General features: G+C 61.7%; 47 protein-coding genes, 1 tRNA gene and 1 pseudogene (1 of these 49 only partly in view). 19 read left to right on the plus strand and 30 right to left on the minus strand.

All coding sequences use genetic code 11. The features are described 5' to 3' along the window. Positions 1–164 precede the first annotated feature (164 nt). Together ACODSJ_RS18715 and ACODSJ_RS18720 are read left to right on the plus strand one after the other, a co-directional pair. Positions 165–1943, plus strand: coding sequence for an acyl-CoA dehydrogenase C-terminal domain-containing protein (locus ACODSJ_RS18715; RefSeq protein ID WP_489103150.1), 1779 nt, complete (start codon positions 165–167; stop codon positions 1941–1943). Between the two features lie 347 nt (positions 1944–2290). Beyond that, a complete protein-coding gene (locus ACODSJ_RS18720) occupies positions 2291–2449 on the plus strand; it encodes a YqaE/Pmp3 family membrane protein (RefSeq protein WP_003177654.1) in 159 nt (52 codons plus the stop codon). Positions 2450–2598: 149 nt separating this feature from the next. Here the strand turns inward: ACODSJ_RS18720 and ACODSJ_RS18725 are convergent, their stop codons facing one another. The 10 genes and pseudogenes from ACODSJ_RS18725 to ACODSJ_RS18770 form a co-directional block, all read right to left on the minus strand. Then, entirely contained in the window at positions 2599–4428 is a 1830-nt protein-coding gene (locus ACODSJ_RS18725; RefSeq protein WP_489103151.1) for an alpha/beta hydrolase family protein, read from the minus strand. Further along, on the minus strand, positions 4394–5563 hold the full coding sequence (pqqE, locus tag ACODSJ_RS18730) for a pyrroloquinoline quinone biosynthesis protein PqqE (RefSeq protein WP_489103152.1): 1170 nt from the start codon (positions 5561–5563) through the stop codon (positions 4394–4396). The genes ACODSJ_RS18725 and pqqE overlap by 35 nt, the downstream gene beginning before the upstream one ends. Next, positions 5535–5810, minus strand: coding sequence for a pyrroloquinoline quinone biosynthesis peptide chaperone PqqD (gene pqqD, locus ACODSJ_RS18735; protein ID WP_489103153.1), 276 nt, complete (start codon positions 5808–5810; stop codon positions 5535–5537). The genes pqqE and pqqD overlap by 29 nt, the downstream gene beginning before the upstream one ends. Beyond that, the gene (pqqC, locus tag ACODSJ_RS18740; protein ID WP_489103154.1) at positions 5807–6559 is read right to left on the minus strand and encodes a pyrroloquinoline-quinone synthase PqqC; all 753 of its coding nucleotides are present in this window, start codon (positions 6557–6559) and stop codon (positions 5807–5809) included. The genes pqqD and pqqC overlap by 4 nt, the downstream gene beginning before the upstream one ends. A gap of 11 nt (positions 6560–6570) precedes the next feature. Continuing rightward, positions 6571–7482: a pyrroloquinoline quinone biosynthesis protein PqqB gene (pqqB, locus tag ACODSJ_RS18745; RefSeq protein WP_489103155.1), complete on the minus strand. Its 912-nt coding sequence runs from the start codon at positions 7480–7482 to the stop codon at positions 6571–6573. A gap of 79 nt (positions 7483–7561) precedes the next feature. After that, positions 7562–7636 (minus strand): pyrroloquinoline quinone precursor peptide PqqA, encoded by a 75-nt coding sequence (gene pqqA / locus ACODSJ_RS18750; RefSeq protein ID WP_095147273.1) that lies wholly within the window; start codon positions 7634–7636, stop codon positions 7562–7564. Positions 7637–7805: 169 nt separating this feature from the next. Next, the gene (gene pqqF, locus ACODSJ_RS18755) at positions 7806–10247 is read right to left on the minus strand and encodes a pyrroloquinoline quinone biosynthesis protein PqqF (RefSeq protein ID WP_489103156.1); all 2442 of its coding nucleotides are present in this window, start codon (positions 10245–10247) and stop codon (positions 7806–7808) included. A gap of 48 nt (positions 10248–10295) precedes the next feature. Continuing rightward, positions 10296–11090 carry a carbon-nitrogen hydrolase family protein gene (locus tag ACODSJ_RS18760; protein ID WP_489103157.1) on the minus strand — a complete coding sequence of 265 codons (795 nt, stop codon included), beginning with the start codon at positions 11088–11090 and terminating at the stop codon, positions 10296–10298. 12 nt (positions 11091–11102) lie between these two features. Beyond that, positions 11103–12785, minus strand: a complete 1683-nt coding sequence (locus ACODSJ_RS18765) for a flavin monoamine oxidase family protein (RefSeq protein WP_489103158.1) — start codon at positions 12783–12785, stop codon at positions 11103–11105. Between the two features lie 200 nt (positions 12786–12985). After that, positions 12986–13096 (minus strand): annotated as a pseudogene (locus ACODSJ_RS18770) (IS110 family transposase); the annotation flags it as partial. Positions 13097–13139: 43 nt separating this feature from the next. Between ACODSJ_RS18770 and ACODSJ_RS18775 the strand changes: the two are divergent. Next, positions 13140–13451 (plus strand): XRE family transcriptional regulator, encoded by a 312-nt coding sequence (locus ACODSJ_RS18775; RefSeq protein ID WP_489103159.1) that lies wholly within the window; start codon positions 13140–13142, stop codon positions 13449–13451. Positions 13452–13472: 21 nt separating this feature from the next. Here the strand turns inward: ACODSJ_RS18775 and ACODSJ_RS18780 are convergent, their stop codons facing one another. From ACODSJ_RS18780 to rpsU, 7 genes are all read right to left on the minus strand, one after another. Next, positions 13473–13934, minus strand: a complete 462-nt coding sequence (locus ACODSJ_RS18780; protein WP_060743121.1) for an Lrp/AsnC family transcriptional regulator — start codon at positions 13932–13934, stop codon at positions 13473–13475. A 35-nt stretch (positions 13935–13969) separates the two neighbouring features. Continuing rightward, positions 13970–16405 (minus strand): hypothetical protein, encoded by a 2436-nt coding sequence (locus ACODSJ_RS18785; protein ID WP_489103201.1) that lies wholly within the window; start codon positions 16403–16405, stop codon positions 13970–13972. A gap of 263 nt (positions 16406–16668) precedes the next feature. After that, positions 16669–16745, minus strand: a tRNA-Ile gene (locus ACODSJ_RS18790). A 15-nt stretch (positions 16746–16760) separates the two neighbouring features. Then, a complete protein-coding gene (locus ACODSJ_RS18795) occupies positions 16761–20504 on the minus strand; it encodes a bifunctional diguanylate cyclase/phosphodiesterase (RefSeq protein ID WP_489103160.1) in 3744 nt (1247 codons plus the stop codon). Positions 20505–20630: 126 nt separating this feature from the next. Continuing rightward, the gene (rpoD, locus tag ACODSJ_RS18800) at positions 20631–22478 is read right to left on the minus strand and encodes an RNA polymerase sigma factor RpoD (RefSeq protein WP_489103161.1); all 1848 of its coding nucleotides are present in this window, start codon (positions 22476–22478) and stop codon (positions 20631–20633) included. Between the two features lie 67 nt (positions 22479–22545). Continuing rightward, on the minus strand, positions 22546–24504 hold the full coding sequence (gene dnaG / locus ACODSJ_RS18805; protein WP_489103162.1) for a DNA primase: 1959 nt from the start codon (positions 24502–24504) through the stop codon (positions 22546–22548). 489 nt (positions 24505–24993) lie between these two features. Beyond that, positions 24994–25209, minus strand: coding sequence for a 30S ribosomal protein S21 (gene rpsU, locus ACODSJ_RS18810; protein ID WP_002551877.1), 216 nt, complete (start codon positions 25207–25209; stop codon positions 24994–24996). Between the two features lie 199 nt (positions 25210–25408). On the opposite strand from rpsU, the gene tsaD reads away from it, so the two are divergent. Beyond that, positions 25409–26434: a tRNA (adenosine(37)-N6)-threonylcarbamoyltransferase complex transferase subunit TsaD gene (gene tsaD / locus ACODSJ_RS18815; protein WP_489103163.1), complete on the plus strand. Its 1026-nt coding sequence runs from the start codon at positions 25409–25411 to the stop codon at positions 26432–26434. Between the two features lie 51 nt (positions 26435–26485). On the opposite strand, the gene plsY is transcribed toward tsaD, so the two are convergent. Further along, complete coding sequence (gene plsY, locus ACODSJ_RS18820) at positions 26486–27055, minus strand: glycerol-3-phosphate 1-O-acyltransferase PlsY (protein WP_489103164.1); 570 nt, start codon at positions 27053–27055, stop codon at positions 26486–26488. A 74-nt stretch (positions 27056–27129) separates the two neighbouring features. Here plsY and folB point away from each other — a divergent pair, with 74 nt between their 5' ends. Both folB and folK read left to right on the plus strand, forming a co-directional pair. Next, positions 27130–27483, plus strand: a complete 354-nt coding sequence (gene folB, locus ACODSJ_RS18825; protein ID WP_039590767.1) for a dihydroneopterin aldolase — start codon at positions 27130–27132, stop codon at positions 27481–27483. Beyond that, positions 27474–27992: a 2-amino-4-hydroxy-6-hydroxymethyldihydropteridine diphosphokinase gene (folK, locus tag ACODSJ_RS18830; protein ID WP_489103202.1), complete on the plus strand. Its 519-nt coding sequence runs from the start codon at positions 27474–27476 to the stop codon at positions 27990–27992. Before folB ends, folK begins: the two co-directional genes overlap by 10 nt. A 45-nt stretch (positions 27993–28037) precedes the next feature. On the opposite strand, the gene ACODSJ_RS18835 is transcribed toward folK, so the two are convergent. The 11 genes from ACODSJ_RS18835 to ACODSJ_RS18885 form a co-directional block, all read right to left on the minus strand. Continuing rightward, complete coding sequence (locus ACODSJ_RS18835; RefSeq protein WP_489103165.1) at positions 28038–29264, minus strand: multifunctional CCA addition/repair protein; 1227 nt, start codon at positions 29262–29264, stop codon at positions 28038–28040. A gap of 63 nt (positions 29265–29327) precedes the next feature. Beyond that, positions 29328–30893, minus strand: coding sequence for a SpoVR family protein (locus tag ACODSJ_RS18840; RefSeq protein WP_489103166.1), 1566 nt, complete (start codon positions 30891–30893; stop codon positions 29328–29330). Continuing rightward, entirely contained in the window at positions 30890–32161 is a 1272-nt protein-coding gene (locus ACODSJ_RS18845) for a YeaH/YhbH family protein (RefSeq protein WP_489103167.1), read from the minus strand. Before ACODSJ_RS18845 ends, ACODSJ_RS18840 begins: the two co-directional genes overlap by 4 nt. A 116-nt stretch (positions 32162–32277) precedes the next feature. Then, positions 32278–34200, minus strand: a complete 1923-nt coding sequence (locus ACODSJ_RS18850; protein WP_260962165.1) for a PrkA family serine protein kinase — start codon at positions 34198–34200, stop codon at positions 32278–32280. 301 nt (positions 34201–34501) lie between these two features. Next, on the minus strand, positions 34502–34831 hold the full coding sequence (gene glpE, locus ACODSJ_RS18855) for a thiosulfate sulfurtransferase GlpE (protein WP_489103168.1): 330 nt from the start codon (positions 34829–34831) through the stop codon (positions 34502–34504). A gap of 31 nt (positions 34832–34862) precedes the next feature. Then, positions 34863–35738, minus strand: coding sequence for a symmetrical bis(5'-nucleosyl)-tetraphosphatase (locus ACODSJ_RS18860; RefSeq protein WP_489103169.1), 876 nt, complete (start codon positions 35736–35738; stop codon positions 34863–34865). Further along, on the minus strand, positions 35738–36118 hold the full coding sequence (gene apaG / locus ACODSJ_RS18865; protein WP_489103170.1) for a Co2+/Mg2+ efflux protein ApaG: 381 nt from the start codon (positions 36116–36118) through the stop codon (positions 35738–35740). The genes ACODSJ_RS18860 and apaG overlap by 1 nt, the downstream gene beginning before the upstream one ends. Before the next feature lie 109 nt (positions 36119–36227). Continuing rightward, entirely contained in the window at positions 36228–37046 is an 819-nt protein-coding gene (gene rsmA, locus ACODSJ_RS18870; protein WP_489103171.1) for a 16S rRNA (adenine(1518)-N(6)/adenine(1519)-N(6))-dimethyltransferase RsmA, read from the minus strand. After that, positions 37043–38032 (minus strand): 4-hydroxythreonine-4-phosphate dehydrogenase PdxA, encoded by a 990-nt coding sequence (pdxA, locus tag ACODSJ_RS18875; RefSeq protein WP_489103172.1) that lies wholly within the window; start codon positions 38030–38032, stop codon positions 37043–37045. Before pdxA ends, rsmA begins: the two co-directional genes overlap by 4 nt. After that, positions 38029–39345 (minus strand): peptidylprolyl isomerase SurA, encoded by a 1317-nt coding sequence (gene surA, locus ACODSJ_RS18880; RefSeq protein WP_489103173.1) that lies wholly within the window; start codon positions 39343–39345, stop codon positions 38029–38031. The genes pdxA and surA overlap by 4 nt, the downstream gene beginning before the upstream one ends. Further along, positions 39326–42124: an LPS-assembly protein LptD gene (locus ACODSJ_RS18885; RefSeq protein ID WP_489103174.1), complete on the minus strand. Its 2799-nt coding sequence runs from the start codon at positions 42122–42124 to the stop codon at positions 39326–39328. Before ACODSJ_RS18885 ends, surA begins: the two co-directional genes overlap by 20 nt. Positions 42125–42255: 131 nt before the next feature. Here ACODSJ_RS18885 and ACODSJ_RS18890 point away from each other — a divergent pair, with 131 nt between their 5' ends. The 3 genes from ACODSJ_RS18890 to ACODSJ_RS18900 are packed head-to-tail and all read left to right on the plus strand — an operon-like array spanning position 42256 to position 44718. Next, positions 42256–43281 (plus strand): aminoglycoside phosphotransferase family protein, encoded by a 1026-nt coding sequence (locus ACODSJ_RS18890; RefSeq protein ID WP_489103175.1) that lies wholly within the window; start codon positions 42256–42258, stop codon positions 43279–43281. Continuing rightward, on the plus strand, positions 43278–43949 hold the full coding sequence (murU, locus tag ACODSJ_RS18895) for an N-acetylmuramate alpha-1-phosphate uridylyltransferase MurU (protein ID WP_489103176.1): 672 nt from the start codon (positions 43278–43280) through the stop codon (positions 43947–43949). Before ACODSJ_RS18890 ends, murU begins: the two co-directional genes overlap by 4 nt. A 1-nt stretch (position 43950) precedes the next feature. Further along, the gene (locus tag ACODSJ_RS18900; RefSeq protein ID WP_489103177.1) at positions 43951–44718 is read left to right on the plus strand and encodes a TerB family tellurite resistance protein; all 768 of its coding nucleotides are present in this window, start codon (positions 43951–43953) and stop codon (positions 44716–44718) included. A gap of 52 nt (positions 44719–44770) precedes the next feature. Here ACODSJ_RS18900 and ACODSJ_RS18905 read toward each other — a convergent pair whose 3' ends face one another. Continuing rightward, positions 44771–45766 (minus strand): alpha/beta hydrolase family protein, encoded by a 996-nt coding sequence (locus tag ACODSJ_RS18905; RefSeq protein WP_489103178.1) that lies wholly within the window; start codon positions 45764–45766, stop codon positions 44771–44773. A gap of 74 nt (positions 45767–45840) precedes the next feature. On the opposite strand from ACODSJ_RS18905, the gene ACODSJ_RS18910 reads away from it, so the two are divergent. From ACODSJ_RS18910 to trpE, 10 genes are all read left to right on the plus strand, one after another. Continuing rightward, complete coding sequence (locus tag ACODSJ_RS18910) at positions 45841–48237, plus strand: PAS domain-containing sensor histidine kinase (protein WP_489103179.1); 2397 nt, start codon at positions 45841–45843, stop codon at positions 48235–48237. Between the two features lie 56 nt (positions 48238–48293). After that, positions 48294–48923, plus strand: coding sequence for a response regulator (locus ACODSJ_RS18915; protein ID WP_489103203.1), 630 nt, complete (start codon positions 48294–48296; stop codon positions 48921–48923). 247 nt (positions 48924–49170) lie between these two features. Then, entirely contained in the window at positions 49171–50295 is a 1125-nt protein-coding gene (locus tag ACODSJ_RS18920) for an ABC transporter ATP-binding protein (protein ID WP_489103180.1), read from the plus strand. A gap of 49 nt (positions 50296–50344) precedes the next feature. Further along, positions 50345–51388 (plus strand): ABC transporter substrate-binding protein, encoded by a 1044-nt coding sequence (locus ACODSJ_RS18925; RefSeq protein WP_489103181.1) that lies wholly within the window; start codon positions 50345–50347, stop codon positions 51386–51388. A 226-nt stretch (positions 51389–51614) separates the two neighbouring features. Further along, a complete protein-coding gene (locus tag ACODSJ_RS18930; protein WP_489103182.1) occupies positions 51615–52862 on the plus strand; it encodes an ABC transporter permease in 1248 nt (415 codons plus the stop codon). 12 nt (positions 52863–52874) lie between these two features. Beyond that, on the plus strand, positions 52875–53696 hold the full coding sequence (locus ACODSJ_RS18935) for an ABC transporter permease (protein WP_489103183.1): 822 nt from the start codon (positions 52875–52877) through the stop codon (positions 53694–53696). A 251-nt stretch (positions 53697–53947) separates the two neighbouring features. Then, positions 53948–55096 (plus strand): iron-containing alcohol dehydrogenase, encoded by a 1149-nt coding sequence (locus tag ACODSJ_RS18940; protein WP_489103184.1) that lies wholly within the window; start codon positions 53948–53950, stop codon positions 55094–55096. A 78-nt stretch (positions 55097–55174) separates the two neighbouring features. Further along, positions 55175–55849: a ribulose-phosphate 3-epimerase gene (rpe, locus tag ACODSJ_RS18945; RefSeq protein ID WP_489103185.1), complete on the plus strand. Its 675-nt coding sequence runs from the start codon at positions 55175–55177 to the stop codon at positions 55847–55849. Further along, on the plus strand, positions 55846–56664 hold the full coding sequence (locus ACODSJ_RS18950) for a phosphoglycolate phosphatase (protein ID WP_489103186.1): 819 nt from the start codon (positions 55846–55848) through the stop codon (positions 56662–56664). Before rpe ends, ACODSJ_RS18950 begins: the two co-directional genes overlap by 4 nt. 70 nt (positions 56665–56734) lie before the next feature. Next, a protein-coding gene (trpE, locus tag ACODSJ_RS18955) for an anthranilate synthase component I (RefSeq protein ID WP_489103187.1) crosses the window boundary here: on the plus strand, positions 56735–57498 show its 5' portion. 718 nt of this gene lie beyond the right edge of the window; 764 of the gene's 1482 nt are visible here — the first part of the coding sequence; it begins with the start codon at positions 56735–56737; the stop codon falls past the right edge of the window.

A 57498-nucleotide genomic window follows, 5' to 3' on the forward strand; every position in this document is an offset into this window, starting at 1 on the left:
CAAGCTCCCTCGCCACGATTGACAATCCACTCTTTAAAGTGACTGAAAATAACCATACGGTCACAGGTTGACCCTATGTGTCGCAAAAGTTGTTGAGGTACACTCAAGCCACTGCAAAAACCGTTTTCTTACGAACCAACTGTTTAGATCCTGCGAGGTTTGCCATGGCTGACTACAAAGCGCCCCTGCGCGATATGCGCTTCGTCCTCAATGAAGTGTTCGAGGTCGCGAAACTCTGGGCCGAACTGCCGGCCCTGGCCGACAGCGTAGACGCCGAAACCGTCGAAGCGATCCTGGAAGAAGCCGGCAAGGTCACCAGCAGGAGCATCGCGCCCCTCAGCCGCGCGGCCGACGAAGAAGGGTGTCACTGGGCCGACGGTGCCGTCACCACGCCAGCAGGTTTCCCACAGGCCTACAAAACTTACGCTGAAGGCGGTTGGGTCGGCGTCGGAGGCGATCCGGCGTACGGCGGCATGGGCATGCCCAAGGCCGTCTCGGCCCAGGTCGAGGAGATGGTCAATTCCGCGAGCCTGTCCTTCGGCCTGTACCCGATGCTGACCGCCGGGGCGTGCCTGTCGATCAACGCCCACGCCAGCGAAGAATTGAAGGCGGCGTACCTGCCGAACATGTACGCCGGTGTCTGGGCCGGTTCCATGTGTTTGACCGAGCCCCATGCCGGGACGGACCTGGGGATCATTCGCACCAAGGCCGAACCTCAGGCCGACGGTTCCTACAAGGTCAGCGGCACCAAGATCTTCATCACCGGCGGTGAACACGACCTCACCGAGAACATCATTCACCTGGTGCTGGCGAAACTGCCGGACGCCCCGGCCGGCCCGAAAGGGATCTCGCTGTTCCTGGTGCCCAAGTTCATGGTCAATGCCGACGGCAGCCTGGGTGCGCGCAACGCGGCCACCTGCGGCTCGATCGAGCACAAGATGGGCATCCAGGCCTCCGCGACCTGCGTGATGAATTTCGATGAAGCCGTGGGTTACCTGGTGGGCGAGCCGAACAAAGGCCTGGCGGCGATGTTCACCATGATGAACTACGAGCGCCTGGGCGTGGGTATCCAAGGCCTGGCCTCCGGCGAGCGTTCCTACCAGAACGCCGTCGAATATGCCCGCGACCGCCTGCAAAGCCGTTCGCCAACCGGCGCGCAGAACAAGGACAAAGTGGCCGATCCGATCATCGTCCACCCTGATGTACGGCGGATGCTGCTGACCATGAAGGCCTCGAACGAGGGCGGCCGGGCCTTTTCCACCTACGTGGCGATGCAACTGGACACCGCCAAGTTCAGCGAAGACCCGGCCACCCGCAAACGCGCCGAGGACCTGGTGGCCTTGTTGACGCCGGTGGCGAAAGCTTTCCTGACCGACCTGGGCCTGGAAACCACTGTCCATGGCCAGCAGGTGTTTGGCGGCCACGGTTACATTCGTGAATGGGGCCAGGAACAACTGGTGCGTGACGTGCGCATCACCCAGATCTACGAAGGCACCAATGGCATCCAGGCGCTGGATCTGGTGGGCCGCAAGATTGTCGGCAGTGGCGGTGCGTTCTACCGACTGTTTGCCGATGAAATCCGCCACTTCACCGCCACCGCGAGCGGTGACCTGGCGGAGTTCACCAAGCCGTTGAACGAGGCTGTCGGTACGCTGGATGAGCTGACCGAGTGGCTGTTGGACCGGGCCAAAGGCAACCCGAATGAGATCGGTGCCGCGTCGGTGGAGTACCTCCAGGCATTCGGCTACACCGCTTACGCCTACATGTGGGCGCTGATGGCCAAGGCAGCCTTGGGTAAAGAAAGCCAGGATGATTTCTACGCCAGCAAACTGGGCACGGCGCGCTTCTACTTCGCCCGCCTGTTGCCGCGCATCCATTCCTTGGCCGCTTCGGTGAAGGCGGGCAGCGAGTCGCTGTTCCTGCTGGACGCCGGGCAGTTTTGAGGGGCGAGGGTTATGTAAGCAATTGCTTACATAACGTGCTGGCGTTTGTCCTCTATCGGCCAATTGGATCCACGACTAATCTACTGCACATGGACGTCGCGCAGGATGCGCAAAAGCAAAACAGGGACACGTAGGATTCTGCCAGGATGGCGGAGTGAAATGGATGTCAGGGAAACAGTCTGCAAAGCCCCGCTTCGGCGGGGTTTTCTTTTGCCCGCGTTTTTTGTTCCGTATCAGGTGCACACCACCAGGGCGCTTCCGGTTTGCGTTGCACTGAACCCTGACAAGCGGTCAGGGGTCAATGAGCTATATGGCAATTTAGCCATCGTCGATCAGGGAGCCCCACCATGGATTTCATCCGCATCATCATCGCCATCCTGTTGCCGCCACTGGGGGTTTTCCTGCAAGTGGGCTTCGGCGGCGCGTTCTGGCTGAATATCCTGCTGACGCTGTTGGGTTACATTCCCGGCATCGTGCATGCGGTGTACATCATCGCCAAGCGCTGAAATTTCTGTACGTAGAGCTTGTATCTGTGGCGAGGGAGCTTGCTCCCGCTGGGTCGCGGAGCGGCCCCCGCTTTTTGGCGATCGTTGCATCCGAGGCGTCGGACCGATCGAGCGGGAGCAAGCTCCCTCGCCACAGGTGATCGTCGTCTCTAAAGTCGGTTCTCCATTACCCTGCAATAAAACAACCACTCCTGCTCCAACGCATGCGCCTGGTTCGCCGCCTTGCGAAAGCCATGGCGCTCGTCGGGGTAGTAGTGTGCCTCGACCGCGATGCCGTTGGCCTGCAGCGCCCTGACCATCTCGCGGGTTTGCTGCGGTACGACCACGGCGTCCAGTTCGCCCTGGAAGAAAATCACCGGTGTACGGATGTGTTGCGCATGTAGCAGCGGGGTACGGGCGCGGTAGCGTTCGATGTCGCGCTGCGGGTCGCCGATCAGCCAGTCCAGGTAATCGGCTTCGAACTTGTGCGTGACGCGGCCCAGGGCGATGGGGTCGCTGACGCCGTAGAGGCTGGCGCCGGCGCGGAATACATCACGGAACGCGAGGGCGCAAAGGGTCGTGTAGCCACCGGCGCTGCCCCCCCGGATGAAGGCACGACGGCCGTCGACCAGGCCTTGTTTGTCCAGGTAGGCGACCACCGCGCAGGCGTCTTCGACATCCACGGCGCCCCACTTCAAATGCAACGCTTGCCGATACGCCCGGCCATAGCCGCTGCTGCCGCGATAGTTGAGGTCGGCCACGGCGAAGCCGCGCTGGGTCCAATACTGGATACGCGGATCGAACGAGGGGTAACAGGCCGACGTCGGGCCGCCGTGGATGAACACCACCAAAGGCGGTTTCGCCTGGGCATTCATCGCCGGGTAAAAGAATCCGTGAGCCTCGCCCGACGCCGACGGATAGCGCAGGGGATGGGGACGGCTGATCTGTTCGACGGGCAACGGTGCGATCCCACCAGCCAGGACCGTCACTTCGCCGTTTTGTCGTTCAATCGCAATCACCGCCGCCGGGCGGGTGGGTGAGGCGGCGATGGCGTAAATGAACCGCTCATCCAGCGCCAGGCTGCGGAAGCGGCTGTAGGTTGCGGTGAAGTCTTCATCGATCACGTCACGACGATACAGGCCCAGTCGTCCGAAGCCCGCTTCGGTCCAGCTCGCCAGGTAGGTGTGCTCGTCCAGCGGCAGCCACGTACAGCCACCCATCTGCCATGGTGCCGGGGCGTGATCGGCTTCGGCAGCGGGCAGCGATTCCAGGCCGTGGTCCGACTCGCCCCAGGGCTGCCAATAACCGCCGCGATCAGTCAGGCAATACAGGCGACTGGCGGCGTCGAAACGCGGTTGTTGCAGGGATTCTTCTTCACCGTTGCCCGCGACACAGCACGGTTCACCCCAACCCGCAGCATCGCGTTTGGCCAGCATCAACCGCGTGGCCGTCCAGGGCTGATGCGGGCGGCTCCATTCGATCCAGGCCAGTCGCCGTCCGTCCGGGCTGACGGTTGGCGCGGCGTAGAAATCCGCACCTTCCGCCAGCAGATGCCGCTGCTGATCCGCCAACCCGAGCGATACCAGGCGGTGTTGGTTGGCCTGTTCTTCCACGGCCAGCACCTGGCCGCAGGCAAAACCAATGTCTCCATAGCGGCAGTCACCGCAGGTCAGCGCCACGGGCTGCTCATCGGTCAGCGCATGGTGGTACAACTGTTGGTCGGCTTCGTTGACGAACAGCACGCCGTCATCGCTCAGGCAGAACGCTCCACCGCCGTATTCATAGACCCGGCTGCGCACGCTGAAGCCGTCCGGCGTCAGGCATCGACGCTGGCCCTCGTGCCAGTGCCAGATCCGGCAGGCGCCGTCTTCGGGGCGGTATTCGTTCCAGAACAGGCCCAAGGGGCCAAGCTTGAGTTCGGCAAAGTCGACCCCGGCGGCAACGGCCTGGGCGGCGCTGAAAGGATCAGCCTTTGGCGATGAGGTGCGAGTTTCGTTCATTGCGAAAAGCCAGTTGTTCGATGGTTTGCGTGGCGTGCTCGGCGTCTTCACGCGCCTTGAGAATCACCCCGTGGTGTTCGGATTTGCTGCACACCGGGTCGGCGTTGCTGGCGTCGCCAGTGAGCATGAACGCCTGGCAGCGACAGCCGCCGAAGTCCTTCTCTTTTTCATCGCAGGAGCGGCACGGTTCGGGCATCCAGTCATAACCGCGGAAGCGGTTGAAGCCGAACGAGTCGTACCAGATGTGCTGCATGCTGTGGTCGCGCACGTTGGGAAATTGCACCGGCAGCTGCCGGGCACCATGACAGGGCAGGGCTGTGCCGTCCGGCGTGACGGTCAGGAAAATACTGCCCCAGCCGTTCATGCAGCCCTTGGGGCGTTCTTCGTAGTAGTCCGGGGTGACGAAGATCAGCTTGCACGGATTGCCCTCGGCTTCCAGCCTGGCGCGGTATTCGTTGGTGACGCGCTCGGCACGCACCAGTTGCTCCCGGGTGGGCAGCAGGCCGACGCGGTTGAGCTGCGCCCAGCCGTAGAACTGGCAGGTGGCGAGCTCGACAAAGTCGGCTTCCAGGGCGATGCACAGCTCGATGATGCGGTCGATCTTGTCGATGTTGTGCCGATGGGTCACGAAGTTCAGCACCATCGGATAGCCATGGGCTTTCACCGCCCGGGCCATTTCCAGTTTCTGCGCGAAGGCTTTCTTCGAGCCGGCCAAGAGGTTGTTCACCTGCTCGTCGCTGGCCTGGAAGCTGATCTGGATATGGTCCAGGCCGGCCTTCTTGAAGTCGCTGATTTTCTGTTCGGTCAAGCCGATGCCGGAGGTGATCAGGTTGGTATAGAAACCCAGCCTGCGCGCCTCGCCGATCAGTTCGGCCAGGTCCTGGCGCACCAACGGCTCGCCGCCGGAAAAACCCAGTTGCGCGGCGCCCATCTCTCGCGCTTCGCGAAAGACCTTGAACCACTGCTCGGTGCTCAGTTCCTTGCCCTGTTCTGCGAAATCCAGTGGGTTGGAGCAGTACGGGCATTGCAGCGGACAGCGATAGGTCAGCTCGGCCAGCAACCACAGGGGCAGGCCGACTTCAGGCTTGGGGGGCAGGCCTGGGGTTTCAGGCAAGTTCGATCCAGTGCTGTGCACGGGCGACCTCCATGAATTGCTCGATGTCATCACCGAGTTCCGGCACGTCGGGGAACTGCTTCGCCAACTCGCCGATGATGGCTACGACATCCCGCTCGCCATCGATCAGGCCGCCGATCAGCGCAGCGCTGTCGTTGAGCTTGATCATGCCTTCAGGATAGAGCAGCACGTGGCCTTTCTGGGCCGGCTCGTACTGGAAGCGGTAGCCGGGGCGCCAGCGCGGGGTTTTGCTGCGGTCGAAACTCATAAGGCAATCCCTTTGTGCCACACCCGTTGCTTGGTCACGCTGTGGTAGGGCGGGCGGTTCAATTCGTAGGCCATGCTCATGGCGTCGAGCATGCTCCAGAGAATGTCCAGCTTGAACTGGAGGATCTCCAGCATGCGCTCCTGGCCCTCGCGGGTAGTGTAGTGGCGCAAGGTGATCGCCAGGCCATGTTCCACGTCACGACGAGCCTGGCTCAGGCGGTTGCGGAAGTATTGGTAGCCGGCCGGGTCGATCCACGGGTAATGCTGCGGCCAGCTGTCCAGGCGCGATTGGTGGATCTGCGGGGCGAACAGCTCGGTCAGCGAGCTGCTGGCGGCTTCCTGCCAACTGGCCCGGCGGGCGAAGTTGACGTAGGCGTCCACCGCAAAGCGCACGCCGGGCAGCACCAGTTCCTGTGAGCGCAGTTGATCGGGGTCCAGGCCCACCGCCTGGCCCAGCCGCAACCAGGCTTCGATGCCGCCATCTTCGCCGGGAGCGCCGTCATGGTCGAGCAGGCGCTGGATCCACTCCCGGCGGATTGCCCGATCCGGGCAGTTGGCGAGGATCGCAGCGTCCTTGAGCGGGATATTCACCTGATAGTAAAAACGGTTCGCGACCCAGCCCTGGATCTGCTCGCGAGTGGCGCGGCCTTCATACATCGCCACGTGGTACGGGTGATGGATGTGGTAGAAGGCGCCCTTGGCGCGCAAGGCTGCTTCAAATTCTGCGGTGGTCAATGGTGTATCAGTCATTTCGGGCGCTCCTACAGTTCGATGCTCATGCCGTCGTAAGCGACTTCGACATTGCGTCGCACCAACTCGGCCCGCTCGGGGGAGTCTTCATCGAGGATCGGGTTGGTGTTGTTGATGTGGATCAGCACCTTGCGCTGCTTCGGCAAATGCTCCAGCACTTCGAGCATGCCGCCCGGACCATTCTGGGCCAGGTGGCCCATTTCCCGGCCGGTGCGGGTGCCGACGCCGCGGCGTTGCATTTCATCGTCGTCCCACATCGTGCCGTCCACCAGCAGGCAGTCGCTGCCGGCCATGATCTGCAACAACGACTCGTCGACCTGCCCCAGGCCCGGGGCATAGAACAACTTGCCGCCGGTGCGCAGGTCCTCGACGACCAGCCCGATGTTGTCGCCCGGGTGCGGGTCGAAGCGATGCGGTGAATAGGGTGGTGCGGCGCTGCGCAGCGGCAGGGGGCTGAAGCGCAGGTTCGGGCAGGCGGCGATGGTGAAGCTCTGGTCGAGTTCGATGCGATTCCAGCTCAATCCGCCGTTCCAGTGGGTGAGCATGTTGAACAGTGGGAAGCCGCTGCTCAGGTCTTCGTGGACCATGTCGGTGCACCAGACTTGATGCGGGCAACCTTCGCGCAGACTGAGCAAGCCGGTGGTGTGGTCGATCTGGCTGTCCATCAGGATGATCGCGCCAATACCGGTATCGCGCAGGGCGCGGCCGGGCTGCATCGGGGCAAAGCCCTGGAGCTGGGCGCGGATGTCCGGCGAGGCGTTGCACAGCACCCAGTTCACACCGTCATCGGACAGGGCGATGGACGACTGGGTGCGCGCCTGGGCCCGCAGGCTACCGTTGCGAAAACCGGCACAGTTGGCGCAATTGCAGTTCCACTGAGGAAAACCACCGCCGGCGGCGGAACCTAGAATCTGGACGAACATGGCCGCTCCCTCTGCAAACCGAAATGAAAAACGCCCCGGCTGACCGAGGCGTGATGTGGCGTGCTACCGCCTGCAGCCATCAACGGCTGGCGAAGTACATGGTGACTTCGAAGCCGATACGCAGGTCGATATATGCGGGTTTGGACCAGGTCATGAAAATACTCCTTTGGTGGCGATGCTGTGGTTCGAATGGGTCGGTGAGACCTATACATATAGTCCACTACCGACAGGAGATGTTCAGATACTTAGCTCCCTATGGTACGGGCACTGACATTTTCTTGACCGCGACCCTGGAAGACAGCTCATTGTCCAGGCTGAAACGATCACTCTGCCTTTTGCCAGCGCTCCCCCAGACATTCTCCGTTGCTCAGGCAACGCCGTCCGCCCTCGCCGTCGATCAAGCGCTGGGCAGCTGCCACCAGTTGGGAGCGATCCAGACGCAGGATAGCCTTGGCCAATTGCTCCAGATAATCCGACGAGCGGCCCGCCAGCTTGCCTTGCCAGAGCAGTTCGGCTGCCTGGGCGCAGGGTAATGCAGTGCCTTGGAACTGGGCGGCGAGCGCTTGCTGCTGGCTGGCCAGGGCGGTCTCGTCGACTTGCTGGATCAGCCCGGGCAAGTCGCTGAGGAACTGTTCGATATGACCGATCAACTGTGCTGCCGAGGCGTTCGGCGATTGGGCACCGAACAATAGACCGGTGGTTGCGTTGATCTGCTTCGCGGCGCTGAACACGGCATAGCCCAACTGCAACTCGACGCGCAGGCGCTGGTAGAACGGCGCCTGGCACAGCTGCGCCAGCAGGCGCCACGCGGCCTCGTCGGACAATTCCTGGGTGGGCGCGGGGCAGAACAGCAGCAGGGCCTGTTCATCGCCGTGGGTGGGGAGCGTGTGCCATGTCCATTGCGCGGAGGCTGGCGTCGGTTCGCCTTCCTCACAGGCAATGCCCGGCACTTGGGCCAGCGCCTGGCCCAGTGCGGCCTGGGTCGCTGCCGACAGGCCTACGGCCAGGCCGTCCCATTGGGCCGAAGCCCACAGGTTGTCAGGCCATGTGGAGGTTGCAGGCTTGATGTGTCCCAGGCAGCAATCGGGCAACTGTTTCAACAGGTGCCGAATCGGTATCACGGGCGTTTCGCGTCTGGTCGGGGCCTGGGGCAGCGCTGGGTCAAGCTTCGCCAGGAGGTGTTCAAGCACCTTCGGCATCGCGGTTTGCAAACCCGTCAGCTTGAGCAGGCATTGCTTTGCGGAGGACTCGACGATGACGTCTACGCCGGCCTGTCGGGCGTCTTCACGCAAATCCTGCAGATGCCAGTCGAGCCTGGCTTGAAGGTCCTGCGGGGCGGCTGTCGCCCAGCGCCAACGCAGGTACACCGCGCCTTCCGGAGTGTCTTGCGCCCATGCCTGGCTGAACGGTATCGGCGCACGCTCTCGCCGGCCCCGGGAACGGTCCTGGGCGAACGTGCGCAAACCGCGGTGGGCGCTGGTCTGGCCGCGTATCAGGCCGGCGCGGGATGATTCGCGCGGCAGCTCGTTGGGTGTTTGCAGGAACGGATTAGGCGCCGGCAGTTGCCATTGTCCCGTGACGTTAGCCGCCGGCTTTAACTGCCCGAGTATTTCCTTGAGCTGCCCCCGATCACCGTCTGACAGCGGGCCGTTGCGCCCCTCGCTGTCCCAGCGTGCCAATTGCAAGGCACCGGCGGTTTCCTGGCGACGCTGCAACAACGTGTTGAACTCGGTGCACAGGAGAGGCCAATCCTGCTGAGCGGCAAAGAACCCCAGCCAGTCCTGCAGCAACGAGTGGATCTCCTCCTGCGCCGGGTCGTTGTCGACCTGGAGCTCGATGTGCAGCAGCGCCTGTCCGGCAAATTCATACAGCGGTGTGGCCTTGAGGCTGTCGGCCAGGGTGCGCTGGCGTAACGTGGCAAGCAGGCCGCCCGGCTTGTGGGCGTTCAGCCAGTGGCAGAGAAAGGCCAGTGCCTGCGGCGAGGCGCTGGGAAGGTTTTCGAAGGCGAACAGCAGATCGAGGCAACCGGCGCTGGCCTGTTGATAACTGGGCTGCGAGGCCGCCATCAGCGGCGGCGGCACGGGCCTGGCTGTCGCCTCGCCCTTCGGTACGTTGTCGCCGAACTGTTCGGCCAGTGCCCTCAATGCCTCGATGCTTTGCGGGCCGACCAGGCTCAGGGTCATCTGGCCGCTTCGGTAGAACCGTTGATAGAAATCGAGCAGCGCCGTCTGGAATTCTGGCGTTGTCACGGCGAGGCTGTCGCGGTTGCCTGCATGAAAGCCTCGTAGCGGATGGCCAGGCGACAATCCGTCGTGCAAGGCGAATTGTCGCTGGGCCGTGGCGTCCTGGGACCAGGCGATGAATTCAGCCTCCAGCACTTCCCGCTCGCGCAACTGATCGGCTTCAGCCAGGCGCGGGTGGGCGAGCATGTCGCTCAGCCGTTCCAGTCCCTCGGTAAAGACGTCCGGTGGCAGTTCGAAGAAGTAATCCGTGCTGCGTTCGCCGGTTCGCGCATTGACTTGGCCGCCGTGTCGTTGCACGTAGGCCATCAAGTGCTGGCCGGTGGGAAACCGTTCTGTGCCCAGGAAGAAAAGATGCTCAAGGAAATGCGCCAATCCCGGCCAGGCCAGGGGCGCATCATGGCTGCCGGCTGCCACGCGCAGTACGGCGGCACTGCGCTTGAGGCCGGGCACGTGACGCAATGTCACCTGCAAGCCGTTTGTCAGGGTTTGGGTATGAGCGTGAAGGGTGTCGGGGGCCGGCATGAGCGCTTCCAGGACAAGGATGCGCTCATGCTAGCGGATTAGCCCGGCTCAGTGTTCAAGCAAGTCGACGTAGAGAGAAGGGCGGCGGTCGTGCAGGTAGTTGTAGGCCCCACGGGATTGCTCGATCAATTGACGATCCAGCTCACCCACGATCAGGGCCTCGTCCAGCCCGGCCAGCGCCGGACGGCTGCCATCCGGGGCGGCGATGCTGCTTTGGCCGCAGTACTGCAACTCACCTTCGTGCCCACAGTAATTGGCGTACGCCACGAAACACTGGTTCTCGATGGCCCGTGCGCGCACGGTGACGTCGGCAATAAAGTCGTAGGGCTGCATGTTGGCCGTCGGCACCAGGATCAGTTCGGCGCCGGCCAAGGCCAGGCGCCGGGCGTTTTCCGGGAACTCCAGGTCATAGCAGATCAGGAAGCCAAGCTTCCAGCCAGCCAGCTCCACGATCGGCAACGCTGAATCACCCGCGCTGAACATCGCGTGATCGAGGTCGCCGAACAGGTGGCTCTTGCGGTAGTTGGCGCGGCGTTCCCCGTGGGCGTCGATCAACTGCAACGAGTTGAAGATCTGCCCGTCTTCGCTGCGCTCGGGGTAGCCATAGACAATCGCCAGGCCGCAGGCCTTTGCGATGCGTGCGATCTGCTGCGCCCATTCGCCGTTGTAGACCTCGGCCAATACGTTCACTGCGTCGACGCCGATGTTATAGCCGGTCAGGAACATCTCCGGCAGCACCAGCACATCGGCGCCTTTGGCCTCCAGTGCCACTTGATGCAGGCGGTGCAGGTTGCCGGCCGGATCCAGTGGCAGCGGTGGGCATTGGTAGAGGGCTACACGCATCGACAACTCCTTTTATTCGGGCAGGGCAATCGGCCCGATCTCATGGAACACATCACCTGGACCGGGGTTTGCGGCGTGAGTTTCACCGCCGAAGTGCTTCATGATGCCCCACACGGCATTGAGCGAGGTCTGCACGGCGCCTTCGACCCAGGCAGGTGTCCATGAGACGTCATCGCCGGCGATAAAGATCCCGCGTTGTTCGGCCGGCATGTCGTCCTGCATGAAATGTGCGTACATGCGCTGGTTGTAGCGATAGTGACCGGGCAGGGCGCCCTTGAATGCGCCGAGGAAATGCGGGTCCGCTTCCCAGGAGACGGTGATCGGATCGCCGATGATCCGCGCCGCGATGTCGACCTTGGGATAGATCTTCTTCAGGGCATCGAGGGCCAGTTTTACGCGTTTCTCCACCGGGTGCGGCAGCATCTTCAAGGCGTCGCTCATCCACGAGTACGACAGGCAAATGACCCCCGGCTTGTCGTCGCCGTTGTCGAACAGGTACGTGCCACGAGTGAGCCGGTCGGTGAGGGTCATGCTCATGAGGTCACGTCCGGTTTCCGGGTCCTTGTCCTTCCAGAACGGCCGGTCGACCATCACGAAGGTCTTCGACGATTGCATGTAGCGGGTGCGGTCCAGGGCCATCCACATTTTTTGCGAGAACAGCGCTTCCTCACATTCGATCTGGGTGGTCAGCAGCCAGCTCTGGCAGGTGACCAGCACCGCGGCATATTCGCGGGTGTCACCCCAGACATCGGTCACGCTGAACCGGCCATCGTCGGCGCGGGCGATGCGCTTCACTCCGCTGCGAGGGGCGCCCAGGTGCAACGAGCTCAGGCTGGTGCCTTGCGGCCAGTGCGCGCAGCGTTCCGGCACGTGTTTCCAGATGCCGTGGGGAACCTGTTCAACACCGCCAACCACCAGGTGCTGGTGGTCGTCGCAGTTGGTCATCACCACGCGGAAGATTTCCAGCATCGAGTTGGGGAAGTCCGAATCCCAGCCGCCGGTGCCGAAGCCGACCTGGCCGAACACTTCACGGTGCTGGAACGAGAGCTTGGCGAATGCCTTGGAGGTGGCGACGAAGTCGTAGAAGGTGCGGTCGTCCCACAGCGGCACCAGGGTATTCCACAGCTCCTTGAGGCGCGGCACGTCGCGGTCGCGGATCGCTTGCTGGATCTCGCTGAAACGCGAACCGTCTTCCAGGGCATCGGCCCAGGCGTCGGCCACTTCCTGGAACAGTGCGGGCAGGTCCGCCAGTTTCTGGGCGTAATAGGTCTGGCCTTCAAGGTCGATTACGGTGCTTCCCGACGCTGGGGTCAGCGGGTTGGGAAACGGCTTGGTTTCCAGCCCCAGTTTGTCGACGTAGTGGTAGAAGGCCGTGGACGACACGGGAAACCGCATGCCCCCCAGCTCGGCAATCACCCCTTCGGCGCCGTTGAACGCCTGCGAGCGCAAGCGCCCACCCATCTTCGAGGCCTCGTAGACCACCGGCTTGAGGCCCAGCTTCATCAACTCGTACGCCGCCACCAGGCCGGCGATCCCGGCCCCGACGATCGCCACTTCTGCACCGTGGTTATGGGCCGGAACACTGCCCAGGCCGGCAGGATGTTCGATCCACTCGTCAAAGGCGAAAGGAAAGTCCGGGCCGAAAATGGTGATGGGCTTCTTACCGTCTGCTGGGTGGCGATTGTTCTTGTTCATGGCTGACCTTGATGGCGACTCGACGCGATGTTCGCGTCTGAGTATAGGAAAGATGCCAGCCATTCTAGGGAGCGTGGGATACGTTAATAAGACGCAATGTGTCGTCGTTTTGGATCATGCCTGTGCTTTTCGACGAGATTGCCTGTCTTAATGACGAATACTGCCTCATGTGGGAGCAACTGTCTTACCCCTACCACTCGTCACCGCCATTCAGTGCCGTCTCGCAACATGGCATTCAGCCTAATCAGTAATATTCGCATGCAGGCAATGAGCGCGACCTTCGCGCTCTTGCCTCGCTCTCGAAGCGCCTCTATGACGAGCACTTGGAAGTACTGAAGAGAGAGGGCTTTGACAATGGCTAAGAAATTTTCCGACTTGATGGCGCGCCGTTCGCCTGAGTCCCAGGCTCGAACGCAGGCTCTGTATCAGAAGTTGCGTGCAGAAATGCCGTTGCACGAGTTGCGTCAGGCGCAGGAACTGAGCCAGGACGCTTTGGCCAAGGCACTGCACATCAACCAGGCGGCAGTCTCGAAAATGGAGCGCCGTACGGACATGTACATCAGCACCTTGCGCAACTACATACGTGCCATGGGCGGCGAGTTGGAGATTATCGCGACCTTCCCGGAGGGGCAGGTCAGGATCGAAAATTTCGCCCAACACACATGATGGGGGTTGTCCGCCAGGGGCTTAAACCGGCTGCCCCCGATCAATCTTGCTGCTGAGAATGATCGAGGTGGTGGTCTTCTCCACCCCGTCCACACTGCCGATCTGGTCCAGCAATTGGTCCAGTTGCTCCGGCGAGTCCGTGCGTAGCCAGGCCACGTAATCGAACTCGCCGCTGACGGCGCATAATTGCTGGACCTGGGCCATGGCGCTCAGGCGTCGTAGCACGTCCTTGCCGGAGCGTGGCTGGACCTTGATGCCGACGTAAGCCTGCAAGCCGCCGTCGATGACCCGTTGCCCCAGGCGCACGCCATAGCCGGTAATCACTTTGGTCTTTTCCAGGCGCGCCAGTCGCGAGGTGACGGTCGTGCGGGCGATGCCCAGCTGTCGGGCGAGCATGGCGACGCTTTCCCGGGCATTGATTTGCAGGGCAGCGATCAGTTGACGATCGATTTCGTCGAGGACGGGAGGGCGGGTGTCAGGCAAGGCGGGCTCCGGCGTAGGCATCAATGACGGGCATGTTACAGGCTCTCGGCTTGGAAATAGCCCATGTCAGGCACAGCCAACGCTCGCCAGGCCGCAGCCAGGTGCAGCTGTGAGGGCCTGAACCACCGACCGTCCTGGCACACCAACTGCTCCGGTGGTTGTTGCAGCAAGAGCGCCAGGGGCAATGACTGGATCGAGCCCGGGTCTTGATCGTCTTCGCCTTCTGCTTCCCAATCCTGTTCGAAACAACGCACCTGCACGTGTTCATCGTCGAAGGCTTCGAACAGCGGCCGGTGCCCCAGCCATTGCGAATGCACCCGCAGCGTGCGTGCCTGCACATCGAGAAGCAGCAATTGCCAGCCCCGATAGTTTCCACACTGTTCTGTCACGTCCGTCATCAGGCAAGTCAAGGCCAGATAGCGACCATTGGCGGACCAGATCATCGAGGGCGCAAGGTCCGTCAGCGCGCAGCCGGAGGCCGTCAGCAGATGGCCGCCGAGCCGCGGTGTACCCGTGCGTACCCAGCTGTCGGCGTATTCCGTTTCGCTGCCGAACAGCCAGGCGGCATCCTGCTGGCCCGGCGCAGGCTGGATGAAATCGCCTTCGGCAGTGGCGGCTTGCGGGCGATCCACCAGGCGCCAAGGCGCGACGCGGCGCAGCTGTGCATCGGTCGGTTGCAGTTCCACCGTGTTGTAGAACAGCCGGTATTGCTCATCGGGACGACAGAACGACGGATCGCCACCGGCCGGCGGCGCGGGGACGTTGAAACGTTGCAGCGGGCTGCCGTCCAGGCCTTGATCCAGACGGCCCGCGACCACTGCCAGGCTCAGGCGACCATCACGGAAATCCAGCAGGCGAGCGACCCACATGGCCGGCCCTTCCAGCAAGCGGCGTTCCTTCAGGTCGGCCACCGCTGCGTGGGTTGCCACCGACGTTGCGCCGTCAAACGACAACAGCGCCAGGTAGCGTCCGCAATCAGAGACCCGGTGATCCAGCAGCCAGCGGCCCGGCAAGCTCCAGTCACCGATCTGGCAGCGGTAACCGCCCAGCCCGTCTTGATTGTCGCAAAGCCACGCCAATTGAGCGCATACGCCACCCAACATCGGCAACGTCTCGATGCACGAGTCGCCTCGTCGGCCTGGACTGTCCAAAGGCATCACCAGCGCCATGCGGGTCAGTTTGAATTCCGCCACCTGCGCGCGCCCTTGGGCGTCATGGCCGGCCTGGGTTTCGGTGTCGCTGTGGATGCTGTCCAGACGATAGCCATACCGGCCCTGGGACGGACGTGGGTAGTCGAGGTATGCGCCGATATGCACGCGATGCGCGTCGAGGCTCAACACCTCATGCCAGTAAAAAGAGGGCTCGGCGTCACTCCTCACCCAGGGCGAGGGGAGCACGCGCCAGCCCTCGTCGATTTGCCACAACCAGTACCGGTCGCCGTCGGGGTGAGCGGTTTGCTCCTGGGCCTGGCACACCAGGGCGCGCTGATCGCTGCTCCACACCAACGGGGTATCGGCCGCCATCACCAGGCCGGACGGCTGGCCATTGACGCTGGCGGCATAGCGTGGCGTCTGCAACGGTTGCAGGGGCTGATCGAGGTCGCGGAAGCTCGCAGGCAATACAATCTCGCCTGTCAGGCACTGTCGGCCATCGGCTGAACGCCGCTCGAAGGTCCGAGGAGCACTTTGCGGATTCCAGTCGGGCTCCAGCCATAGATCGGCGACGGGCATCAATTGACTGACACTGGCCGTTTGCAGCAGCTCATCGAGTCGGGTCTGGCGAACGCTGTCGTCCACCAACGGACTGTGGCGACCGCTCAAGGCGTCGAGATCAAAGGTATCCAGCTCCCAGAACTCGCTGTCGGCACAACGGTAGACCTGGCGCTGCTGACGGTCGAGGAGCACCAGTCCCCAACGCTGCCGGGACGGCACCGTCGCGGCAAAATAACGTCCGTCGCTGGAGAACACCGCCGAGGAGCCCAGGCCTTGCAGAAGCACGCCGTCGGGGAACAGATAGTCGCAATAAGTGGGACCACCCATGGCGATTTCACCATGGTTGAACACCCGGATCGGTTCGCCTTCCGGGGTGTGTTGCGGCTCGCTTCCGCCCCAGGCACTTGGCCCCTTCACGCTCACCTTCACCAGGCCAAGGCGTCGTTCCCAGACACTGACACACGCGAGCCCGCCGAAGATGCTGACCATGGGCACCAGGATATCCCACCACTCCGGCAGGGCCCTGCCCAGGCTGAAACCCAGGCCAAATACCGCGCTGATCATCAACCGCGCACAACCGCGCCCGACGGACAAGCGGCCCAGGCGTGCTGCTATCGCCATCAACAGCCCGAAAAACAGCACCACCGAAAGCGCGAGGATGGGCGGTAACACTGTGACGAAAAAGGCTGGCACGACCAGCACGCTGATTTGCCATAGCAGTTCGAGGAACAGTCGGGGAAGGCTGGGGCTGGCGATGATGAGGGTCTCGTTGGGGGTAGGGTTATCGGGAACAGTGTATCGTTTTTTGTCACGTGAGCCTGGCAGAGGCCCGGTCGGAGAGGATGTTAGCCGTTAGGCTCTGTACGAAAAGCCTAGCAACTGCTGGTGTTCGACCGCTTGCCTGGACTGAGCGAACGGGTGCCGGATGTGGTTGCTGCAATCAAGCCGTGCGCGGAACTGTTCGTGAAAATCGTGGTGAATGAGCAGACACGAAAAAGCCGCGCAATGCGCGGCTTCAAAGGTGGTGGGCCCACACGGACTCGAACCGTGGACCAAAGGATTATGAGTCCTCTGCTCTAACCGACTGAGCTATAGGCCCTCAGTAGGCCGCGGATTATAGCGACGGTTTCTCGGCTGTGCTATCCGAAAAATCCGATACGGTCACACGCAGAAACGTTGCGGCGAACTCGTCGGCGCACAGGGGCAGGCTGACGATGTAGCCCTGGATCTGTTCGCAACCTTCTTCGGCCAGGAATTGCTGTTGGGCCAGGGTTTCGACCCCCTCGGCGATGATGGTGAATTGCATGCTGCGGCCTAGGGCAATGATTGCCCGCACGATGGCTGCGTCGTGTGGGTCGTCGGGCAGGCCGCGGACGAAGGACTGGTCGATCTTGAGGATGTCCAGCGGCAGGCGCTTGAGGTAGCTCAGGGAGGAGTAGCCGGTGCCGAAATCGTCAATGGCCAATTGAACACCGAGCTTTTTCAGCTGGTGTAGCACCGTCAGGGCTTCTTCGGTCTGGCTCATGATGAAGTTTTCGGTGATTTCCAGTTGCAACAGGCCGGGCTGGAGCTGGTTTTCCCGCAGAAGTTGTTCAATGCGTCCCAGCAGGTTGGGTTGACGCAGTTGCGCGCCGGCCAGGTTGACCGACAAGGGACCAAGGCTTGTGTGAGTACTGTTCCATCTGCACAGTTGCCGACAGGCGTTTTCCAGCACCCAGTCGCCGATTTGCAGGATCATGCCGTTTTCTTCGGCCAGCGGAATGAAGTGTTCCGGGGGCACGTCGCCAAAGGTGGGGTGAGTCCAGCGCACCAGTGCTTCGGCGCCCACCAGGCGATTGTCGGCGAGGCTGATTTTTGGCTGGAAAGCCAGTGACAGCTCGTTGCGCTCGATGGCCCGTCGCAGCTCGTGCTCCAGGGCGACGCGCTCGCTGGCTTGGGCGGTGAGGTCGCAGGTGTAGCTTTCGACCCGGTTGCGGCCCTTGGCCTTGGAGCGGTACATCGCCGCGTCGGCGTTCTTGATCAGCGTGGCGACATCGCAACCATCCTTCGGGTAGAGGCTGGTGCCAATGCTGGCGCTGATGAAAAACTCATGCTCTCCGGCCTGGAAGGGCGCGGCGAAGCAGTTCAATAGTTTTTGTGCGATGTGTTCGGCATCGCTGGGCTGCTGCAGGCCTGGCAACAGGATGATGAACTCGTCGCCGCCCAGGCGTGCAACGGTGTCGATATCGCGCAGCTGTTCGCGCAAACGTACGGCGATGCCTTTGAGCAGCAGGTCGCCCACCGGATGTCCGAGGCTGTCATTGATATGTTTGAAGCGGTCCAGGTCCAGGAACAACACCGCGCCCTGGCCGCCGTTCTCCTGCTGGCTGTTGAGGGCCGTCAGCAAGCGGCTTTCGAACAAGGTGCGATTTGGCAGCCCGGTGAGAGGGTCATGGTGAGCCTGGTAATCCAGCCGCGCCTGGGCATGTTTGAGGCTGGAGATATCGGCGAAGACCGCGACGAAATGCGTGGTCTGCCGGTCCCGGTTGCGCACTGCGCTGATGGTCAGCCAACTGGGGTAAAGCTCGCCGTTCTTGCGCCGGTTGGAAATCTCCCCTTGCCAGTGTCCCTCGTCAGTCAGTTGGTGCCACATGGCTGCGTAGAACGCGCTGTCATGCAGGCCGGAAGCCAGGAGTCGTGGCGTGTGGCCCAAGGCTTCGGTTTCGCTGTAGCCGGTGATTTCGGTGAAGGCGCGGTTCACCGCGCTGATATGCTGCTGTGTGTCGGTGATCAACACGCCTTCGGCGGTGCTTTCGAATACGGTGGCGGCTTGTTGCAGCTTTTCCTGCATCAGGTAGCGCTCGGTGATGTCGCGCGCGATGGTCAGCATGCAGTCCTCACTGCCGATAGGCAGCGGGCGACTGGAGACTTCGCAGAGCCGTATCTGCCCGTCGTTGCGCCGGATATGGCAGCTGAAGTCCTTCACGAAGCCATCGCGTTGCAGCAGATCGAGCATCTGCCGGCGCTCGTTGAGGTTAACCCAGAGCCCCAGGTCCAGCGCCGAACGATCCACCGACAAGGCGCTGTTGAAACCGGTCAGGCGACTGAAGCCTTCATTCACTTCGATCAGCAGCCCGTCACTTTGTCGAGAGATCAACAAGCCGTCGGGTGAGGCGTGGAACGCCTTGGCGAATTTTTCTTCGGAGGTCTGCAGCTGCTGTTGGGTTTCCTTGAGCTGGCTGATGTCGCGCACTACCACAACCAGGGCGGGTGTCGTGTCGAGGTCGAAGGGCTCGGCGGAAATCAGCCCGGTGAACATCTGGCCATTGCTGCGACGGAAGGGCATCTCCAGGTTGCGGATGCTGCCGGCCTGCAAACGCTGCAACAGCCCGGGGCCAGCGTCCTGGATACCCCAGATGCTCAACTCGGTTGCACTTTTGCCCTTCACCTGTGCGGCGCTCAGGCCGATCTGCTCTTCGAAAGCCGTGTTGACCTCCAGCAGACAGCCGTCCAGCAGGCGCGCTATCACCAGGATATCCGGGCACTGGCGGAACACCGAAGCGAACTTCTGCTCCGAGAGGCGCAGCGCTTCCTCGGTGCGCTTGGTTTCGCTGATGTCGATCATCAGCCCTCGCAGCACTGGTTCGTGACCGTGCTGGATCAGGCTGACCAGGTCGCGCACCCACAGGCAGCGTCCATCGGCGGTGATCACGCGATAATCAACGCAATGGTCGCGGCCGGCGAGTATTTCCTGATCGCAGTAAGTCTCGGTGCGAATCAAGTCGGCCGGATGAATGATGTTGCGCCAGAAGCCTGGGATCAGCCAATGGGCGAGGGGGTAGCCCAATAATTCCTCGGCATGGGGGGAGACGTAGCTGTAGGTGTAATCGCTGACCTTGGCCTCCCAGGCGATGGCCGACAGGCTCTCCACCAGCCCCCGATAATGGTATTCGCTGCTGCGCAACTCCTGTTCGAGGTCGACGCGTCGGGCAATCTCCGAACTGAGGCGACGGTTGATGCGAATCACAATGAGCAGTACGCCAACCAACAGGGCCAGCCCAGGCACGCCGTAGAACAACAGGTCTGACCACAACTGGCGATAGTCGCGCACATCGCCGACCCATTTATCCTGGATCTCGCTGATCTCAGCCGGGGTCATGTCCGCCAGGACCTTGTCCAGGATGCCCACCAGCATTTTGTTATCGCGGGGGACGGCCATCGCCAATTGATAGCGATAGGGGGTTTGCCCGCTGACGTAGAGTCCGTCGAGCTTGAGTTGGCGCAGGCTCCAGACGCTGGAGGCCAGGTCGCCGACCATCGCATCCACTTCATTGTTCGCCAGGGCTTGCAGGGCTGAGCTGACGCTGGGCAGTGCCACCAGGTTCAGGTCGGGGTGGCGGGTGCGCAGCAGTTCGTGGGGGGCATAGTTCTCCACGACGGCGACCTTCAGTCCGTACAGCTCTTCGATGTTGTGAGGGCGGGCGCCGTTCTGATGGGCCAGGATAACAATCGGGAAGTCGAGATAGGGGCGGGTAAATGCCAGGTAGTTCTGGCGTTCCGGGGTGGACATGATACCTGGCAGAAGATCGATCCTGCCCTGTGCGACTTGTTCCAGCACCTCGGTCCAACTGGCGGGTTCAACCGGGGTGAACTTGATCGCCAGTCGGTTGCGGATGGTATCGATATAGTCGGCGGCCAGCCCCTGGTAACGGCCTTTGTCGTCGCGGAATTCGAATGGCGGCCATGAGGCATCGACACCCAGGCGCAAGTCGGGGTGGCTTTTGAGCCAGCGGAGCTCCTCGTCAGTGAGCGTCAACGCGCCAGCTGTTGCGGTCCAGGTTATCAATGACAGCAAGAGCAAGGCCGTCAGTCTGGGCATCACTGTCTCGTCATGGCTGCGGGCGGATGTTTCGAGTGTAGACGGGCAACGGGGCGAGGAGGGGGAACGGAGGGATTTTATCGGCACATGGCAAAACCCCCGGCAGGGCCGGGGGTTTTGGGAGGGTCACTCGTCGAGGAAGGAGCGCAGATGCTCGCTTCGCGTCGGGTGGCGCAGCTTGCGCAACGCCTTGGCTTCGATCTGACGAATCCGCTCACGGGTCACGTCGAACTGCTTACCGACTTCCTCAAGGGTGTGGTCGGTATTCATGTCGATGCCGAAACGCATGCGCAGTACCTTGGCTTCACGGGCAGTGAGGCCGGAGAGTACTTCGCGAGTCGCTTCCTTGAGGCTCTCTACGGTGGCGACATCGATTGGCGACTGCATGGTGGAGTCTTCGATGAAGTCACCCAGATGGGAGTCTTCATCATCGCCGATCGGGGTTTCCATCGAGATAGGCTCTTTGGCGATCTTCAATACCTTGCGGATCTTGTCCTCAGGCATCTCCATGCGCTCACCCAGCTCTTCCGGGGTCGGTTCGCGACCCATTTCCTGCAGCATCTGGCGGGAAATACGGTTGAGCTTGTTGATCGTTTCGATCATGTGCACCGGGATACGAATGGTGCGGGCCTGGTCGGCGATCGAACGGGTGATCGCCTGGCGAATCCACCAGGTGGCGTAAGTCGAGAACTTGTAGCCGCGACGGTATTCGAACTTGTCCACCGCTTTCATCAGGCCGATGTTGCCTTCCTGGATCAGGTCGAGGAACTGCAGGCCGCGGTTGGTGTACTTCTTGGCGATGGAGATCACCAGACGCAAGTTCGCTTCAACCATCTCTTTCTTCGCGCGGCGGGCCTTGGCCTCACCGATCGACATGCGACGGTTGATTTCCTTGATCTCGGCAATGCTCAGGCCGGTCTCGGCCTCCAGCGCGCTCAGCTTCTGCTGGCAACGAACGATGTCCGGTTGCAGGCGGGCAATGGCTTCGGCGTATTTGCTCTTGCCTTTGGCCAGCGCATCGGTCCAGCTTTCGTCGACTTCGTTGCCCGGGAACTGGCGCAGGAAATCGGCACGTGGCATGCGGGCGTCACGAACACACAGTTGCATGATCGCGCGCTCTTGCTGGCGCAGGCGATCCAGGGCGCTGCGAACGCGCTCGACCAGGCCTTCGAACTGCTTGGGCACCAGCTTGATCGGCATGAACAGCTCGGCCAGGGCCAACAGCTCGGCAATCGCCTGCTTGTTGTTGCGACCGTGCTTTTTCAGGGCCTTGCGGGTGATTTCCATCTGGTCGGCCACGGCGCCGAAACGCTGTGCGGCGATGATCGGGTCCGGGCCGCTTTCGGCTTCTTCTTCGTCGTCGCTGGCTTCGCCATCTTCGTCATCGCTGTCGTCGTCGGCCTTGTCGGCTTTCGCGTCGAGCGGTGGCGGCACTTCGGCGGCTGGCGGCGTGGAGCCGTCGTCCGGATCGATGTAGCCGCTCAGGACGTCGGACAGGCGACCACCTTCGGTGGTGACGCGGGTGTACTCGGAGAGAATGTGGTCAACCGTGCCAGGGAAGTGCGCGATGGCGCCCATCACTTCGCGGATGCCCTCTTCGATACGCTTGGCGATTTCGATCTCGCCTTCACGCGTGAGGAGTTCTACCGTGCCCATTTCACGCATGTACATGCGTACCGGGTCGGTGGTGCGACCAATGTCGGTCTCGACAGCCGCCAACGCCGCAGCCGCTTCTTCAGCAGCCGCCTCGTCGGTATCGGCGTCGGCCAGCATAAGGGCATCCTTATCTGGCGCAACCTCGAATACGTTGATCCCCATGTCGTTGATCATGCGGATGATGTCTTCCACCTGTTCCGGATCTGAAATATCCTCCGGCAGGTGGTCGTTGACCTCCGCGTAAGTCAGGTAGCCCTGCTCACGACCCAATAGGATCAACTCTTTGATACGAGACTGCTGTTGCGCTTTTCCGGACATAACACCCTATCCACTGAAGGTCTTGGCGGGCAAAAAACAAGCCGAGGATTATACCTGAGCTGTGACCTCACGCGCCAGTTGAGGTCGGGTTTGATTCGGGAACATTGCGGCTGAGTAAGTCGCGCAATTGGTTTTTCTCTTCGCTGGTCAACTCGCTCTGACGAGCTTTTCGCAGAAGTTGCTCCAGATTTCGCTCGCGTTGGCGGGCGGACAAGCTAGTAATGGTGTCGAAAAACTGTTGTTCAAGGTTGTCTCCCTCAATCAGCCATTCCTTCTCGGCCAAGGCTTTGAGCAGGCGCCCTTGCTCGGTGCCGTGCCACCGGGCAATCAACTGGAAGGAGTTGAGCCTGGGGTTCTTCTGCACGGCTTCGAGGAGCGCGACCAGCAACTGCGTGTTGCTGTGGTCTTCATCGGCGAAGTGCCCGGCATCCTCGACCTTTTCCGCCAGTTGCGGGTGGTGCAGCAAGGTGCGCAGGGCGGCCAGCGTTGGTGGTTCGACGGCCGCCGGCACGCGCGGGGCACGTGGTTGGTCGCGATCGCCGCGCTTGCCGTTCTTGTCCCAGGGCTTCTTGTCCCATTTCTTGCCGCCGCTGCCGGGTTTCTTGGGCGTCCATTCCTGCTGCGGTGCATAGTCCTGCTGAGGTTGATGATAGTCGGCGTAATCGGGCATCGCGTCGTAATCGATACCCGGATCGTAGGCCGGTGGCGCGTCCTGAGGTGCGCTGTAGACCAACTGGTTGACCGCCTCGCTATTGAGCCCGGTGATTTCGCTCAGGCGCTGGCGCATGAGTAGGCGCAAGTTGGCGCCGGGCACTTTGTCGATCAGCGGCGCGGCGAGGGTGGCCATGTGGGCCTTGCCTTCGAGTGAGCGTGGGTCGGCCTCTTCGGTCAACTGCTGGAAAAAGTAATCGGCCAGCGGTTGCGCGTGCTGGTTGATCCTCGCGCGAAACGCGTCGGTGCCTTCGGATCGCACCAGGGTGTCCGGGTCCTCGCCTTCGGGCAGGAACAGGAAGCGTGCCCGCCGACCGTCCTGCAGGCATGGCAGGGTCGCTTCCAGCGCGCGCCAGGCGGCGTTGCGGCCCGCCTGGTCGCCGTCAAAGCAGAACAGCACGCTGGGCACGACGCGGAACAGGCGCTTCATGTGCTCTTCGCTGGTGGCGGTACCCAGGGTGGCGACCGCGTTGCGCAAGCCTTGCTGGGCCAGGGCGATCACGTCCATGTAGCCTTCGACAACGATGATTTCGTCGAGGTTGCGGTTGTTCTTGCGGGCCTCGTACAGGCCGTAGAGTTCCTGGCCTTTATGGAACACCGGGGTTTCCGGGGAGTTCAGGTACTTGGGCTTGTCGTCGCCCAGTACCCGGCCGCCAAAAGCAATGATCCGGCCACGGGTATCGCGGATCGGGAACATGACCCGGTCGCGGAAACGGTCGTAGCGCTTGCCGGTCTCGGCGTTCTCGATCAGCAGGCCGGCGTCGATCATGGCGCGTTGCTGCAGCGTGTCGCTGCTCAGGTGCTTGTACAGGTTGTCCCAGCCGGGTGGGGCGAAGCCGAGGCCGAAATCCCGAGCGATTTCACCGGTCAGGCCGCGACCTTTCAGGTAATCCACAGCGGCCTTGCGGGCCGGATGGCTCTTGAGGGCCTGGCGGTAGAAGTCGGCCGCCGCCGTCAGCAGCGGATAGAGCGGTGAGTCGGTCGGCTGGCGTGGTTTGTGCTGCCGGCCGCTTTCCTCCCGGGGGATTTCCATGCCGGCCGCTTTGGCCAGTTCTTCGACAGCCTGGGGGAAATCCAGGTTGTCGTGGTCCATGATGAAGCCGAGGGCGTTGCCGCCAGCGCCGCAGCCGAAGCAGTAGTAGAACTGCTTGTCGGGGCTGACGCTGAAAGATGGGGTTTTTTCTTTGTGGAACGGGCAGCAGGCCGTGTAGTTCTTGCCGGCTTTTTTCATTTGCAGGCGAGAGCTGACCACGTCGACGATGTCGGTGCGGTTCAGGAGGTCGTCAATAAAGCTCTGGGGAATCAGCCCGGCCATGGCGTTCTCGTCATCACTGCGCGAAAGAGGGACCCGAAATCAACAGGCGGCACTGGTTGCGGGGCGTGGAGCACCCTGGATCGGTGGCTCGACCGGTTCGTCTGCATCATCGCTGTCGGAAAGTGTATCTGCCGATAATCCACTGACGTTAATGACTGATCAGTATTCGACGGTCTGAATGTTCTGAAATATGTTGCGCTGAGTCCGGTAACGGCCGTCAGGCCTCGGATAGCTCATGAAGCGGGCACGCGAGGAGTGCCTTGGGCTGATCGTCGTTAGAGGAATCAGGGTGTGCTCGTCAGTAGCCTTGGAAGGCTCGTCAGAAGAGACGTGCACCGCTGGCAAGAAAGCCAGGTCTGACGTGGTGAAGCAGGTTGTCTCGGTCGCGTCTGCGGCTTTGACAGTGAAGCATCAAGCGTTATTCCGCAAATGCCATAAGCCCGGCTTGAGGGCCGGGCTTGGCAGAAGCTTGCTACGGACGGCTGTGTATTAGTACAGACGTACGGCGCGGCGCTGTTCGCGCTGAACTTTCTTGGCGTGACGCTTAACAGCGGCTGCTGCTTTGCGCTTACGCTCGGAAGTCGGCTTCTCATAGAATTCGCGGCTACGAACTTCAGCCAGAACACCGGCTTTTTCGCAGGAGCGCTTGAAACGACGCAGAGCTACGTCGAAGGGTTCGTTCTCTTTTACTTTGACGGCTGGCATCCAGAGCTACCTTCATTCATTACCGGGGTCAACATCCTCGCGGCAAAAGAGCACTTGAAGACGTCGGTTTTTAAGGGTTGCGGATGTTAACCCCTCAACGCTCGGAATGCAAAGCCTCTGATCGAAAACCGCTGGTCGGGGCACAACGCGGCGACTATTATGCGCGCCTTCGAATTCAGCCGCTACAAGGCGCAAACCCATGCTAGTACTGGGACTGGAAACTTCCTGCGACGAAACCGGTGTTGCACTCTACGACAGTGAGCGGGGCCTGCTGGCCGATGCGCTGTTCAGCCAGATCGACCTGCATCGCGCCTACGGTGGCGTGGTGCCCGAGCTTGCCTCTCGCGATCACGTCAAGCGCATGCTGCCCTTGATTCGCCAGGTCCTGGACGACGCCGGCTGCCAGCCGAGCGAGATCGACGCCGTCGCCTACACTGCGGGTCCTGGCCTGGTGGGCGCGCTGCTGGTCGGCGCGTCCTGTGCCCAGGCGCTGGCCTTTGCCTGGGGCGTTCCGGCCCTGGGCGTGCATCACATGGAGGGTCACTTACTGGCCCCGATGCTGGAGCCGCAACCGCCGCAATTCCCGTTCGTCGCTTTGTTGGTTTCGGGCGGTCATACCCAGCTCGTCCGGGTCGACGGCATCGGCCAATACGCGCTCATGGGCGAGTCCCTGGACGATGCTGCCGGTGAAGCATTCGACAAAACCGCGAAGATGATGGGGCTCAATTATCCGGGAGGACCGGAAATCGCCCGGCTCGCGACCCAGGGGGTTGAAGGCCGTTTCGTGTTCCCGCGTCCGATGTGTGACCGGCCTGGCCTGGACTTCAGCTTCAGCGGCCTGAAAACCTTCGCCCTGAACACCTGGCAGCAATGCGTCAGCGTCGGGGACGACGGTGAGCAAGCCCGTTGCGACATCTCGCTGGCGTTCCAGCAGGCCGTGGTGGAAACTTTGACCATCAAGTGCAAGCGCGCGCTGAAACAGGCCGGGCTCAAGCGCCTGGTGATTGCCGGCGGCGTGAGTGCGAACAAGGCCTTACGGGTGTCGCTGGAGAAAATGCTCGGCGACATGAAGGGCGACGTTTACTACGCCAGGCCGCAGTTCTGCACCGATAATGGCGCGATGATCGCTTTTGCCGGTTGTCAGCGCCTGCAGGCCGGCCAGCGTGAAAGCCTGGCGATCAGCGTGCAGGCACGCTGGCCCATGGAGCAGTTGCCACCGCTCTGAGGCAACATGGGGTTTGTACGAAAAGTCGCGCAGGCACTTTTCATACAAATCCTAGAAATGACGTTCGCGCCCGGCAAACAGGTCGCGTAGATTGCCTCGGTGGCGCCAGACGATCAGCGCGACCAGCGCGCTCATCGGCAACAAGGCCGCCGGTTCCTGCCAGGCCAGGAGAGGCAGGGTCAGCGGTGTGGCGATCAGCGCGGCCAGCGAACTGGTGCGGGTCAGGTAGAACGTCAGCAGCCAGGCCGCGACGGCCAGCAGGGCGGCGGGTGGGTACAGGCCCAGCAACATGCCGGCGGCGGTGGCAACGCCTTTGCCGCCACGGAAGCGAAAGTACAGTGGGAACAGATGGCCGATGACCGCGCAGACGCCGATCCAGGCCTGTTGCTGCAACGAGAGCCCTGCAAGGCTGGCGATCAATACGGGCACAAGGCCTTTGCAGAGGTCGCCAAGCAAGGTCAGGGCGGCCAGTTTGCGTCCGGCCAGGCGTAGCATGTTGGTGGCGCCGGCGTTGCCCGAGCCGCTCGTTCGCGGATCCGGACGATGGGTCAAGCGGCTGAGCAAAATGGCGAAGGACAGCGAGCCGAGCAGGTAGGCGAGGATCGCCAGTAACCAATACATGCTAACTATTCCGGGCGAGGACGCCCTGATTCTAACGGGGCATTGCGCCCTTGTCGTGCTGCGGAGAAGAGTGCTTGGACAGAGTGTTTATCGAAGGCCTGGAAGTTGACACGGTAATCGGTGCCTACGACTGGGAGCGCGGCATCCGACAGTGCCTGCGGCTTGACCTGAGTTTCGCTTGGGATAATCGTCCGGCCGCCGCAGGCGATGACCTGACCCTGGCGCTCGACTATGCCAGCGTATCGTCGCGCATCCAGGCCTTTGCCGAGCAGGCCCAGTTCCAGTTGGTCGAAACATTCGCCGAACGGCTCGCCCAAGAGCTGATGGACGAGTTCAAGATCACTTGGCTGCGTCTGAAAGTGACCAAGCCTGGCGCCGTGCCGGCGGCCAGCGGAGTGGGCGTGGAGATCGAGCGCGGATGTCGCTGATTCAGGTTTTTCTCGGGCTCGGCAGCAATATCGAGCGCGAAATCCATTTGCGTGCGGGCCTTGAAGCCCTCGCCGGTTTCCTGGTGGACATACGCTGTTCAGCGGTGTTCGAGAGCCAGCCGGTGGGCATCAAGAGCGGGCCATTCTTCAATTTCGTCGTATCGGCCTTCACCAACCTGCCCTTGACGGAGCTGGATCGCCGTCTCAAGTTCATCGAGGCGGACAATGGCCGTTATGCGCCGGACCGCAAAGGGCTGCCGCTGGACATCGATGTCTTGTTGTACGGCGACCAGGTCGGCAACTTCGACGGCTTGATCCTGCCTCGCGCGGAAATCCTCAAAAATGCCTTCGTATTGTGGCCATTGTCGTTGATCGCGCCGGATCGCATACACCCGGGCGCAGGCAAAAGCTTCGCCACGCTGTGGAAAGAATCACAGATTGACCAGGTGCTGGCGCCGGTGGCTTTTGAATGGCGAGGGGAGCAGCTTACGCCATCGAATCTGCTGTGAAGCGGCGGTGTACTCACCAAAAGCGTTGCTGCCCTAGCGCTCCTGTCAGCCCGCCGCTGCTTTGTAAACTTTCAGCGCCCTGAGGCGCTCGCGCTTGATCGCCTCACCCAGTTCAGGTCCCTTGAAACCTTTTTCCAGCAGTGGCTGTACCGCCACCGCTCGGGCCGCTGCGGCTGCGCCCCGCAGATAATCAGTCTGTGGATAACTTCGCTCCTCAAGCCCTTTGCGTCCTCGTGCATCCATCTCGCAGGCTGCGATGAACTCCTCGAAGCGCTGGGGGCGTCGGAACACATCAAAACTCTGCAGCAGCTCAAGCAAAGTGGACGGCTTCAACTCCAGCGCACGATGGCCATGGGTGTGGTATTGCCCCACCAATAGCGCCAGTTCCTGACAGTCGCGAGGTGCCTTGAAGCGTTCGTTGACCGCTTTGATCAGCTTCAAGCCTTTGTGTTCATGGGCGATGTGTCGCGGCCATTCGTCTTGGGGTGTCAGGCCTTTCCCCAAGTCATGGAGCAGGCAAGCCCAGCGGACCGTCAGCGGTTGTCGATGCCGCGCGGCCTGTTCCAGCACGCTCAATGTGTGGAGGCCGGTGTCGATTTCCGGGTGATGGGCTTCAGGTTGTGGTACGCCAAACAGCGCGTCGACCTCGGGCATCAGGACCTTCAGCGCCGTGCAGTCGCGCAGGACCTGGATAAACACCTGTGGTTGCTCTTCCATGAGTGCGCGGGAGATTTCTTTCCAGCTGCGCTCGGCGGTCAGCGCCTCCAGCTCGCCGGAGTCGCTGAGCTGGCGCATCAGCTCAAGGGTTTCGTCCGCCACCGTGAAACCCAGCGGGGCGTAGCGCGCGGCGAAACGGGCTACTCGCAGGACTCGGAGTGGATCTTCGGCGAACGCGGGGGAAACATGGCGCAATACCCGGGCTTTAAGGTCGCGCTGGCCGTGGTACGGATCGGTGAGGTGGCCATGGTCATCTTCGGCCATTGCGTTGATCGTCAAGTCGCGTCGAATCAGGTCTTGCTCAAGGGTCACTTCCGGGCTGGCGTGAAACACGAAGCCGCCATAGCCGCGACCGCTTTTGCGTTCGGTGCGGGCGAGGGCGTATTCCTCGCCGGTCTTGGGATCGAGGAACACCGGAAAATCGGCGCCCACGGGCCGAAATCCCTTGGCCAGCATGTCCTCGGCAGTGGCGCCTACCACCACGCGGTCAATATCAGTGACGGGAATGCCCAGCAGGCGGTCGCGAACGGCCCCGCCAACTTTATAGATCTGCATAAAAAACCTCCGTTGGTCCGACAGGATAACCCTTGCGTCGGACGTCCGGAGGTGAAAACGGGCTTAAAGATGAATGACGGCCAGGTCCAGGCGACCGTAGTCGCCTTCACCCTGTTCGTTCCTGGGTGGGACGTGATGGGTTTTCGTCACCTGGTCTCCTTGCAGGGTTTCCAGGTGGATGTCGAACCCCCAGAGACGATGCAGATGCTTGAGCACCTCATCGGTGGAGTCGCCCAATGGTTTTCGGTTATGCGCCTGATGGCGCAGGGTCAGCGAGCGATCGCCGCGCCGGTCGATGCTATAGATCTGCACGTTGGGTTCGCGATTGCCCAGGTTGTACTGCGCTGCCAGGGTCTCGCGGATGATGCGATATCCGCTTTCGTCGTGGATGGCTGGCACCAGCAGGTCATCTTTCTGATCGTCATCCATGATGCTGAACAGTTTCAGGTCCCGGATCACCTTCGGCGAGAGGTATTGCAGGATGAAACTTTCGTCCTTGAAGCTGCTCATGGCGAACTTGATGGTGGACAGCCAATCCGAGCCGGCGATTTCCGGGAACCAGCGACGGTCCTCTTCAGTCGGGTTCTCGCACATGCGCCGAATGTCGCGGTACATGGCAAAGCCCAGTGCGTAGGGGTTGATGCCGCTGTAGTACGGGCTGTCGAAACCGGGTTGGAACACCACGCTTGTGTGCGAAGCCAGGAACTCCATCATGAAGCCGTCTGTCACCAACCCTTCGTCGTACAGGTCGTTCATCAGCGTGTAGTGCCAGAACGTGGCCCAGCCTTCGTTCATGACCTGGGTCTGGCGCTGTGGATAGAAATACTGGGCGATCTTGCGCACGATGCGCACGATCTCCCGTTGCCAGGGTTCGAGCAACGGCGCATGTTTTTCAATGAAGTAGAGAATGTTCTCCTGGGGTTCGGCGGGGAAGCGCGCGTTGTCCTTCTCGCTGTACTTGTCCGCGCCTTTGGGAATGGTGCGCCATAGGTCGTTGATCTGCTTTTGCAGGTGCTCTTCGCGGTCCTTTTGCCGCCGGCGTTCTTCTTCGGCAGAAATCGGATACGGCCGCTTGTAGCGATCCACGCCGTAGTTCATCAGGGCGTGGCAGGAGTCCAGCAGGTCCTCGACCGCATCGATGCCATGGCGCTCTTCGCACTGCATGATGTACTGCTTGGCAAATACCAGGTAATCGATGATCGAACTGGCATCGGTCCAGGTGCGGAACAGGTAGTTGCCCTTGAAGAAACTGTTGTGCCCGTAGCAGGCATGCGCCACCACCAAGGCCTGCATGCAAATGGTGTTTTCCTCCATCAGGTAGGCGATGCACGGGTCGGAATTGATCACGATCTCATAGGCCAGCCCCATCTGCCCCCTGCTGTAGGATTTTTCCGTGCTGAGGAAGTGCTTGCCGTAGGACCAGTGGTGGTAACCCAGCGGCATGCCGACCGACGCATAGGCGTCCATCATCTGTTCGGCGGTGATCACCTCGATCTGGTTCGGGTAGGTGTCCAGGGCATAGCGGTCCGCGATACGGCTGATTTCGCGGTCGTAGGCCTGGATCAGCTCGAATGTCCATTCGGAGCCGGTGGAAATAGGCTGGCGCTTCTGCTCTTTTTTGGCGGTCATGTCACTAACCTGCGCTGGAAGAGTTCACGGAAGACCGGGTAGATATCCCCGGCCGAGACCAGTTGCTGTTGGGCAAATGTGTCGGAAAAAGCTTCGGCTATGCGTTCATATTCGTACCACAACGCCTGGTGTTCGCGTGGAGTAATTTCCACGTAGGTGTAGTACTGGACGAACGGCATGATCTGGTTGATGAGGATGTCCCGGCAGATCGGCGAGTCGTCGTTCCAGTTGTCACCGTCCGAGGCCTGGGCGGCGTAGATGTTCCATTCGTTGGCCGGATAGCGCTCGGCCATGATCTCCTGCATCAGTTTCAGGGCGCTGGAAACGATGGTGCCGCCGGTCTCCCTGGAATAGAAGAACTCTTCTTCGTCCACTTCCCTGGCGCTGGTGTGGTGACGGATGAACACTACGTCGATCTTGTCGTAGTTGCGCTTGAGGAACAGGTACAGGAGGATGAAGAAGCGCTTGGCGATGTCCTTGGTGGCCTGGGTCATGGAGCCGGACACGTCCATCAGGCAGAACATCACCGCCTTGGAGCTGGGGTTGGGTTGCTTCACCAGCAGGTTGTACTTGAGGTCGAAGGTGTCGAGGAAGGGCACACGGTGGATGCGTGCGCTCAGCTTCTCGATCTCCGCCTCCAGATCTTGAATATCGCCAAAATTGTCGGGTTCTTCGCGCTTCAGGCGGGCCAGCTCTTCCTTCACTTCGCGCAATTTCGCCCGGCTGCTGCCCGACAGGGCGATGCGTCGGGCATGGGCTGAGCGCAGGGTACGGATGATATTGATGCGCGACGGATTGCCTTCATTGCTGATACCGGCTCGCACGGTCTTGAAAGTGTCGGTACCGGTCAGGTTGCGCTTGACCAGGTTGGGCAGCTCCAGGTCCTCGAACATGAATTCGAGGAATTCCTCCTGGGTGATCTGGAACACGAATTCATCCATGCCCTCGCCGGAGTTGCCGGCCTTGCCGGGTCCCTTGCCGCCACCCCCTCCTTGCGGACGAGGAATATGCTCGCCCGTGGTGAACTCCTTGTTGCCGGGGTGCACGACGGTCTGCTTGCCGCCGCGCCCATGGTGAAGCACCGGCTCGTCGATGTCGCGACCGGGAATGCTGATCTGTTCGCCGTGCTCCATGTCGGTAATGGAACGACGACTGACCGCCTCTTCGACGGCCTTCTTGATGTGGTCACGGTAGCGCCGCAGGAAACGCTGGCGGTTCACCGTGCTCTTGTTCTTGCCATTCAGGCGTCGATCGATCACGTAGCTCATGGGGCCCTCCGGGCAGCTTCAAGTGATGAGCTGCAAGCTGCAAGTAGGAGCAGTTACCCAGATCTCGGGTTCATGCGCTTTCCTCTTGCAGCTTGTCGCTTGCGGCTTGTAGCTGGCTACTGTGATTTGCGGACCCGCAGATACCACTCGGAGAGCAGTCGTACCTGTTTGTCGGTGTAGCCACGTTCGACCATGCGTGTGACGAAGTCGTTGTGTTTTTGCTGGTCCTCCTTGCTGGCCTTGGCGTTGAAGCTGATGACGGGCAGCAGGTCTTCGGTGTTGGAGAACATTTTCTTCTCGATCACCACCCGCAGCTTCTCATAGCTGAGCCAGGTCGGGTTCTTGCCGTTGTTGTTGGCCCGGGCGCGCAATACGAAGTTCACGATCTCGTTGCGGAAATCCTTTGGATTGCTGATGCCGGCCGGCTTCTCGATTTTTTCCAGCTCCTCGTTGAGTGCTACGCGGTTGAGGATTTCCCCGGTTTCCGGATCGCGGTATTCCTGGTCCTGGATCCAGAAGTCGGCGTACAGCACGTAACGGTCGAAGATGTTCTGGCCGTATTCGCTGTAGGACTCCAGGTATGCGGTCTGGATTTCCTTGCCGATGAACTCGATGTAGCGCGGGGCCAGGTATTCCTTGAGGAAGCGCAGATAACGCTCGCGGGTTTCCGCCTGGAACTGTTCCTGCTCGATCTGCTGTTCCAGCACATACAGCAGGTGCACCGGGTTGGCGGCGATCTCGTGGGGGTCGAAGTTGAAAACCTTGGACAGGATCTTGAAGGCAAAACGCGTGGACAGGCCATTCATCCCTTCGTCGACGCCTGCGTTGTCGCGGTATTCCTGGATCGACTTGGCCTTTGGATCGGTGTCCTTGAGGTTTTCGCCGTCGTACACCCGCATCTTCGAATAGATGTTGGAGTTTTCTGGCTCCTTGAGACGAGACAGTACGGTGAACTGAGCCAGCATCTTCAGCGTGTCGGGGGCGCAGTGGGCCTTGGACAGCGAGCTGTTGAACAGCAGTTTGTCGTAGATCTTCACCTCATCGGTCACTCGCAGGCAGTACGGCACCTTGACGATGTAGATCCGGTCGATGAAGGCCTCGTTGTTCTTGTTGTTGCGGAAGGTGTGCCATTCGGACTCGTTGGAGTGCGCCAGCAGGATGCCGCTGAAGGGAATCGCCCCAAGACCCTCGGTACTGTTGTAGTTACCTTCCTGGGTCGCGGTCAGCAAGGGGTGCAGCACCTTGATGGGGGCCTTGAACATCTCGACGAATTCCATCAGGCCCTGGTTGGCCCGGCACAGCGCACCCGAATAGCTGTAGGCGTCGGCGTCGTTCTGTGGGAACTCTTCCAGCTTGCGGATATCGACCTTGCCCACCAGTGCCGAGATGTCCTGGTTGTTCTCGTCCCCCGGCTCGGTCTTGGCCACTGCGATCTGGTTGAGAATCGATGGATAGAGCTTGACCACGCGGAACTGGCTGATGTCACCGCCGAACTCGGCCAGGCGCTTGGTGGCCCACGGCGACATGATGGTATTGAGGTAGCGCCGAGGGATGCCGAAATCCTCTTCGAGGATGGCGCCGTCCTCCGTGGCGTTGAACAGCCCCAGGGGCGATTCGAACACCGGCGAGCCCTTGATGGCGTAGAAGGGCACCTTTTCGATCAGTTGCTTGAGTTTCTCGGCCAGGGACGATTTACCGCCGCCCACGGGGCCGAGCAGGTAGAGGATCTGTTTCTTCTCTTCCAGGCCTTGGGCGGCGTGGCGGAAGTAGGACACGATCTGGTCGATGCATTCTTCCATGCCGTGGAAGTCTTCAAAGGCCGGATAGCGGCGGATCACTTTGTTGGAAAAGATCCGCGAGAGCCTCGAGTTGGTCGAGGTATCCAGCAGCTCCGGTTCTCCGATGGCCAGCAATAGCCGCTCTGCAGCCGACGCATAGGCACTGCGATCCTGCTTGCAGAGATCGAGGTATTCCTGCAGCGAGTATTCCTCCTGCCGCGTGGACTCGAAACGTTGCTGGAAGTGGCTAAAAATGCTCATGACGTCACCTCGCTCGATACGTGGAGCCGGTGTCGGATCAATCAGTCGATGCTGGACAGCCGCTGGGAACCCAGTGGCCGTTTTACCCCCCAGAATGCTTCCAGGATTGCAGGTTCCTGAAAGCTGACTCCCGATGACCCGTGCGCCGGTGTACCGGCTCTCCCCTGTTTTGGATGGCCTGAGGCTAAGGATAGTTCGGAATCGGAGAGGTAAAGGTGGAATACGTAATTAGTTATGGCAGACCGTTCGTCTGCCATCGCTCAAGCCCGCGCCCCACGGGGGCTCGGACGCCACAAAAAAATTATTCGTGGCTGCCTTGCGCCGTTTCTGCAGGATAAGTCGCACGCCATAGCTCGAAACCGCCGTCCAGGCTGTAGACATCGGAGAAGCCCTGGCTGACCAGGTAGGCAGCTGCGCTCTGGCTGGAATTGCCGTGATAGCAGACCACGACGGTGGGGGCATCGAGGTCGGCCGCACGGATGAAGTCGGCGACGCTGTGGTTGTCCAGATGCCGGGAGCCGCTGATGTGCAACGCGGCGAAAGTGGCTGGATCCCGGATGTCGACGACTACCGCGCCTTGTTCGCGCAAGGTCCGCGCCTGTTCCGGTGGGATGCGTTTGAATTCGGACATTTGAGACTCCTGTGGCCTGACCTGCAGTCGGTCAGGCGACGCTGTTGGCCGGCGACGGTGTCGCGGCCGAATGATGAGGTTTGGGGTGACCCTGTGCGTCGCAATCGCAACGCAGTTGTTCGCCGCTGTCGACGTCCATCAGTGTCATGGCGTTGCCCCACACGCAACCCGTGTCGAGGGCAAAGATCCCCGGTTCGTCGCATTGCCCCTCCAGCGCCGCCCAATGGCCGAAAATGACCTTCAGGTTGCGGGTCTTGCGCTCCTTGTGCTTGAACCACGGGGCATAGCCGGGCGGTGCGGTCTCGATACCTTCCTTGCTCTTGAGGTCGAGCTTGCCGTGGCGGGTGCAGAAGCGCATGCGGGTGAAATAGTTGGTGATGACCCGCAGGCGGGGGATCCCCGTGAGGTCGTTGTCCCATTGGGTGGGGTCGTTGCCGTACATGCCGTCGAGGTAGGGGGCGAACAGGTTGTCGTCGCGCAACGCTTGCTCGACCTCGGCGGCGCACTTGAGGGCCTTGCGCAGGGACCACTGGGGCGCAATGCCGGCATGGACCAGCGCCAGGTTGCGTTGCTCGTCGTAGTGCATGAGCTTTTGCTGACGCAGCCATTGCAGCAGTTCAACGCAGTCGGGCGCGTCGAGGATTTCGCTCAACGTATCGGATTTTTTCAGGCGCTCGATGTTCTGCCAGGCGGCCAGCAAATGCAGGTCGTGATTGCCGAGCACGCACACCAGCGATTGGCGGATACCGTAGAGAAAGCGCAACGTCTCCAGGGATTGCGGTCCCCGGTTGACCAGGTCGCCCACCAGCCACAGCGTGTCCTTCGAGGGGTCGAAGGCCACGCGTTCCAGCAGGCATTTGAGCGGATCGAGGCAACCCTGCAGATCCCCCACTGCATACGTGGCCATTAGTGCAGGGCTCCGGGGACCGCCAGGCGAAAAGGTTTGATGATTGCGTCGAAGCGTGTGCCGTCTTCGGCCAGCATCTGATAGGTGCCCTGCATCGTGCCGACCCGGGTGGTCATCACGGTGCCGCTGCTGTAATTGTGGCTTTTACCGGCCTCGATCAGCGGTTGCTCGCCCACCACGCCCTCGCCACGCACGTGTTCGACATGGCCGTCGCCGTCGGTGATGACCCAGTGCCGCGACAGCAACCTGGCGGCCAACGAGCCGTTGTTGTGGACGGTAATGGTGTAGGCGAAGGCGAAGCGGTTCTGCTCGGGTTGCGATTGTTCCGCCAGGAAGCGGGTGGTGACGCTGACGTCGACTTGATAACGAGGATCGGACATGCAAAAAGGCCTTGGAAGCGGGACGCAGGCGTGACTGATGCGATCAGTCTAGGCCAAGTATCGGGTAGTAAACCAGAGTGGCGTCCCACCCGATAGCGACCAACGCCTGTCAGCTGGCGTCGGCTTTTGCCGGGGTCTGTTCGCTGAGCTTGTCGGCCAGGCGCACGAATGCCGCCAGGTCCAGTTGCTCGGGGCGCAGGCCACCGTCGACACCGGCCGCTTCGATTTCAGCGCTGCTCAGCAACAGTTTCAAGGTGTTTCGCAGGGTTTTGCGGCGCTGGTTGAACGCTTCGCGAACGACGCGCTCCAGCAGGCGATGGTCCTTGGCCGGGTGTGGCAGCACGGCATGGGGAACCAGGCGGACGATGGCCGAGTCGACTTTCGGGGGCGGGTTGAAGGCCCCGGGGCCGACGTTGAACAGGTGTTCGACCCGGCAATGGTACTGGACCATGATCGACAGGCGCCCCCAATCACCGCCGCCAGGACCGGCGGCGAGACGTTCGACCACTTCCTTTTGCAGCATGAAATGCATGTCGCGGATCAGCCCGGCGTTGCTCAGCAGGTGGAAGATCAGCGGCGTGGAGATGTTGTACGGCAGGTTGCCCACCACCCGCAGGCTGTTGGGCGCGGCGTTCAGGCTGTTGAAGTCGAACTTCAGCGCATCACCCTGGTGCAGGTTGAAGTTGCTCTTGCCGGAAAATTGCTGGTTGAGGATCGGCACCAGATCCTTGTCCAGTTCCACCACGTCCAGTTGCGCGCCGCTGCCGAGCAGTCCTTCGGTCAGGGCGCCCTGGCCCGGGCCGATCTCCAGCAGGCGATCGTCGGGCTTGGCATTGATGGAGCGCAGGATGCGATCGATCACGCCGGCGTCATGCAGGAAGTTCTGGCCGAAGCGCTTGCGCGCGCGGTGTTGGTATTGCTCGGTCATATAAGGGTCTCGGCCATCTGGTAGGCGGTTTCCAGCGCGACGTGCAGGCTGCCGGTGTCGATCTTGCCGCTGCCAGCCAGGTCCAGGGCGGTGCCATGGTCTACGGACGTACGGATGATCGGCAGGCCCAGGGTCACATTGACCGCTGCGCCAAAGCCCTTGTACTTCAGCACGGGCAGGCCCTGGTCGTGGTACATCGCCAGCACTGCGTCGCAGTGCTCCAGATATTTGGGGGTGAACAGAGTGTCGGCAGGCAGCGGGCCACGCAGGTCCATGCCCTCGCTGCGCAAGCGCTCCAAGGTGGGTTCGATGATGTCGATTTCTTCGCGGCCCAAATGACCGCCTTCGCCGGCGTGGGGGTTGAGCCCGCACACGAGGATGCAGGGGTGGGCAATGCCGAATTTCTCCTGCAGGTCCGTGTGCAGGATTCGCGTGACCCGCTCCAGGCGTTCGGGAGTAATGGCGTCGGCAATCTCCCGCAGCGGCAGGTGGGTGGTCACCAGCGCCACGCGCAAGCCACGGGTGGCCAGCATCATCACCACTTGCGCGGTGTGGGTCAGGTCCGCCAGGAACTCAGTGTGCCCGGAAAAGGCAATGCCGGATTCGTTGATCACGCCCTTGTGCACCGGTGCGGTGATCATGCCGGCGAAAGTCCCGTCCAGGCAGCCTTGGCCCGCGCGGGTCAGGGTTTGCAGGACGAATGCGGCGTTGGCCTTGTCCAATTGGCCGGTGACGACCGGGGCGCCCAGGGGTGTGTCCCAGACGTACAGGCTGTTGGCGGGCGCGGGGGCGTCCGGCCAGGCGCCTGGCGAAACCGGAAGAAGGCTGACGGTCACCCCCAACTGCGCGGCCCGCTCAAGGAGCAGGTCGCGGTTGGTGATGGCGATCAGGGGATGTGGCTGGGGTTGCGAGGCGAGCAGCAGGCACAGGTCAGGACCGATGCCGGCAGGCTCGCCGGGTGTCAGCGCGAAACGCTTGGGATTCACTGCGCGGCCTGGTCTGCACCAGGAAGCTTGATTTCAACGTAGGCTTCGTCACGGATCTGACGCAGCCAGGTTTGCAGTTCTTCGTCGTATTTGCGGTTGCGCAGTACGGTCATTGCCTGCTGTTCGCGAGCCTGGGTGGTGCTGTCGGTGGCGCGGCGGCCAAGGACTTCCAGTACGTGCCAGCCATAAGGGCTCTTGAACGGCTTGGACAATTGGCCTTGCGGTGTCTGGGCCATGACCTGGCGGAATTCGGGCACCAACGCGTTCGGGTCGACCCAGTTCAGGTCGCCACCATGGAGGGCCGAACCCGGGTCTTCGGAGAAACTTTTCGCCAGCTCGCCGAAATCTTCACCCGCTTCGATACGGTCGTAGAGTTTCTCGGCCAGGCGCTTGGTCTCGGCTTCGCTGCGAATTTCGCTTGGCTTGATCAGGATGTGGCGCACGTGCACTTCGTCACGAACCTGAGTTCCGCCGCCGCGTTTTTCCAGTACCTTCAAGATGATGAAGCCGCCTGGTGTGCGGGCAGGCTGGGTGATGTCACCCACCGCCATGGCACTGAGTTCACGATCAAACGGTGGTGGCAGTTGAGCGGGCTTGCGCCAGCCCATGTCGCCGCCTTCCAGGGCGTTTTCGCTGGCGGAGCGGGCGACGGCCATTTGACCGAAGTCGGCACCCTGCTTGAGTTTCTGGTAGACATCCATCGCCTGGCGATAAGCGTTCTGGATCGCTTCGGAGTTGGCGCTTTCCGGTGTAGGAATCAGGATGTTGGCCAGGTGCAGTTCTTCCGAAAGCTGCATCTTGCCCAGGTCGGAGGCGAGGAAGTTTTTCACTTCCTGCTCGGATACCTGGATGCGTTCGGCCACGCGGCGCTGACGCACACGGCTGATGACCATCTCGCGGCGGATCTGATCGCGAGCGTCGTCATAGGACAGGCCGTCGTGTGCCAGGGCGGCGCGGAACTGCTCCAGGGACATGTTGTTGCGCTGGGCAATGGTGCCAACGGCCTGGTTCAGTTCTTCATCGGTGATGCGAATCCCCGAACGTTCGCCAATCTGCAGTTGCAGGTTTTCGACGATCAGCCGTTCGAGCACTTGCTGGTCCAGCACACCCGGTGGCGGCAGGCCACCGCCGCGCTTGGCGATGGTCTGCTGTACTTCGTGGACACGCTGGTCCAGCTGGCTTTGCATGACCACGTCGTTGTCGACAACGGCCACCACTTTATCGATGGACTGAACGGCGGCGTTGGCCGTCGTACCCAGGAACAGCGCGCCCAGCATCAGCGGGCGCAGACAATCAGAAAGCTTGATCTTCACGTTCACGATAACCTTGGATGCCTTTGTCGAGGAAGCTCTCTACCTTGGCGCCGGTGAGGCCGCCGAGTCCCTTCAGGACAATTTGGAGGAAGACGCCGTGGTCGCCTTTTTCGTTTTCCGGGGCGGCTTGACTGAATTCTTCATAGTCGACCCAGTAACGGTTGATCAGGCGCAGTTTCCAGCAGCAGTTGTCGTATTCGAAACCACCGAAGGCTTCCAGGGTACGGTTGCGGTTGTAGTCATACTGCCAGCGGCTGATGGCGTTCCACTGTGGCACGATCGGCCAGATGACCGAGAAGTCGTGCTGCTTGATCTTGTAGTAGTCCTTCACGTAGCCAGGTGTGCCAGGGGTGCCATAGTCGCCGCCGCCCACTTGCCATTGGCCGGTATTTTGGTCGTAACGAATCAGGTCGTTGCGATAGCGATAACCGGCGTTGATGACCTTGTTCGGGTTATCTTCAGGTTGGTAGTGGAACATTGCGCTGCCCGAGCGAGGGCTGTGGGTGTCCGGATCCCAGTTATAGTCGGCGGTGGTACGCCAATCGCGGTTCCAGCGGTATTCATATTCCAGCGCGTAAGGCGAAACGTTCGACTTCGAGTCTTCGCGGGTTCTGGCGTTAATACCCGGCAATTGAACTTCGCGGTCCTTGAAGTACACGGCTTGGCCGACGCTGATACGTTGGCGTTCGAAGCCGTTTTCTTCGATCCAGCGATTGGTCACGCCCAGGGAGAGCTTGTTTTCATCGCCAACACGGTCGGAGCCGAAGAAGCGGTTGTCCCGGAACAGCGAGGAATAATTGAAGGTGCTTTCGCTGGAATCGAAGACAGGGATGTCGCTCTGATCTTTCTCTGGCACATAGAGGTAATACAGGCGCGGCTCCAGGGTCTGGCGATAGTTCTTGCCAAACCATTGGGTATCGCGGTCGAAATACAGGCCGCTGTCGATGCTTGCGATCGGCACGCCACGGCTTTGGTTACGGCTATACGTGCCGCTCAGGCGATCGGCCTCAGCACTCTGGGCGGCAATGTCGGCTTTGCCTCGATTGTCCAGGTCCAGGTCGTATTGGGTGTACTGATATTTCAGCGACGGCTTGATGAAGCCATAGCTAGCATTCATTGGCAGGCTGACGACGGGGGCAAGATTCATCCGATCGCCGGTAGCACGAGCCAAACCTTGGACGTTCCGGTCCAAGAACGGCTCGGTGTCACCGTTCTCATCTGTATAGTTTCCAGTCCGCAAATCACGGTCAAACCGCACGAACTCGGTGTTATAAGCGAAATCCAGCCCACCCGGATGTTGCGGCAGCGCGCCATTGAAGGTGATCTGCGGCAAGCGGTCATAAGGTGTGATGTTCGAAATCGTGGCCATCTGATAGGCCTGGACGTTCAGGCGCGCCGTATACGTATCGCCGCGATAGCTGACTGCACCTTGCTGGTTCACATATTCCCGGGATTCGACACCGATCTGGTCGGTCTGCAAGTCCTGGAAGTAGTACGGGTCGCTGATCTTGGTGTAGTCGACTTCTGTCAGTACGCGGGAGTCGAGGCCGCCCTTGTGCTGCCAGTTGTACATGTAGCGGGTCTTGCTGTAGTCGGTCTGCTTGGCGCGTTCGTTGTCTTCGTCATTGAGGTACGCCGCGCCGAACTGGCCTTCGCTGGACTTGGTCAGGTAGCGGAACTCGCCTTCCATCAGCAAGCCGCGCTTGCTCATGTAGCGCGGGTACAACGTGGCGTCGTAGTTGGGCGCCAGGTTGAAGTAGTACGGGGTGACCAGCAGGAAGCCGGTGTCGCTGCCGGTGCCGATGGTCGGCGGCAGGAAGCCGGACTGGCGACGGTCGTCGATCGGGAAATAGATGTAGGGCGTGTACAGGACCGGGATGTCCTTGACCCGCAGCGTCACGTTGGTCGCAGTACCGAAGCCGGTGGCCGGGTTCAGGGTGATGTTGTTGCCCTTGAGCGTCCAGGCGTTGCTGTTCGGTTCGCACGTGGTGTACGTGCCGTCCTTGAGGCGGATGATCGCGTTCTCGGCGCGCTTGGCGTACAGCGCGTTACCCCGGATGCGCGACTTGTGCATCACGTATTCGGCGTTGTCGACCTTGGCTTCACCGGTGTCCAGCTGGACATCGGCGTGGTCGCCGACGATCAGTGCGCCGTTGTCACGGACCCGCACGTTGCCGCTCAGTTCGCCGCGGTTCTCGGCCTGGTACAGGTTGGCCTCGTCGGCCTCGACTTGCATGCTGCCCTGGCGCATGACCACGTCGCCGGCCAGGGTCGCCACCTGTTCTTCCTGCTGGTAGCGCGAAGCCTTGGCGCCCAGGAAGGTCGGTGCGTCACTCTTGGCCGTCTTGTCGTTCATGCCGGGACGCGTCGGTTCGATGTAGGCGCCCGAGCAGTAGGGGCCTGTTTCCGCCAATTGCGCCGGGGTGAGGTTCTCGCGTGGAACCCAATCCAGGTGGCTGTAGTCTGCACTGCGCGACTTCAGGCCACGCCCCTTGGCTTCGGTGACGAGCATCGGCTTGTCGCCGGCTTCTTCGCCCGAGCTGCTGTCGGCCGGGCTCGCGCCGTTGTCGGCCAGTGCACTGCCCTCGTGCACGGGACGCGGTGGCAATGCGGCCGCGGGCGTCTTGGGGGAACAGTCCCAGGCACCCGAAGCGGAGACAGAGCAGTCATACTGCTGCGCCGCGACGACGAATGAAGAGGCCAGGGGTTGCAGGGCCAGCAGACTGCCAGTGACCAGCAACGGAAATTTTTTACGAAACGCGGGGGATTTCAATGCCATCTTATTAGTCCGGGCTTCCTGCGTGCCATCTGCCCGCGGTATTGGGCCGCACGCCTCTCGATGGTCTGAAAAAGATGCTGGATAATAAAGCATGACCCGCTTGACGGCTAGGGCCGTCGGAGACCCTTGCAATGCCCGACCAAGATGTACGCCTGCAACACCTGAAAGTTTGGCTCGATGAACAACTGCCACTCCTTTTTGCCCGTCAGGGCTGGGGTACCGTACCCCCGGCCACATTGACCGCGGCCAGCAGCGACGCGAGTTTCCGGCGTTATTTCCGCTGGGAAGGCGAAGGCCGCAGTTTGATCGTCATGGACGCTCCGCCGCCGCAGGAAAACTGCAAACCCTTCGTGGATATCGCCTTTTTGCTGGCGAAATCCGGCATCAACGTGCCAAAAATTTATGCAGAAGACCTCGAACGCGGATTTCTTTTGCTCAATGACCTGGGCAACCAGACCTATCTTGACGTGATCAACGGCGAAAATGCCGATTCGTTGTTCCGCGATGCCCTGCAAGCCTTGCTGGCTTTTCAGCAGCTGCCGATGGTGGCGCCGCTGCCCAGTTACGACGTCGCCCTGTTGCGTCGGGAGCTTGAGCTGTTCCCCGAGTGGTACGTCAAGCGAGAGCTGGGCGTCGAACTCGACCCGGCCCAGCAGCAGCTCTGGCAGCAGGTCAGCGAGCTGCTGATCGACAGCGCCCTGACCCAGCCCAAAGTGCTGGTGCATCGCGACTACATGCCGCGCAATCTGATGCTCAGTGAGCCGAACCCCGGTGTGCTGGACTTCCAGGATGCGGTCTATGGTCCGGTCACCTACGACGTCACTTGTCTGTTCAAGGACGCCTTTCTCAGTTGGCCCGAGGAGCGTGTGCGCGGTTGGCTGGAAGATTACTGGCGGCAGGCCGGGGCGCTTGGTATCCCGGTCCAGCCGGATCTCGATGATTTCTTGCGGGCCAGCGACTTGATGGGCGTGCAGCGCCATCTGAAGGTCATCGGGATCTTCGCGCGCATTTGCCACCGTGACGGCAAGCCGCGTTACCTGGGGGATGTGCCGCGCTTCTTTGCTTATATAGAAGCGGTCATCGCCCGTCGCCCTGAGCTGGCGCCATTGGGCGACTTGCTTGCCAGTCTGCGCCAGTCGGCCGGAGCAACGGCATGAAGGCCATGATCCTGGCGGCGGGCAAGGGGGAGCGCATGCGCCCCCTGACCCTCACCACCCCCAAGCCGTTGATTCGCGTCGCGGGCATTCCCTTGATCGAGTACCACTTGCGGGCACTGGCTCGGGCTGGTTTTACCGAAATCGTGATCAACCATGCCTGGCTTGGCCAGCAGATCGAGGACCGCTTGGGGGACGGTGCGCAGTTTGGCGTGCACATTCGTTATTCGCCGGAAGGTGAGCCCTTGGAAACCGGCGGCGGTATTTTTCGCGCCTTGCCACAGTTGGGTGAGGAGGCGTTCCTGGTCGTCAACGGTGATATCTGGACCGATTACGATTTCGCCGCCTTGCGCCGGCCGCTCGAAGGGCTGGCGCACCTGGTGCTTGTGGACAACCCCGAGCATCACCCGGGTGGCGATTTCGTCCTGGCCGACGGAAAAGTTCACGATGGCGCAGCGTCTGCCGACAAACTGACCTACAGCGGCATTGCCGTGCTGCATCCACTGTTGTTCGCCGGGTGTGCGGACGGCGCGTTCAAGCTCGCCCCTCTGTTGCGCACGGCCATCGCCAAGGGCCAGGTCAGCGGCGAACACCTGGAGGGGCATTGGGTCGATGTCGGCACCCATGAACGTTTGGCGCAGGTCGAAACCTTGATAGAAGCGAGCCGTTGATATGTGGTGGCCAGGGACTCTGATTGGAGCGGGAGCGGGCTTTGCCATAGCCAGCATCCCGGGGGCCATGCTGGGTGCGTTGTTGGGGCAGGCGCTGGATCGGCGCCTGAACCTGCAGGGTTGGGAGCAAGTGCGTGAACGCCTGGGCGGACGTCCGGCGTTGCGCAACGACGAGTTGCTGTTTGTATTGCTGGGGCGGCTGGCGAAGAGCGATGGGCGCGTGGTCGATGGCCACATCCAGCAGGCCCGCCAGGAAATGCGCGCGTTGGACATGAGCGAGCCGGCGCAACGCCGGGCGATTGCCGCGTTCAACCGAGGCAAGTCAGGAAGCGACCGCTTGCGCGGTTATCTGCGCCGTCTCGCCGTCCAGCCCCACGCGGCTGAAGGTGTATTGCGAGCGTGTTGGCGGATGGCCTGGGCCGATGGTTCGGCGGGCGCGGGCGAGCGTGAACTGATTACCCGGTGGGGCAAGTGGCTGGGCTGGACATCACATCAGATCCACGCCCTGGGCGTCGATTACGAACCGCACAGATTGCCGCCGTCCAGCGGCGGCGTGACCTATCAGGAGGCGTTGCGCTTACTCGGGGTTTCAGCCACCAGTGAGCCCTCGCAGATCAAGCGTGCTTACCGTCGCCTGCTCAGCCGCCACCATCCGGACAAGATTGCCGGCACAGGCGCCACTCCGTTGCAGGTGCGTGAAGCCACCGACAAGACCCGAGAGCTGCATAACGCCTATCGGCTGATTCGCGAGCGACGGGATTTTCGGTAGCGATCTACCCCGTGGCGAGGGAGAGGCTGGCTAACAACAATAGCGGTCAGCCTCACTCCCCTGGTTTCTGCGGATTCAACCAACCCCGAACCCGACGGAACAACTGTTCCTGCTCCGCCGACGGGTTCGGCAGGGCCTTGAGGGAAACCTGGCTGAAGGTCGAGCCTTTCAGGCGTTTGCTCGCCTGCAGACGCTCCAGCGCCGCGTTGCGGTCCAGCGGCTTGTCCATGTAGAAAATGTCGGCGGTCGCCAGTTTCAGCGTCGGGGTCAACTCGGCCAGGCCCGGTTTGGCGGTGATCGGAACCTGGGCGGCAATCATCACGAAGCGTTCGATTTGCGCAGGCTGCTTCTCGCTGAGATAACGCGCGGCCCAATAGGCACCGGTCCCGTGGCCCAGCAGCACGATGCTGCGGGCGCTCTGTTGTTCGGCATAGGCCAGCGCCGCATCGATGCGGGCAAAGATGCGTTCGGCATCGGCCTTGGCATGTTCCTCATCTGTTTGCGCAACGACGGGGTCGGCGGCATCGGCTTCACCACCGGCCACTTGTTCGATCGGGGCCGCGGTCGTGGCGTCCGGAGTGGCGGCTGCGGTGTCGGCCGGTTTGGTCTGCGGCGGTGTTTCCACGACGCGGGGCGCGATAACGTCGCTTTGCAGGTCCGGCAGAGTGATACTCAGGCTGCTCCATTCCACATCGGGCAATTTTTTACGCAATGGGCCGATGACTTGAGGCCAGTCAGCTGTTTCGCCGGCACCGGGGATTATGATGACGGCGCCCTTGGGATCGCTGGTATTGGCCGGCTTCCAGAGTGCCAGGAAGGTGTCGCTGCCGGTCTGCAGTTGCTGTTGTTCCTGCGTCGGGATTTTTCGCTCAAGCGCTGTCGCCTCTTCCTGGCTACGCTCGGGCAAAGGCTGGCGTTCGAGTGGTTTGTCCCCGGCAGGTTGCTCCGCGGTGGCGGGGGCTGGTTCCTCGGCCTGGGCGAAAACGGTACTTGGCAGGATCAGCGACAGGCACAATGCTGGCAATGCCAGGCGGTAAACAGAGGGCATTGGATATTCCATGACCAGAAGTATTTCCGGCAGCCTAAAGGGTTGGTCAGTATTTGTCAGTGCATGAGACTTCGATGATGCGTTTTTGCTGCCTGTGGGTTATCGGCTGTTTATGGCTTCCCTTGATGGCCTGGGCCGCGCCCGCGCCGACGGCCCATGGCGTGCAATTGACTGTGCAACAGCGCCAGTGGCTGGCCGAGCATCCGCAATTGCGGGTCGGCCTGGTCTTGCAAGCACCGTACGCGCAGTACGACCGGCGTTTGCAGCGGTTATCCGGGACCAATGTCGAGTTGATGCAGGGCTTGGGCAAGGCGTTGAACGTCGAGCTGACCTGGCGCAACTTCCAGGACCTGGCGCAACTGGAAGCCGCCGTGCGCGACGGTGAAGTGGATATCGCCCCGGGCCTGATGCAAACCCCGGTTGGGCTCAGGCTCTGGCAGTTTTCCGATCCTTATTTGCGAGTGCCGCAGTTGATCGTCGGCGAGCAGAAGGGCGCCGAAGGTGTGGAGCTGGAAAAGCTCGACGCCCAGGTCCGGGTCGCCGTGCGCATGCCCAGTGCCACGGCCGATTACCTGCGCAGCAACTACCCGATGTTGAATACGCAAGGTGTGCCGAGCGAACGTGAGGCCCTGCAATTGTTGCTGAGCCAGCAGGCTCGATACGCCGTGATCGATGAGGCACAGTTGGGGCGGCTGATGGTCGAGCCCGAGTTCGCCAACCTGGCGGTGGTCGGCGATATCGGGCTGCCGCAATTGCTCCGGGTGGCGACTCGCAAGGACTGGCCGGAGTTGGCCGAGATCATCGACCGTGGCTTGCAGGCGATTCCGGCCAAGGAACTGGAGCAACTGCACAGCCGTTGGCTCAAGCCCAAATACCCACGCCTGACCGAGACCCCGGGTTTCTGGCAGAACCTGGCCTTGTTGATACTGATCCTGCTGCTCAGCAGTATCGCCGTCGTGTTCTGGCAGCGTCGCCAGCAGCGTGGCCTGGAGCGTCGGCTGCGTGCCGCGCGCGAGGACATCGCCCAGCGTGCCGCCAGCGAGGAGGCCTTGCGTCTGACGCAGTTCTCCATCGACCAGAGCACCGTCGGCATTCTCTGGGTCAACTGGGACAGCCATGTGCGCTATGCCAACCGCGCCGCCGAAACGATGCTCGGTTATGCCCCGGGCGCCATCATCGATCGGCCGCTGATCGACTTCGAGCCCGGCCTGCATATGGACCGCTGGCTGAACCTGTGGAAGCGCGCCCGGGCCAGCGACGACGGGCCGCAGAGCTTCGAGACCGAATGCGTGCGGGCCGATGGCAGCGTTCTGCCGGCGGATGTGTCCTTGAGCTTTCTGCGTTTTCGCGACGCCGAGTACCTGGTGGTCTATCTCACCGACGTGACGGAGCGGCGCCGGGCCCTGGCGGCGTTGCGTGAAAGCGAGGCGCGCCTGCAAGGTATTGCCGCCAACGTGCCGGGGCTGGTGTTTCGCCTGGAACGTTCGCCCGTGAACGGCCAGATCGACTTTGCCTACATCAGCGAGGGCAGCGAAAGCCTGGTGGGTTATTCCCCCGCGACCCTCGCCCGCAGTGACACCGGCCTGCGCAGCCTGGTGCACCCGGACGACAAGGCCGGCTACCACCGCACCCAGGACCAGGCCCTGGACAGTGACAGTGACTGGTCCTGGCAAGGCCGCATCCTGACCCGCGAAGGCCGGGAACGATGGGCCGAGATCAAGGCCATCACCCGTCGACTGGAGGACGGTGCCTATGTCTGGGACGGTATTGTCTGGGATATCACCGAAAGCAAGCGCATCGAACTGGAACTGGCCAGTTCCCGGGAGCAATTGCGTGAGTTGTCCGCGCACCTGGAAAGCGTGCGGGAAGAGGAAAAGGCCCGTATTGCCCGGGAAGTTCACGACGAGCTGGGCCAGATGCTGACGGTGTTGAAGTTGGAGACCTCAATGTGCGAATTGGCCTACGCGCAGTTGGACCCGGGCCTGCATGAACGGCTCAACAGCATGAAGCGTCTGATTGCCCAGCTCTTCCAACTGGTGCGAGATGTGGCCACGGCCCTGCGCCCGCCGATCCTCGATGCGGGCATCGCCTCGGCCATCGAATGGCAGGCCCGGCGCTTCGAAGCGCGCACGCAGATCCCTTGCCTGGTGCAGGTGCCGGAGAACTTGCCGGCCCTGAGCGACGCCAAGGCCACCGGCCTGTTCCGGATTCTCCAGGAGGCGCTGACCAACGTAATGCGCCATGCCCAGGCGCATACCGTAGAGGTGACGCTGACCCGGCAAGGCGACGAATTATGTCTGACCGTCAGCGACGACGGTGTAGGATTTGTGGCAACTGAACAGCGCCCGACGTCCTTCGGCCTGGTAGGCATGCGTGAGCGGGTGTTGATCATGGGCGGGCAATTGTCGCTGGAAAGCGAGCCGGGGGAGGGGACGACCCTGGCGGTGCGGGTGCCGTTGCATGAGTCCTGAGGGTGAATTGCCTGCGCTGGCCCTATCGCGATGAGATCGTGAACCTGGAGAAGAACGTGATCCGTGTACTGGTAGCCGAAGACCACACCATCGTCCGCGAAGGCATCAAGCAACTGATCGGCCTGGCCAAGGACCTGGTGGTGGCGGGAGAGGCGAGCAACGGCGAACAGTTGCTCGAAGCCTTGCGCCACGTGCCTTGCGAGGTGGTGCTGCTGGATATTTCCATGCCGGGCGTCAACGGCCTGGAGGCGATCCCACGGATCCGCGCGCTGAACAATCCGCCGGCTATCCTGGTGCTGTCGATGCATGACGAGGCGCAGATGGCCGCTCGTGCATTGAAAGTCGGCGCCGCCGGCTACGCGACCAAGGACAGCGATCCAGCATTGCTGCTCATGGCGATCCGCAAGGTGGCCTCGGGTGGACGCTACATCGACCCGGACCTGGCCGACCGGATGGTCTTCGAAGTCGGCCTGACCGATACCCGGCCCCTGCATTCACTGCTGTCCGAGCGTGAGTTCTCGGTCTTCGAGCGCCTGGCCCACGGCGCCAACGTCAATGACATTGCCCAGCAACTGGCCTTGAGCAGCAAGACCATCAGCACCCACAAGGCGCGATTGATGCAGAAGCTCAACATCACCTCACTGGCCGAGCTGGTGAAATACGCGATGGAGCATAAGCTGCTCTAAGGCCACAGGGGGGGCGTGTCGGCATATCCATTTGCGACAACTCCTCGACCGCGCTGTTGCCCCTGCTTGAAGCTTGTCGCTCAAAACTCGCCACTGCTTTTATCCAATCCCGCCATCGCTGTAGGGCAATCCCTACCCCGACGCTTCCATCCGGCTGAGGCGATTCTCTCCTGCGCCCCGATTTGCGCGAACCCGAGGCTCCACTAGGCTTGATTCACAAGCAGTCATCAATACAAAAGGTGCGGGTATGAGCCATGTCGATTCAAGTGCGGGGACCGGTGATGTGCTGGTCAGCTTTCGTGGTGTGCAAAAGAGCTACGACGGCGAGAACCTGATCGTCAAGGACCTCAACCTGGAGATTCGCAAGGGCGAATTTTTGACCTTGCTCGGGCCGTCCGGCTCCGGCAAGACCACCAGCCTGATGATGCTCGCCGGGTTCGAAACCCCGACCGCCGGTGAGATCCTGCTGGCCGGTCGCTCGATCAACAACGTACCGCCCCACAAGCGTGACATCGGCATGGTGTTCCAGAACTACGCCTTGTTCCCGCACATGACCGTCGCCGAAAACCTGGCCTTCCCGTTGACCGTACGTGGCTTGAACAAGAGCGACGTGAGCGATCGGGTCAAGCGTGTCTTGAGCATGGTCCAGCTGGACACCTTCGCCCAGCGTTACCCGGCGCAACTGTCCGGCGGCCAGCAGCAGCGGGTGGCGCTGGCCCGGGCTTTGGTGTTCGAGCCGCAATTGGTACTGATGGACGAACCCCTCGGTGCGTTGGACAAGCAACTGCGCGAACACATGCAGATGGAAATCAAGCACCTGCACCAGCGCCTTGGCGTGACCGTGGTCTACGTGACCCACGACCAGGGCGAAGCCTTGACCATGTCCGACCGCGTGGCGGTGTTCCACCAGGGCGAAATCCAGCAGATCGCTCCACCGCGCACCCTGTATGAAGAGCCGAAAAACACTTTCGTCGCCAATTTCATCGGCGAGAACAACCGCCTCAATGGCCGGTTGCACAGCCAGACCGGCGACCGTTGCCTGGTAGAGCTGGGGCGCGGCGAGAAAGTCGAGGCGCTGGCGGTCAACGTCGGCAAGCCCGGCGAGCCGGTGACCCTGTCGATCCGTCCGGAGCGGGTTAGCCTCAACGGTGTCAGCGAACAATGCGTCAACCGCTTCTCAGGGAGGGTGGCGGAATTCATCTATCTGGGCGACCACGTCCGGGTTCGCCTGGAAGTCTGCGGCAAAAACGACTTCTTCGTGAAACAGCCGATTGCCGAGCTCGATCCGGGGCTCACCGTCGGGGACGTGGTTCCGCTTGGCTGGCAAGTCGAGCATGTGCGTGCGCTCGATCCCCTTCTAGAGGCGAATTGATCGCCCCCTGCTGTACCAACACCAACCCTGCACGTGGAGAGAACAATAAATGTTGAGATCCCTTAAGTTCACAGCCCTGACCCTGGGCATGATGGGTGCGGCAAGCGCGATGGCGGCAGGCCCGGACCTGACCGTGGTGTCTTTCGGTGGGGCGAACAAGGCGGCTCAGGTCAAAGCCTTCTACGCACCCTGGGAAGCCGCCGGTCACGGCAAGATCGTCGCTGGCGAGTACAACGGCGAAATGGCCAAGGTCAAGGCCATGGTCGACACCAAGAGCGTTTCGTGGGACCTGGTGGAAGTCGAATCGCCGGAACTGTCCCGTGGCTGCGACGAAGACATGTTCGAGCAACTGGACCCGGCCCTGTTCGGCAAGGCCGAGGACTACGTCAAGGGCGCCATCCAGCCTTGCGGCGTAGGGTTCTTCGTGTGGTCGACCGTGCTGGCCTACAACGCCGACAAACTGAAAACCGCACCCACCAGTTGGGCGGACTTCTGGGACACCAAGCAATTCCCGGGCAAGCGCGGCCTGCGCAAGGGCGCCAAATACACCCTGGAATTCGCCCTGATGGCCGACGGCGTGGCGCCGAAAGACGTCTACAAGGTGCTGGCGGGCAAGGACGGCCAGGACCGCGCCTTCAAGAAACTCGACGAACTCAAGCCGAACATCCAGTGGTGGGAAGCCGGTGCACAACCACCGCAATACCTGGCCTCCGGTGACGTGGTCATGAGCTCGGCCTACAACGGCCGGATCGCCGCTGTGCAAAAAGAAAGCAACCTGAAAGTGGTGTGGAACGGCGGTATCTATGACTTCGACGCCTGGGCGATCCCACGCGGCCTGGACAAGACCCGCGCCGAAGCGGCGAAGAAATTCATCGCCTTCTCGGTGGCACCGCAACAGCAGAAGACCTACTCGGAAAACATCGCCTACGGCCCAGCCAACACCCAGGCTGTGCCGTTGCTGGCCAAGGATGTCCTGAAGGACATGCCGACCACCCCGGAAAACATCGCCAACCAGGTGCAGATCGACGTCAGCTTCTGGGCTGACAACGGCGAGCAACTGGAACAGCGCTTCAATTCCTGGGCTGCGAAGTAACCCAAGCGTCCTGAGTGAAGGGGTTTTTGTGGCGAGGGAGCTTGCTCCCGCTTGAGTGCGCAGCACTCACAAAATTGGCGTTGCCGACAGAATTTTGGGGCCGCTTCGCAGCCCAGCGCGAGCAAGCTCGCTCGCCACAATGACTCGTTTCCGCAGGTTGCGGTTCCAACACAACAGAGGCGGCCTCGCCGCCCCTGTAACGATAAAAAGATTTGCGGAGTTCGCCATGGCCATCGCCGTTCCACTGAACGCGGGCACCAGCCCCACCCTCAAGCAGCGGCTCAAGCGCGCGGAGCGGGTCAACCGCTGGAAAGCCCAGGCGTTGATCGCGCCGTTGGTGCTGTTTCTGTTGCTGGTGTTCCTGGTGCCGATCGTGGCGCTGCTGTTCAAGAGCGTCAGCAACCCGGAGGTGGTCAGCGCCATGCCGCGCACCGTCGCTGCGGTCGCTGCCTGGGACGGACGTGGATTGCCGGGCGAGCCTGTGTACAAGGCCGCCAGCGAAGACCTGGCCGAGGCCCGCAAGAGCCAGACCCTGGGCGATTTGTCCAAGCGCCTGAACATGGAGTTGGCCGGCTATCGCAGCCTGCTGACCAAGACCGCTCGGGCATTGCCGTTTGCCACCGAGCCGGCCTCTTATAAAGAAGCCATGGAAAACCTCGACGAGCGCTGGGGCGACCCCGCGTACTGGCAGGTGATCCGCCGCAACACCAGTAACGTTACCCCGTATTACCTGCTGGCGGCCGTCGATCACCGCATCGACGACCTCGGCGAACTGGCCACGGCCACCCCCGACCAGGCGATCTATCTCGACATTTTCGCCCGTACCTTCTGGATGGGCCTGGTCATCACCGCGATCTGCCTGGTGCTGGCCTATCCGCTGGCGTACCTGTTGGCGAACCTGCCGTCGCGCCAGAGCAACCTGCTGATGATCCTGGTGCTGTTGCCATTCTGGACCTCGATCCTGGTGCGGGTGGCGGCGTGGATCGTGTTGTTGCAGTCCGGCGGCTTGATCAACAGCGCCTTGTTGGCCATGGGCGTCATCGACAAGCCCCTGGAGTTGGTGTTCAACCGCATCGGCGTGTACATCTCCATGGTGCATATCCTGCTGCCGTTCATGATCCTGCCGATCTACAGCGTGATGAAAGGCATCTCGCCCACTTACATGCGGGCGGCGATTTCCCTGGGCTGTCATCCGTTCGCCAGCTTCTGGCGGGTGTATTTCCCGCAGACCTATGCCGGTGTCGGCGCCGGTTGCCTGTTGGTGTTCATCCTCGCCATCGGCTACTACATCACCCCGGCCTTGCTGGGCAGCCCGAACGATCAAATGGTCAGTTACTTCGTGGCGTTCTACACCAACACCAGCATCAACTGGGGCATGGCCACGGCACTCGGCGGGCTGCTGTTGCTGGCGACCATCGTGCTTTATCTGATTTACAGCTGGCTGGTAGGCGCCAGTCGCCTGCGCCTGAGCTAAGGGGAGATCGAAATGCTGAGTCCTTACATGTCCCCCGTCGAACGGGTCTGGTTTTACTGCTCGCGCACGCTGTGCGGCTTGATCCTGCTGTTCCTGATCCTGCCGGTGCTGGTGATCGTGCCGCTGTCGTTCAACTCCGGCAGTTTCCTGGTGTACCCGTTGCAAGGCTTCTCGCTGCAGTGGTATCACGATTTCTTTGCCTCGGCCGAATGGATGCGGGCCCTGAAGAACAGCATCATCGTCGCCCCGGCGGCGACGTTGCTGGCGATGGTCTTCGGTACGCTGGCGGCCATCGGCCTGACCCGCGGCGATTTCCCGGGCAAGGCGCTGGTGATGGCCTTGGTGATTTCGCCGATGGTGGTGCCGGTGGTGATCATCGGCGTCGCCAGTTACCTGTGCTTTGCGCCGCTGGGGTTGGGCAACAGCTTTATTTCGCTGATTGTGGTCCACGCCGTGCTGGGTGTGCCGTTCGTCATCATCACGGTTTCGGCGACCTTGCAGGGGTTCAACCACAACCTGGTGCGCGCCGCCGCCAGCCTTGGGGCTTCACCCTTGACGACGTTCCGCCGGGTGACCCTGCCGTTGATCGCCCCGGGGGTGATCTCCGGCGCGTTGTTCGCCTTCGCGACGTCGTTCGATGAGGTGGTCGTGACCCTGTTCCTCGCCGGTCCCGAACAGGCCACCTTGCCACGGCAGATGTTCAGCGGTATCCGCGAAAACCTCAGCCCGACCATTGCGGCGGCGGCGACACTGCTGATCGCGTTCTCGGTGATCCTGTTGCTGACCCTGGAATGGCTGCGTGGGCGCAGTGAGAAGCTGCGTACCCAGGCCTGACGGTCATTGTTGTACCTGCTTGCTCCCACAGGGCTTGGGTATTCACAGACCCAATATTCGCCACGAGATCTGTGGGAGCAAAGCTTGCTCGCGATAGCGGTGGGTCAGCTTGAAGAGGCGTTGCATGTACCATCGTCATCGCGGGCAAGCCTTGCTCCCACAAAGGGTGGCTCATCGGTCGAATAGCGGACCATTCCCTCAATACCGAGCTATCCTTGTGCCAGCCCACACTCGAATAAGAGGCCGCGCACATGAGTCTTTCCTCATTCAAGATCGCCCACAAACTGCTCACCGGTGTGAACGCCATCGAACAACTGGCGGCCGAGTTGACGCGGCTGGATGTCGACAACCCGCTGATCGTCACCGACGCCGCGCTGGTCAAGGCGGGCGTTGTCGAACAGGCCCTGCAACACTTGGGCGGGCGTGACTACGAGATTTTCGACAGGGTCATGCCCGATCCGGAAATTGCCATTGTCAAAGACTGCATGCAGGCCTATCGCGACGGCGGCCATGATGGCCTGATCGGCCTGGGGGGCGGCAGCGCCATCGATATCGCCAAGTGTGTCGGCGTCTATGCGGGCTACCATGGCGAGCTGGAAGACATGTTCGGCGTCGACCAGGTGCCGCGCAAAGGCCCACCGCTGATCGCTATCCCGACCACGGCCGGTACCGGTTCGGAAGTCACCAACGTGGCGATCCTTTCGGACAAGGCCGCGCAGTTGAAGAAAGGCATCGTCAGCGACTACCTGCTGCCGGATGTGGCGCTGGTGAGCCCGCAGATGACCCTCACCTGTCCGCGCCACGTGACCGCCGCCAGCGGCGTCGATGCGCTGGCCCATGCCATCGAGGCCTATCTGTCGCTGAACGCCTCGCCCATCACCGATGCCTTGGCCATTGGCGCCATCAAGCTGATCATCCGTGCGCTGCCCAAGGCCTACGCCAACCCCGCGCACCTGCAAGCCCGCGAGGACATGGCCACCGCCAGCCTGATGGCCGGCATGGCCTTCGGTAACGCCGGGGTCGGTGCGGTGCATGCGCTGGCCTACCCGCTGGGTGGGCGCTTTCACATTTCCCATGGCGTCGCCAATGCGCTGCTGCTGCCCCACGTCATGGCCTGGAACAAATTGGCCTGTGTCGAGCGCATGCGTGATGTAGCCGAAGCCATGGGCATCAAGACCGCACACCTGAGCGATCCCGAGGCCGCGGACGAAGCCGTCGAGGCGTTGGTCGCGCTGTGTGCCGCCGTGGAAATCCCCAAGCACCTGAGCGCCCTGGGTGTGACCCAGGACGTGATTGCGTCCATGGCAGTGGAGGCGGCAGGCATCGAGCGGTTGATGCGCAACAACCCGCGCAAATTGAGCGTGAGCGATATCGAGAAGATCTACCGTGCGGCGTATTGATCGTTTGTCGCGGTGGGCGCGCCAAATCTGGAGGTATACAATGCGCGCCATCGTGATTTTGCTCAAAACAGGTGCGTCATGCAGCCCTTCGCTATTGCTCCGTCGATTCTCTCCGCCGACTTCGCCCGCCTTGGCGAAGAAGTGGACAACGTTCTGGCCGCCGGGGCCGACATCGTGCACTTCGATGTCATGGACAACCACTACGTACCCAACCTGACCATCGGTCCGATGGTCTGCGCGGCGCTGCGCAAGTACGGCATCACCGCGCCGATCGATGCGCACCTGATGGTCAGTCCGGTGGATCGCATCGTCGGCGACTTCATCGAGGCCGGCGCGACCTACATCACGTTTCACCCCGAAGCCACGCAGCATGTCGATCGCTCCTTGCAGCTGATCCGCGAGGGCGGTTGCAAGGCTGGCCTGGTGTTCAACCCGGCAACACCCCTGGACGTACTCAAGTACGTGATGGACAAGGTCGACATGATTCTGCTGATGAGCGTCAACCCTGGCTTCGGCGGGCAGAAGTTCATCCCCGGCACCCTCGACAAGCTGCGCGAAGCCCGTGCACTGATCGATGCCTCGGGCCGTGACATTCGCCTGGAAATCGACGGTGGCGTGAACGTGAACAACATCCGTGAAATCGCCGCCGCTGGCGCCGACACGTTCGTCGCCGGTTCGGCGATCTTCAACGCCCCCGACTACCAAGAAGTGATCGCGAAGATGCGCGCCGAACTGGCCCTGGCACGCCCATGAGCGGTTTCGAGCAGCTGTTCCCCGGCAGCCTGCCGCGTCTGGTGATGTTCGACCTCGATGGCACGTTGGTCGATTCGGTCCCGGACCTTGCGGCGGCCGTGGACACCATGCTGCTCAAGCTCGGGCGCCCACCTGCCGGCCTCGACGCGGTGCGTCAGTGGGTCGGCAACGGCGCGCCGACGCTGGTGCGCCGTGCGCTGGCCAATCACATCGACGCCCAGGGCGTCGACGATGCCGAGGCCGAGCAGGCGCTGGCGCTGTTCAACGAAGCCTACGAGGACAATCACCAACTGACGGTGGTCTACCCCGGCGTGCGCTCCACCCTCAAATGGCTGAAGAAGCAAGGCGTGGAAATGGCGCTGATCACCAACAAGCCGGAGCGCTTCGTCGCCCCGTTGCTGGATCAGATGAAGATCGGCCGCTACTTCCGCTGGATCATCGGCGGCGATACCTTGCCGCAGAAAAAGCCTGACCCGGCCGCGCTGTTCTTCGTAATGAAAATGGCCAACATTCCGGCTTCCCAGTCGCTGTTCGTCGGCGATTCGCGCAGCGATGTGCTGGCGGCGAAAGGGGCAGGGGTCAAATGCGTGGCACTGAGTTACGGCTACAACCATGGCCGGCCCATCGCCGAAGAGTTTCCAACCCTGGTCATCGACGATTTGCGCCTGTTAATTCCCGGTTGCCTGGACTCGGCGGCTGAGATAACGTTGCCCGACGCTGTTCAATCCTCTTCTGGAAACGCCATCGTGGTGGTCACTCGCAAACTCTGGATGAAAGTCATCAAGGCCCTGGCCCGTTGGCGTTGGCGCGCCTGACGTGATCCTGGCCGGTTATCCGGCGCGTTTGCATACCTGACTGTCAGCTCCTCTTGCCACGAGGCACACCATGATCCGCGAAGAATTCCTGCGTCTAGCCGCTGCCGGCTACAACCGCATCCCGCTTGCCTGCGAAACCCTGGCCGACTTCGACACGCCGCTGTCGATCTACCTCAAGCTGGCCGACCAGCCCAACTCCTACCTGCTCGAATCGGTGCAGGGTGGCGAAAAATGGGGCCGCTACTCCATTATCGGCTTGCCATGCCGCACCGTGCTGCGGGTCCACGGCCATCGCATCAGCGTGACCCATGACGGCATCGAGATCGAGAGCCACGAGGTCGAAGACCCGCTGGCCTTCGTCGAAACCTTCAAGGCCCGCTACAACGTGCCGACCATCCCTGGCCTGCCGCGCTTCAACGGCGGCCTGGTGGGCTATTTCGGCTACGACTGCGTGCGCTACGTGGAAAAACGCCTGGGCACCTGCCCGAACCCCGATCCGCTGGGCGTGCCGGACATCTTGCTGATGGTGTCCGACGCCGTTGTCGTCTTCGATAACCTCGCCGGCAAGATGCACGCTATCGTCCTGGCCGATCCGTCCCGGGAAGAGGCCTTCGAGCAAGGCCAGCAGAGCCTGCAGGCGCTGCTGGAAAAACTCCGCCAGCCGATCACCCCGCGCCCGGGCCTGGACTTCAGCAAACAGTCAGTGGCCGATCCGGTGTTCCGTTCCAGCTTCACACAGGGTGATTACGAACGGGCCGTCGACACCATCAAGGAATACATCCTGGCCGGCGACTGCATGCAGGTCGTGCCGTCGCAACGGATGTCCATCGACTT

The organism is Pseudomonas sp. FG6, from assembly GCF_057809015.1.

What these genes read in the sequence shown, in the direction of transcription:
- ACODSJ_RS18715 (WP_489103150.1), top strand. Translation starts at nt 165, where the DNA reads ATGGCTGACTACAAAGCGCCCCTGCGCGATATGCGCTTCGTCCTCAAT.
- ACODSJ_RS18720 (WP_003177654.1), top strand. Translation starts at nt 2,291, where the DNA reads ATGGATTTCATCCGCATCATCATCGCCATCCTGTTGCCGCCACTGGGG.
- ACODSJ_RS18725 (WP_489103151.1), bottom strand. Translation starts at nt 4,428, where the DNA reads ATGAACGAAACTCGCACCTCATCGCCAAAGGCTGATCCTTTCAGCGCC.
- pqqD (WP_489103153.1), bottom strand. Translation starts at nt 5,810, where the DNA reads ATGAGTTTCGACCGCAGCAAAACCCCGCGCTGGCGCCCCGGCTACCGC.
- pqqC (WP_489103154.1), bottom strand. Translation starts at nt 6,559, where the DNA reads ATGACTGATACACCATTGACCACCGCAGAATTTGAAGCAGCCTTGCGC.
- pqqB (WP_489103155.1), bottom strand. Translation starts at nt 7,482, where the DNA reads ATGTTCGTCCAGATTCTAGGTTCCGCCGCCGGCGGTGGTTTTCCTCAG.
- pqqF (WP_489103156.1), bottom strand. Translation starts at nt 10,247, where the DNA reads ATGCCGGCCCCCGACACCCTTCACGCTCATACCCAAACCCTGACAAAC.
- ACODSJ_RS18760 (WP_489103157.1), bottom strand. Translation starts at nt 11,090, where the DNA reads ATGCGTGTAGCCCTCTACCAATGCCCACCGCTGCCACTGGATCCGGCC.
- ACODSJ_RS18765 (WP_489103158.1), bottom strand. Translation starts at nt 12,785, where the DNA reads ATGAACAAGAACAATCGCCACCCAGCAGACGGTAAGAAGCCCATCACC.
- ACODSJ_RS18775 (WP_489103159.1), top strand. Translation starts at nt 13,140, where the DNA reads ATGGCTAAGAAATTTTCCGACTTGATGGCGCGCCGTTCGCCTGAGTCC.
- ACODSJ_RS18795 (WP_489103160.1), bottom strand. Translation starts at nt 20,504, where the DNA reads ATGCCCAGACTGACGGCCTTGCTCTTGCTGTCATTGATAACCTGGACC.
- rpoD (WP_489103161.1), bottom strand. Translation starts at nt 22,478, where the DNA reads ATGTCCGGAAAAGCGCAACAGCAGTCTCGTATCAAAGAGTTGATCCTA.
- dnaG (WP_489103162.1), bottom strand. Translation starts at nt 24,504, where the DNA reads ATGGCCGGGCTGATTCCCCAGAGCTTTATTGACGACCTCCTGAACCGC.
- rpsU (WP_002551877.1), bottom strand. Translation starts at nt 25,209, where the DNA reads ATGCCAGCCGTCAAAGTAAAAGAGAACGAACCCTTCGACGTAGCTCTG.
- tsaD (WP_489103163.1), top strand. Translation starts at nt 25,409, where the DNA reads ATGCTAGTACTGGGACTGGAAACTTCCTGCGACGAAACCGGTGTTGCA.
- plsY (WP_489103164.1), bottom strand. Translation starts at nt 27,055, where the DNA reads ATGTATTGGTTACTGGCGATCCTCGCCTACCTGCTCGGCTCGCTGTCC.
- folK (WP_489103202.1), top strand. Translation starts at nt 27,474, where the DNA reads ATGTCGCTGATTCAGGTTTTTCTCGGGCTCGGCAGCAATATCGAGCGC.
- ACODSJ_RS18835 (WP_489103165.1), bottom strand. Translation starts at nt 29,264, where the DNA reads ATGCAGATCTATAAAGTTGGCGGGGCCGTTCGCGACCGCCTGCTGGGC.
- ACODSJ_RS18840 (WP_489103166.1), bottom strand. Translation starts at nt 30,893, where the DNA reads ATGACCGCCAAAAAAGAGCAGAAGCGCCAGCCTATTTCCACCGGCTCC.
- ACODSJ_RS18845 (WP_489103167.1), bottom strand. Translation starts at nt 32,161, where the DNA reads ATGAGCTACGTGATCGATCGACGCCTGAATGGCAAGAACAAGAGCACG.
- ACODSJ_RS18850 (WP_260962165.1), bottom strand. Translation starts at nt 34,200, where the DNA reads ATGAGCATTTTTAGCCACTTCCAGCAACGTTTCGAGTCCACGCGGCAG.
- glpE (WP_489103168.1), bottom strand. Translation starts at nt 34,831, where the DNA reads ATGTCCGAATTCAAACGCATCCCACCGGAACAGGCGCGGACCTTGCGC.
- ACODSJ_RS18860 (WP_489103169.1), bottom strand. Translation starts at nt 35,738, where the DNA reads ATGGCCACGTATGCAGTGGGGGATCTGCAGGGTTGCCTCGATCCGCTC.
- apaG (WP_489103170.1), bottom strand. Translation starts at nt 36,118, where the DNA reads ATGTCCGATCCTCGTTATCAAGTCGACGTCAGCGTCACCACCCGCTTC.
- rsmA (WP_489103171.1), bottom strand. Translation starts at nt 37,046, where the DNA reads ATGACCGAGCAATACCAACACCGCGCGCGCAAGCGCTTCGGCCAGAAC.
- ACODSJ_RS18885 (WP_489103174.1), bottom strand. Translation starts at nt 42,124, where the DNA reads ATGGCATTGAAATCCCCCGCGTTTCGTAAAAAATTTCCGTTGCTGGTC.
- ACODSJ_RS18890 (WP_489103175.1), top strand. Translation starts at nt 42,256, where the DNA reads ATGCCCGACCAAGATGTACGCCTGCAACACCTGAAAGTTTGGCTCGAT.
- murU (WP_489103176.1), top strand. Translation starts at nt 43,278, where the DNA reads ATGAAGGCCATGATCCTGGCGGCGGGCAAGGGGGAGCGCATGCGCCCC.
- ACODSJ_RS18900 (WP_489103177.1), top strand. Translation starts at nt 43,951, where the DNA reads ATGTGGTGGCCAGGGACTCTGATTGGAGCGGGAGCGGGCTTTGCCATA.
- ACODSJ_RS18905 (WP_489103178.1), bottom strand. Translation starts at nt 45,766, where the DNA reads ATGCCCTCTGTTTACCGCCTGGCATTGCCAGCATTGTGCCTGTCGCTG.
- ACODSJ_RS18910 (WP_489103179.1), top strand. Translation starts at nt 45,841, where the DNA reads ATGATGCGTTTTTGCTGCCTGTGGGTTATCGGCTGTTTATGGCTTCCC.
- ACODSJ_RS18920 (WP_489103180.1), top strand. Translation starts at nt 49,171, where the DNA reads ATGAGCCATGTCGATTCAAGTGCGGGGACCGGTGATGTGCTGGTCAGC.
- ACODSJ_RS18925 (WP_489103181.1), top strand. Translation starts at nt 50,345, where the DNA reads ATGTTGAGATCCCTTAAGTTCACAGCCCTGACCCTGGGCATGATGGGT.
- ACODSJ_RS18930 (WP_489103182.1), top strand. Translation starts at nt 51,615, where the DNA reads ATGGCCATCGCCGTTCCACTGAACGCGGGCACCAGCCCCACCCTCAAG.
- ACODSJ_RS18935 (WP_489103183.1), top strand. Translation starts at nt 52,875, where the DNA reads ATGCTGAGTCCTTACATGTCCCCCGTCGAACGGGTCTGGTTTTACTGC.
- ACODSJ_RS18940 (WP_489103184.1), top strand. Translation starts at nt 53,948, where the DNA reads ATGAGTCTTTCCTCATTCAAGATCGCCCACAAACTGCTCACCGGTGTG.
- rpe (WP_489103185.1), top strand. Translation starts at nt 55,175, where the DNA reads ATGCAGCCCTTCGCTATTGCTCCGTCGATTCTCTCCGCCGACTTCGCC.
- ACODSJ_RS18950 (WP_489103186.1), top strand. Translation starts at nt 55,846, where the DNA reads ATGAGCGGTTTCGAGCAGCTGTTCCCCGGCAGCCTGCCGCGTCTGGTG.